The 53814-nt window shown below is 67.4% G+C and carries 66 protein-coding genes and 1 tRNA gene (2 of these 67 only partly in view); 24 read left to right on the top strand and 43 right to left on the bottom strand.

The annotated features are described in order from the left end of the window. From rplR to ABZT04_RS14575, 19 genes are all read right to left on the bottom strand, one after another. Nucleotides 1-142, bottom strand: partial view of a 50S ribosomal protein L18 gene (gene rplR, locus ABZT04_RS14665; protein WP_019055526.1) — the beginning only. Its footprint begins 242 nt before the window's first position; only the first 142 of its 384 coding nucleotides appear in the window; the start codon lies at nucleotides 140-142; the stop codon falls past the left edge of the window. A 3-nt stretch (nucleotides 143-145) separates the two neighbouring features. Continuing rightward, nucleotides 146-685 (bottom strand): 50S ribosomal protein L6, encoded by a 540-nt coding sequence (gene rplF, locus ABZT04_RS14660; protein ID WP_043676830.1) that lies wholly within the window; start codon nucleotides 683-685, stop codon nucleotides 146-148. A gap of 22 nt (nucleotides 686-707) precedes the next feature. Continuing rightward, nucleotides 708-1106, bottom strand: coding sequence for a 30S ribosomal protein S8 (gene rpsH, locus ABZT04_RS14655; protein ID WP_013001411.1), 399 nt, complete (start codon nucleotides 1104-1106; stop codon nucleotides 708-710). Between the two features lie 213 nt (nucleotides 1107-1319). Continuing rightward, nucleotides 1320-1505: a type Z 30S ribosomal protein S14 gene (locus ABZT04_RS14650; RefSeq protein ID WP_003948630.1), complete on the bottom strand. Its 186-nt coding sequence runs from the start codon at nucleotides 1503-1505 to the stop codon at nucleotides 1320-1322. A gap of 5 nt (nucleotides 1506-1510) precedes the next feature. Next, nucleotides 1511-2068: a 50S ribosomal protein L5 gene (gene rplE, locus ABZT04_RS14645; RefSeq protein WP_019055523.1), complete on the bottom strand. Its 558-nt coding sequence runs from the start codon at nucleotides 2066-2068 to the stop codon at nucleotides 1511-1513. After that, complete coding sequence (gene rplX / locus ABZT04_RS14640; RefSeq protein ID WP_060901494.1) at nucleotides 2068-2391, bottom strand: 50S ribosomal protein L24; 324 nt, start codon at nucleotides 2389-2391, stop codon at nucleotides 2068-2070. The genes rplE and rplX overlap by 1 nt, the downstream gene beginning before the upstream one ends. A gap of 2 nt (nucleotides 2392-2393) precedes the next feature. Further along, nucleotides 2394-2762 (bottom strand): 50S ribosomal protein L14, encoded by a 369-nt coding sequence (rplN, locus tag ABZT04_RS14635; protein WP_003998823.1) that lies wholly within the window; start codon nucleotides 2760-2762, stop codon nucleotides 2394-2396. 97 nt (nucleotides 2763-2859) lie between these two features. After that, complete coding sequence (rpsQ, locus tag ABZT04_RS14630) at nucleotides 2860-3147, bottom strand: 30S ribosomal protein S17 (RefSeq protein WP_019072282.1); 288 nt, start codon at nucleotides 3145-3147, stop codon at nucleotides 2860-2862. After that, entirely contained in the window at nucleotides 3147-3371 is a 225-nt protein-coding gene (gene rpmC, locus ABZT04_RS14625; protein ID WP_003998824.1) for a 50S ribosomal protein L29, read from the bottom strand. The genes rpsQ and rpmC overlap by 1 nt, the downstream gene beginning before the upstream one ends. Beyond that, nucleotides 3371-3790 (bottom strand): 50S ribosomal protein L16, encoded by a 420-nt coding sequence (rplP, locus tag ABZT04_RS14620; protein ID WP_010986348.1) that lies wholly within the window; start codon nucleotides 3788-3790, stop codon nucleotides 3371-3373. Before rplP ends, rpmC begins: the two co-directional genes overlap by 1 nt. 5 nt (nucleotides 3791-3795) lie before the next feature. Then, entirely contained in the window at nucleotides 3796-4635 is an 840-nt protein-coding gene (gene rpsC / locus ABZT04_RS14615) for a 30S ribosomal protein S3 (protein WP_355905177.1), read from the bottom strand. After that, nucleotides 4635-4982, bottom strand: coding sequence for a 50S ribosomal protein L22 (gene rplV, locus ABZT04_RS14610; protein WP_003974262.1), 348 nt, complete (start codon nucleotides 4980-4982; stop codon nucleotides 4635-4637). The genes rpsC and rplV overlap by 1 nt, the downstream gene beginning before the upstream one ends. A gap of 40 nt (nucleotides 4983-5022) precedes the next feature. After that, the gene (gene rpsS / locus ABZT04_RS14605) at nucleotides 5023-5304 is read right to left on the bottom strand and encodes a 30S ribosomal protein S19 (RefSeq protein ID WP_019055518.1); all 282 of its coding nucleotides are present in this window, start codon (nucleotides 5302-5304) and stop codon (nucleotides 5023-5025) included. Between the two features lie 12 nt (nucleotides 5305-5316). Then, nucleotides 5317-6153: a 50S ribosomal protein L2 gene (gene rplB, locus ABZT04_RS14600; RefSeq protein ID WP_093824855.1), complete on the bottom strand. Its 837-nt coding sequence runs from the start codon at nucleotides 6151-6153 to the stop codon at nucleotides 5317-5319. A gap of 49 nt (nucleotides 6154-6202) precedes the next feature. Then, nucleotides 6203-6622, bottom strand: coding sequence for a 50S ribosomal protein L23 (rplW, locus tag ABZT04_RS14595; protein ID WP_355905172.1), 420 nt, complete (start codon nucleotides 6620-6622; stop codon nucleotides 6203-6205). After that, nucleotides 6622-7278 (bottom strand): 50S ribosomal protein L4, encoded by a 657-nt coding sequence (rplD, locus tag ABZT04_RS14590; RefSeq protein WP_328831004.1) that lies wholly within the window; start codon nucleotides 7276-7278, stop codon nucleotides 6622-6624. The genes rplW and rplD overlap by 1 nt, the downstream gene beginning before the upstream one ends. Before the next feature lie 5 nt (nucleotides 7279-7283). After that, nucleotides 7284-7928, bottom strand: coding sequence for a 50S ribosomal protein L3 (gene rplC, locus ABZT04_RS14585; RefSeq protein ID WP_355905167.1), 645 nt, complete (start codon nucleotides 7926-7928; stop codon nucleotides 7284-7286). 19 nt (nucleotides 7929-7947) lie between these two features. Next, a complete protein-coding gene (gene rpsJ / locus ABZT04_RS14580) occupies nucleotides 7948-8256 on the bottom strand; it encodes a 30S ribosomal protein S10 (protein WP_003948644.1) in 309 nt (102 codons plus the stop codon). A gap of 484 nt (nucleotides 8257-8740) precedes the next feature. After that, a complete protein-coding gene (locus ABZT04_RS14575) occupies nucleotides 8741-9097 on the bottom strand; it encodes a hypothetical protein (protein ID WP_356056548.1) in 357 nt (118 codons plus the stop codon). Nucleotides 9098-9219: 122 nt separating this feature from the next. On the opposite strand from ABZT04_RS14575, the gene ABZT04_RS14570 reads away from it, so the two are divergent. The 5 genes from ABZT04_RS14570 (at nucleotide 9220) to ABZT04_RS14550 (ending at nucleotide 12649) form a co-directional block, all read left to right on the top strand. After that, nucleotides 9220-9543: a hypothetical protein gene (locus ABZT04_RS14570; RefSeq protein ID WP_356056546.1), complete on the top strand. Its 324-nt coding sequence runs from the start codon at nucleotides 9220-9222 to the stop codon at nucleotides 9541-9543. A gap of 4 nt (nucleotides 9544-9547) precedes the next feature. Beyond that, nucleotides 9548-10294, top strand: coding sequence for a hypothetical protein (locus ABZT04_RS14565; protein ID WP_356056544.1), 747 nt, complete (start codon nucleotides 9548-9550; stop codon nucleotides 10292-10294). A 53-nt stretch (nucleotides 10295-10347) separates the two neighbouring features. Further along, nucleotides 10348-10722 (top strand): hypothetical protein, encoded by a 375-nt coding sequence (locus ABZT04_RS14560; protein WP_356056542.1) that lies wholly within the window; start codon nucleotides 10348-10350, stop codon nucleotides 10720-10722. Nucleotides 10723-10848: 126 nt separating this feature from the next. Continuing rightward, nucleotides 10849-12021, top strand: coding sequence for a right-handed parallel beta-helix repeat-containing protein (locus tag ABZT04_RS14555; protein ID WP_356056541.1), 1173 nt, complete (start codon nucleotides 10849-10851; stop codon nucleotides 12019-12021). Nucleotides 12022-12304: 283 nt separating this feature from the next. After that, nucleotides 12305-12649, top strand: coding sequence for a hypothetical protein (locus tag ABZT04_RS14550; protein WP_355905152.1), 345 nt, complete (start codon nucleotides 12305-12307; stop codon nucleotides 12647-12649). 35 nt (nucleotides 12650-12684) lie between these two features. Here ABZT04_RS14550 and ABZT04_RS14545 read toward each other — a convergent pair whose 3' ends face one another. The 11 genes from ABZT04_RS14545 to ABZT04_RS14495 all read right to left on the bottom strand — a co-directional run bounded on the left by ABZT04_RS14545 (nucleotide 12685) and on the right by ABZT04_RS14495 (nucleotide 25170). Beyond that, nucleotides 12685-13209, bottom strand: coding sequence for a hypothetical protein (locus tag ABZT04_RS14545; protein WP_356056540.1), 525 nt, complete (start codon nucleotides 13207-13209; stop codon nucleotides 12685-12687). Next, nucleotides 13206-15221, bottom strand: coding sequence for a hypothetical protein (locus ABZT04_RS14540; protein ID WP_356056539.1), 2016 nt, complete (start codon nucleotides 15219-15221; stop codon nucleotides 13206-13208). The genes ABZT04_RS14545 and ABZT04_RS14540 overlap by 4 nt, the downstream gene beginning before the upstream one ends. A gap of 67 nt (nucleotides 15222-15288) precedes the next feature. After that, nucleotides 15289-15666: a hypothetical protein gene (locus ABZT04_RS14535; RefSeq protein ID WP_356056538.1), complete on the bottom strand. Its 378-nt coding sequence runs from the start codon at nucleotides 15664-15666 to the stop codon at nucleotides 15289-15291. A gap of 56 nt (nucleotides 15667-15722) precedes the next feature. Then, on the bottom strand, nucleotides 15723-18752 hold the full coding sequence (locus tag ABZT04_RS14530; RefSeq protein WP_356056537.1) for a glycosyl hydrolase 115 family protein: 3030 nt from the start codon (nucleotides 18750-18752) through the stop codon (nucleotides 15723-15725). A 199-nt stretch (nucleotides 18753-18951) separates the two neighbouring features. Further along, complete coding sequence (gene tuf / locus ABZT04_RS14525; RefSeq protein WP_355905143.1) at nucleotides 18952-20145, bottom strand: elongation factor Tu; 1194 nt, start codon at nucleotides 20143-20145, stop codon at nucleotides 18952-18954. 142 nt (nucleotides 20146-20287) lie between these two features. Then, nucleotides 20288-22417 (bottom strand): elongation factor G, encoded by a 2130-nt coding sequence (fusA, locus tag ABZT04_RS14520; RefSeq protein WP_355905139.1) that lies wholly within the window; start codon nucleotides 22415-22417, stop codon nucleotides 20288-20290. A 39-nt stretch (nucleotides 22418-22456) separates the two neighbouring features. Continuing rightward, a complete protein-coding gene (gene rpsG, locus ABZT04_RS14515) occupies nucleotides 22457-22927 on the bottom strand; it encodes a 30S ribosomal protein S7 (protein ID WP_005481264.1) in 471 nt (156 codons plus the stop codon). 3 nt (nucleotides 22928-22930) lie between these two features. Further along, entirely contained in the window at nucleotides 22931-23302 is a 372-nt protein-coding gene (gene rpsL / locus ABZT04_RS14510; protein WP_003948652.1) for a 30S ribosomal protein S12, read from the bottom strand. 309 nt (nucleotides 23303-23611) lie between these two features. Then, on the bottom strand, nucleotides 23612-24169 hold the full coding sequence (locus tag ABZT04_RS14505; protein WP_356056536.1) for a DUF1707 and DUF4190 domain-containing protein: 558 nt from the start codon (nucleotides 24167-24169) through the stop codon (nucleotides 23612-23614). Nucleotides 24170-24307: 138 nt separating this feature from the next. Then, nucleotides 24308-24508: a hypothetical protein gene (locus ABZT04_RS14500; RefSeq protein WP_356056535.1), complete on the bottom strand. Its 201-nt coding sequence runs from the start codon at nucleotides 24506-24508 to the stop codon at nucleotides 24308-24310. Further along, on the bottom strand, nucleotides 24505-25170 hold the full coding sequence (locus ABZT04_RS14495; protein ID WP_356056534.1) for a hypothetical protein: 666 nt from the start codon (nucleotides 25168-25170) through the stop codon (nucleotides 24505-24507). Before ABZT04_RS14495 ends, ABZT04_RS14500 begins: the two co-directional genes overlap by 4 nt. Before the next feature lie 286 nt (nucleotides 25171-25456). Here ABZT04_RS14495 and ABZT04_RS14490 point away from each other — a divergent pair, with 286 nt between their 5' ends. The 7 genes from ABZT04_RS14490 to ABZT04_RS14460 all read left to right on the top strand — a co-directional run bounded on the left by ABZT04_RS14490 (nucleotide 25457) and on the right by ABZT04_RS14460 (nucleotide 29133). After that, nucleotides 25457-25921, top strand: a complete 465-nt coding sequence (locus tag ABZT04_RS14490) for a helix-turn-helix transcriptional regulator (RefSeq protein ID WP_356056533.1) — start codon at nucleotides 25457-25459, stop codon at nucleotides 25919-25921. A 183-nt stretch (nucleotides 25922-26104) separates the two neighbouring features. Then, entirely contained in the window at nucleotides 26105-26512 is a 408-nt protein-coding gene (locus ABZT04_RS14485; RefSeq protein WP_356056532.1) for a hypothetical protein, read from the top strand. 116 nt (nucleotides 26513-26628) lie between these two features. Continuing rightward, nucleotides 26629-27207: a phage tail protein gene (locus ABZT04_RS14480; protein WP_356056531.1), complete on the top strand. Its 579-nt coding sequence runs from the start codon at nucleotides 26629-26631 to the stop codon at nucleotides 27205-27207. An 85-nt stretch (nucleotides 27208-27292) separates the two neighbouring features. Next, nucleotides 27293-27580, top strand: a complete 288-nt coding sequence (locus ABZT04_RS14475; protein WP_356056529.1) for a hypothetical protein — start codon at nucleotides 27293-27295, stop codon at nucleotides 27578-27580. A 65-nt stretch (nucleotides 27581-27645) separates the two neighbouring features. After that, the gene (locus ABZT04_RS14470) at nucleotides 27646-27972 is read left to right on the top strand and encodes a hypothetical protein (protein ID WP_356056561.1); all 327 of its coding nucleotides are present in this window, start codon (nucleotides 27646-27648) and stop codon (nucleotides 27970-27972) included. 39 nt (nucleotides 27973-28011) lie between these two features. Beyond that, entirely contained in the window at nucleotides 28012-28662 is a 651-nt protein-coding gene (locus ABZT04_RS14465; RefSeq protein ID WP_356056528.1) for a hypothetical protein, read from the top strand. A gap of 153 nt (nucleotides 28663-28815) precedes the next feature. Further along, nucleotides 28816-29133, top strand: a complete 318-nt coding sequence (locus tag ABZT04_RS14460; protein ID WP_356056526.1) for a hypothetical protein — start codon at nucleotides 28816-28818, stop codon at nucleotides 29131-29133. Nucleotides 29134-29443: 310 nt separating this feature from the next. Here ABZT04_RS14460 and ABZT04_RS14455 read toward each other — a convergent pair whose 3' ends face one another. Beyond that, nucleotides 29444-29794, bottom strand: coding sequence for a hypothetical protein (locus tag ABZT04_RS14455; protein ID WP_356056525.1), 351 nt, complete (start codon nucleotides 29792-29794; stop codon nucleotides 29444-29446). A gap of 44 nt (nucleotides 29795-29838) precedes the next feature. On the opposite strand from ABZT04_RS14455, the gene ABZT04_RS14450 reads away from it, so the two are divergent. From ABZT04_RS14450 to ABZT04_RS14415, 8 genes are all read left to right on the top strand, one after another. Continuing rightward, entirely contained in the window at nucleotides 29839-30513 is a 675-nt protein-coding gene (locus ABZT04_RS14450) for a hypothetical protein (RefSeq protein ID WP_356056524.1), read from the top strand. A 37-nt stretch (nucleotides 30514-30550) separates the two neighbouring features. After that, nucleotides 30551-31651 (top strand): hypothetical protein, encoded by a 1101-nt coding sequence (locus ABZT04_RS14445; RefSeq protein WP_356056522.1) that lies wholly within the window; start codon nucleotides 30551-30553, stop codon nucleotides 31649-31651. Nucleotides 31652-31737: 86 nt separating this feature from the next. Beyond that, nucleotides 31738-32577, top strand: coding sequence for a hypothetical protein (locus ABZT04_RS14440; RefSeq protein WP_356056519.1), 840 nt, complete (start codon nucleotides 31738-31740; stop codon nucleotides 32575-32577). After that, nucleotides 32564-34924 (top strand): hypothetical protein, encoded by a 2361-nt coding sequence (locus ABZT04_RS14435; protein WP_356056517.1) that lies wholly within the window; start codon nucleotides 32564-32566, stop codon nucleotides 34922-34924. The genes ABZT04_RS14440 and ABZT04_RS14435 overlap by 14 nt, the downstream gene beginning before the upstream one ends. Continuing rightward, on the top strand, nucleotides 34917-35204 hold the full coding sequence (locus ABZT04_RS14430) for a hypothetical protein (protein ID WP_356056515.1): 288 nt from the start codon (nucleotides 34917-34919) through the stop codon (nucleotides 35202-35204). The genes ABZT04_RS14435 and ABZT04_RS14430 overlap by 8 nt, the downstream gene beginning before the upstream one ends. A gap of 5 nt (nucleotides 35205-35209) precedes the next feature. Further along, nucleotides 35210-36082 (top strand): peptidoglycan-binding protein, encoded by an 873-nt coding sequence (locus tag ABZT04_RS14425; protein WP_356056513.1) that lies wholly within the window; start codon nucleotides 35210-35212, stop codon nucleotides 36080-36082. Between the two features lie 13 nt (nucleotides 36083-36095). Beyond that, nucleotides 36096-36323 carry a hypothetical protein gene (locus ABZT04_RS14420; protein ID WP_356056511.1) on the top strand — a complete coding sequence of 76 codons (228 nt, stop codon included), beginning with the start codon at nucleotides 36096-36098 and terminating at the stop codon, nucleotides 36321-36323. Continuing rightward, nucleotides 36310-36573, top strand: coding sequence for a hypothetical protein (locus ABZT04_RS14415; RefSeq protein WP_356056509.1), 264 nt, complete (start codon nucleotides 36310-36312; stop codon nucleotides 36571-36573). The genes ABZT04_RS14420 and ABZT04_RS14415 overlap by 14 nt, the downstream gene beginning before the upstream one ends. Nucleotides 36574-36641: 68 nt before the next feature. On the opposite strand, the gene ABZT04_RS14410 is transcribed toward ABZT04_RS14415, so the two are convergent. The 10 genes from ABZT04_RS14410 to ABZT04_RS14365 form a co-directional block, all read right to left on the bottom strand. After that, nucleotides 36642-40541: a DNA-directed RNA polymerase subunit beta' gene (locus ABZT04_RS14410; protein WP_356056508.1), complete on the bottom strand. Its 3900-nt coding sequence runs from the start codon at nucleotides 40539-40541 to the stop codon at nucleotides 36642-36644. A gap of 94 nt (nucleotides 40542-40635) precedes the next feature. Further along, nucleotides 40636-44121 (bottom strand): DNA-directed RNA polymerase subunit beta, encoded by a 3486-nt coding sequence (gene rpoB / locus ABZT04_RS14405; protein WP_356056507.1) that lies wholly within the window; start codon nucleotides 44119-44121, stop codon nucleotides 40636-40638. 617 nt (nucleotides 44122-44738) lie between these two features. Next, entirely contained in the window at nucleotides 44739-45122 is a 384-nt protein-coding gene (gene rplL, locus ABZT04_RS14400; RefSeq protein ID WP_356056505.1) for a 50S ribosomal protein L7/L12, read from the bottom strand. Nucleotides 45123-45233: 111 nt separating this feature from the next. After that, nucleotides 45234-45764 carry a 50S ribosomal protein L10 gene (rplJ, locus tag ABZT04_RS14395; protein ID WP_355905055.1) on the bottom strand — a complete coding sequence of 177 codons (531 nt, stop codon included), beginning with the start codon at nucleotides 45762-45764 and terminating at the stop codon, nucleotides 45234-45236. Between the two features lie 269 nt (nucleotides 45765-46033). After that, nucleotides 46034-46975: a hypothetical protein gene (locus tag ABZT04_RS14390; protein ID WP_356056504.1), complete on the bottom strand. Its 942-nt coding sequence runs from the start codon at nucleotides 46973-46975 to the stop codon at nucleotides 46034-46036. Nucleotides 46976-47133: 158 nt separating this feature from the next. After that, nucleotides 47134-47859 (bottom strand): 50S ribosomal protein L1, encoded by a 726-nt coding sequence (rplA, locus tag ABZT04_RS14385; RefSeq protein WP_356056503.1) that lies wholly within the window; start codon nucleotides 47857-47859, stop codon nucleotides 47134-47136. Between the two features lie 79 nt (nucleotides 47860-47938). Continuing rightward, nucleotides 47939-48373 carry a 50S ribosomal protein L11 gene (gene rplK, locus ABZT04_RS14380; protein ID WP_019072313.1) on the bottom strand — a complete coding sequence of 145 codons (435 nt, stop codon included), beginning with the start codon at nucleotides 48371-48373 and terminating at the stop codon, nucleotides 47939-47941. 144 nt (nucleotides 48374-48517) lie between these two features. Then, complete coding sequence (gene nusG / locus ABZT04_RS14375; RefSeq protein ID WP_356056502.1) at nucleotides 48518-49384, bottom strand: transcription termination/antitermination protein NusG; 867 nt, start codon at nucleotides 49382-49384, stop codon at nucleotides 48518-48520. Nucleotides 49385-49462: 78 nt separating this feature from the next. Further along, nucleotides 49463-49750: a preprotein translocase subunit SecE gene (gene secE / locus ABZT04_RS14370; RefSeq protein ID WP_355905043.1), complete on the bottom strand. Its 288-nt coding sequence runs from the start codon at nucleotides 49748-49750 to the stop codon at nucleotides 49463-49465. Between the two features lie 113 nt (nucleotides 49751-49863). After that, nucleotides 49864-49936, bottom strand: a tRNA-Trp gene (locus ABZT04_RS14365). Between the two features lie 259 nt (nucleotides 49937-50195). On the opposite strand from ABZT04_RS14365, the gene ABZT04_RS14360 reads away from it, so the two are divergent. Further along, nucleotides 50196-51422: a pyridoxal phosphate-dependent aminotransferase gene (locus ABZT04_RS14360; protein ID WP_356056501.1), complete on the top strand. Its 1227-nt coding sequence runs from the start codon at nucleotides 50196-50198 to the stop codon at nucleotides 51420-51422. A gap of 142 nt (nucleotides 51423-51564) precedes the next feature. Continuing rightward, complete coding sequence (locus tag ABZT04_RS14355) at nucleotides 51565-52605, top strand: adenosine deaminase (protein ID WP_356056500.1); 1041 nt, start codon at nucleotides 51565-51567, stop codon at nucleotides 52603-52605. On the opposite strand, the gene ABZT04_RS14350 is transcribed toward ABZT04_RS14355, so the two are convergent. Continuing rightward, nucleotides 52586-52795: a hypothetical protein gene (locus ABZT04_RS14350; RefSeq protein ID WP_356056498.1), complete on the bottom strand. Its 210-nt coding sequence runs from the start codon at nucleotides 52793-52795 to the stop codon at nucleotides 52586-52588. The genes ABZT04_RS14355 and ABZT04_RS14350 overlap by 20 nt on opposite strands. Before the next feature lie 10 nt (nucleotides 52796-52805). Here ABZT04_RS14350 and ABZT04_RS14345 point away from each other — a divergent pair, with 10 nt between their 5' ends. Further along, on the top strand, nucleotides 52806-52973 hold the full coding sequence (locus ABZT04_RS14345; protein WP_356056497.1) for a hypothetical protein: 168 nt from the start codon (nucleotides 52806-52808) through the stop codon (nucleotides 52971-52973). A 6-nt stretch (nucleotides 52974-52979) separates the two neighbouring features. Here the strand turns inward: ABZT04_RS14345 and ABZT04_RS14340 are convergent, their stop codons facing one another. Further along, the gene (locus ABZT04_RS14340; protein ID WP_356056496.1) at nucleotides 52980-53606 is read right to left on the bottom strand and encodes a helix-turn-helix domain-containing protein; all 627 of its coding nucleotides are present in this window, start codon (nucleotides 53604-53606) and stop codon (nucleotides 52980-52982) included. 123 nt (nucleotides 53607-53729) lie between these two features. Here ABZT04_RS14340 and ABZT04_RS14335 point away from each other — a divergent pair, with 123 nt between their 5' ends. Beyond that, nucleotides 53730-53814, top strand: partial view of an NAD(P)H-binding protein gene (locus ABZT04_RS14335; protein ID WP_356056495.1) — the beginning only. Its footprint extends 548 nt past the window's final position; 85 of the gene's 633 nt are visible here — the first part of the coding sequence; the start codon lies at nucleotides 53730-53732; its stop codon lies off the right edge, out of view.

The following is a 53814-nucleotide window of genomic DNA, read 5'->3' as shown; positions in this document are numbered from 1 at the left end:
CGATGTGGCGGTTGGAGCGGGTCACGACCAGGCGCGGACGCTCAGCCGTACCGGAAATGTGCTTCCGGATGCGGATGTGACGACGCTTGATGGCAGCACGCTTGTAAGCGTCGCCCTTAGCGATCTTCGTACCGTATGCCATGGCTTACTTACCCGCCTTTCCGACCTTGCGCCGGATGACTTCGCCCTCGTACTTGACGCCCTTGGCCTTGTACGGGTCGGGCTTGCGCAGCTTGCGGATGTTGGCCGCAACCTCGCCGACCTTCTGCTTGTCGATGCCCTCGACCGAGAAGTGCGTCGGGTTCTCGACCTTGAACGAGATGCCCTCGGGCGCCTCGACCGTGATCGAGTGGCTGTAGCCGAGCGCGAACTCGAGGTTCGATCCCTTGGCCGCAACGCGGTAACCGACACCGCTGATCTCGAGCTTCTTCACGTAACCCTCGGTCACGCCGGTGATCATGTTCGCCACCAGCGTGCGGGACAGGCCGTGCAGGGCCTTGTTCTGACGCTCGTCGTTGGGGCGGGTGACGTTGAGAACGCCGTCCTCACCCTTGGCGATGTCGATCGGCGATGCGACGGTGTGGGTCAGCGAGCCCTTGGGGCCCTTGACCGAGACCGTACGGCCGTCGATGGTGACGTCCACGCCGGCGGGAACCGTGATGGGGAGCTTGCCAATACGCGACATAGCTTCTTCCGATTCCTTTCCGCTACCAGACGTAGGCGAGAACTTCTCCGCCTACGCCCTTCTTGCCGGCCTGCTTGTCGGTGAGGAGACCGTGCGACGTGGAGATGATCGCCACGCCGAGGCCGCCCAGCACCTTGGGCAGGGAGGTGGACTTCGCGTAAACCCGGAGACCGGGCTTGGAGATCCGCTTGATGCCCGCGATGGAGCGCTCACGGTTGGGGCCGAACTTCAGCTCCAGGACGAGGTTCTTGCCGACCTCGGCGTCCTCGACCTTCCAGCCCGTGATGAAGCCCTCCTGCTGGAGGATCTCCGCGATGTGGGACTTGATCTTGGACGCCGGCATCGTCACGGAGTCGTGGTATGCCGAGTTCGCGTTCCGCAGACGCGTAAGCATGTCTGCGATCGGATCAGTCATGGTCATGAATTGGCCTTCGGCCTCTCTCGCCGGGGTTTCCAGGTGCCCATCCCTCTCCTCGATCCGAGACGAGGCGGGTGCGGTGCGGTGGACCTACGGCGTAGTAAGTCGTATGGGCGGCAATCAGGCGCCCAACCCTCCTAGCCTAAGCCATGGAGGGGTGGGCACCTGACCGTGCCCTTTACTTACCGAGAGCTTCGGGAGTCCGGAACTACCGGACTACCAGGAGCTCTTGGTCACGCCCGGCAGCTCGCCACGGTGAGCCATCTCACGAAGGCACACGCGGCACAGGCCGAACTTGCGGTACACGGAGTGCGGGCGGCCGCAGCGCTGGCAGCGGGTGTAGCCACGCACACCGAACTTGGGCTTACGAGCAGCCTTGGCAATGAGAGCCTTCTTCGCCATCTCGCTTACGCCTCCTTGAAGGGGAAGCCGAGGTGACGGAGAAGGGCACGGCCTTCGGCGTCGTTGGTCGCCGTGGTCACCACGGTGATGTCCATACCCCGGACGCGGTCGATCTTGTCCTGGTCGATCTCGTGGAACATGACCTGCTCGGTGAGACCGAAGGTGTAGTTGCCACGACCGTCGAACTGCTTGGGAGACAGACCACGGAAGTCGCGGATGCGCGGAAGCGCGAGCGACAGGGTGCGGTCCAGGAACTCCCACATGCGGTCGCCACGGAGCGTGACGTGGGCACCGATCGGCTGACCCTCGCGCAGCTTGAACTGCGCGATGGACTTGCGGGCCTTGGTGATGGCCGGCTTCTGACCGGTGATCGTGGTCAGGTCACGGACGGCACCGTCCATGAGCTTGGAGTCACGGGCGGCGTCGCCGACACCCATGTTGACCACGATCTTGACGAGGCCGGGGATCTGCATGACGTTCTCGTAGGAGAACTCCTCACGCAGCTTGCCCGCGATCTCCTCGCGGTACTTCGTCTTGAGACGCGGGCTGGTGGTGGTAGTCATCAGATGTCCTCACCCGTCCGCTTGGCAACGCGGATCTTGTTGCCCTCGTCGTCGAAGCGGTAGCCGACACGCGTGACGACCTTGTTGCCGTCCTTCTCAACGACCAGCTGGACGTTGGAGACGTGGATCGGCGCCTCGGTCGTGACGATGCCGCCGGCCTGCGAACCGCTGGCGGTCGGGCCGGCCTTGGTGTGCTTCTTGACCCGGTTGACACCCTCGACCAGGACGCGCTCGTCGCGCGGGTAAGCGGCAATGACCTTGCCCTGCTTGCCCTTGTCCTTGCCGGTGATGACCTGAACCGTGTCACCCTTCTTGATCTTCATGCTTACAGCACCTCCGGAGCCAGCGAGATGATCTTCATGAACTTCTTCTCGCGCAGCTCGCGCCCGACCGGGCCGAAGATGCGGGTGCCGCGAGGGTCGCCGTCGTTCTTCAGAATGACGGCGGCGTTCTCGTCGAAGCGGATGTACGAGCCGTCCGGACGACGGCGCTCCTTCACGGTGCGAACGATGACCGCCTTGACGACGTCACCCTTCTTCACGTTGCCACCGGGGATCGCGTCCTTGACGGTGGCGACGATGACGTCACCGATGCCCGCGTAGCGGCGACCGGAGCCACCGAGCACACGGATGCAAAGGATTTCCTTCGCACCAGTGTTGTCGGCGACGCGCAGTCGCGACTCCTGCTGGATCACGTCTATCTCCTGATCGTCTGCCGGTTCCCCAAGGGCCGTTCAGTGAACGGCCCTTGGAGCCTGGCGGAACTGTCCTGCGAGGTTGCCCGCAGGAGAATTACTTGGCCTTCTCGAGGATCTCGACGATGCGCCAGCGCTTGGTCGCCGACAGCGGACGGGTCTCCATCAGGAGGACCCGGTCGCCGACGCCGGCCGCGTTCTGCTCGTCGTGGGCCTTGAGCTTGTTCGTACGGCGGATGACCTTGCCGTACAGCGCGTGCTTCACGCGGTCCTCGACGGCGACGACGACGGTCTTGTCCATCTTGTCGCTGACGACGAGACCCTCACGGGTCTTGCGGAAGCCGCGGGAAGCGGTCTGCTCTTCAGTCACGTTGCTCTCGCTCATCAGGCGCTCTCCACCGTCTCGATGCCCAGCTCGCGCTCACGCATCAGGGTGTAGATCCGCGCGATGTCCTTGCGGACGGCCTTGAGCCGACCGTGGTTCTCGAGCTGACCGGTCGCCGCCTGGAAGCGGAGGTTGAACAGCTCTTCCTTGGCTTCGCGGAGCTTCGCGAGAAGCTCCTCGTCACCCAGTTCGCGCAGCTCGGACGCCTTGGTACCGGCCGACATCACGCTTCACCTGCCTCGCGCTTGACGATCCGGCACTTCATCGGCAGCTTGTGGGCTGCGCGAGTCAGGGCCTCACGGGCGATCTTCTCGTTGGGGTAGGACAGCTCGAACATGACCCGGCCCGGGTGCACGTTCGCGATCCACCACTCGGGAGAACCCTTACCGGAACCCATGCGGGTCTCGGCAGGCTTCTTCGTGAGCGGGCGGTCCGGGTAGATGTTGATCCAGACCTTGCCGCCACGCTTGATGTGGCGGGTCATCGCGATACGGGCGGCCTCGATCTGGCGGTTCGTCACGTACGCCGGCGTGAGGGCCTGAATGCCGTACTCGCCGAACGAAACCTGCGTACCGCCCTTGGCCTGACCACGGCGCTTGGGGTGGTGCTGCTTGCGGTGCTTGACCCTACGGGGGATCAGCATGTCGGTCAGGCCTCCGTTCCGGTGCTCTCAGCCGGAGCGGCAGCCGCCGGAGCCTCGGCCTTGGGGGCCTCGGCAGCGGGAGCAGCCTGCTGCGGCTTGCGACCGCGACCGCCGCGCTCGCCGCCACGGCCACCACGGGCCGGGCGGTCGGCGCCGCCGCCACCACGGGCCGGGCGGTTGCCGGCGCGGGCAGCGGCGTTCTCGGCGCGGACCTCGGCGATGTTCTTGACATCGCCCTTGTAGATCCAGACCTTCACGCCGATACGGCCGAAGGTCGTCTTGGCCTCGAAGAAGCCGTAGTCCACGTTCGCGCGGAGCGTGTGCAGGGGCACACGGCCCTCGCGGTAGAACTCCGAGCGGGACATCTCGGCGCCGCCGAGGCGACCGCCGCACTGGATCTTGATGCCCTTGGCGCCGGCCTTCATCGCCGACTGCATGCTCTTACGCATGGCGCGGCGGAAGGAGACGCGGGAGGACAGCTGCTCGGCGACGGCCTGGGCCACCAGCTGAGCGTCCGTCTCCGGGTTCTTGACCTCGAGGATGTTCAGCTGGACCTGCTTGCCGGTCAGCTTCTCCAGGTCACCGCGGATGCGGTCGGCCTCGGCGCCGCGGCGGCCGATGACGATGCCCGGGCGAGCGGTGTGGATGTCCACCCGCACGCGGTCACGGGTGCGCTCGATCTCAACCTTCGAGATGCCGGCGCGCTCCATGCCGGACGTCATCATCCGACGGATGGCGACGTCTTCCTTGACGTAGTCCTTGTACAGCTTGTCGGCGTACCACCGGGACTTGAAGTCCGTGGTGATGCCGAGCCGGAACCCGTGCGGGTTAACCTTCTGGCCCATTACCGGGTTCCTTCCTTGCTGCTGACGACCACGGTGATGTGGCTGGTCCGCTTGCGGATCCGGTAGGCACGGCCCTGGGCGCGCGGCCGGAACCGCTTCAGGGTCGGACCCTCGTCGACGTAAGCCTCGGAAATGAAGAGGCTGTCGGCGTCGGTGTGGTCGTAGTTGTGCGCGGCGTTGGCAATGGCGCTGTCCAGCACCTTGCCGACCGGCACGCTCGCGGCCTGCGGGGCGAAACGCAGGACCGCCTGAGCCTCCGTGGCGTCCATGCCACGGATGAGGTCCACCACGCGGCGGGCCTTCATGGGCGTGACGCGGATGTACCGCGCCTGGGCCCTGGCTTCCATGGTTGTCCCTTCAGTGTTTGTCATGGTCGTTCACCCCGCGCTAGCGGCGCTTCGACTTCCGGTCGTCCTTGACGTGACCCCGGAAGGTGCGCGTCGGCGAGAACTCGCCGAGCTTGTGGCCGACCATCGACTCGGTGACAAACACCGGGATGTGGGTCTTGCCGTTGTGCACCGCGATCGTGTGGCCGAGCATGGCCGGGACGATCATCGAGCGGCGGGACCAGGTCTTGATGACGTTCTTGGAACCGGCCTCGTTCTGTACGTCCACCTTCTTGATGAGGTGGCCGTCGACGAAGGGCCCCTTCTTGAGACTGCGCGGCATCTAAACCCGCTCCTAGCGCTTCTTGTTCGTCTTGCGGCGGCGGACGATGTACTTGTTCGAAGCCTTCTTCGGCGAACGAGTACGACCCTCCTTCTGACCCCACGGGGAGACCGGGTGGCGACCACCGGAGGTCTTGCCCTCACCACCACCGTGCGGGTGGTCGACCGGGTTCATCGCAACACCGCGGACGGTCGGGCGGACGCCCAGCCAGCGCTTGCGGCCTGCCTTGCCCCAGTTGATGTTGCTCTGCTCGGCGTTGCCGACCTCGCCGACCGTGGCGCGGCAGCGCTGGTCGACCAGGCGGATCTCACCGGAGGGCATGCGGAGGTGGGCCATCGAGCCCTCCTTCGCGAGCAGCTGCACGGAGGCACCGGCGGAGCGGGCGAACTTGGCGCCGCCACCGGGACGGAGCTCGATCGCGTGGATCGTGGTACCGACCGGGATGTTGCGGAGCGCCAGGTTGTTGCCCGGCTTGATGTCGGCCCCGGGACCGTTCTCGACGCGGTCACCCTGCGACAGGTTGCGGGGGGCGAGGATGTAGCGCTTCTCGCCGTCCGCGTAGTGCAGCAGCGCGATGCGCGCGGTGCGGTTGGGGTCGTACTCGATGTGCGCGACCTTCGCCGGCACGCCGTCCTTGTCGTGACGACGGAAGTCGATCACTCGGTAGGCGCGCTTGTGTCCGCCACCCTGGTGGCGAACGGTCACACGACCGGCGTTGTTACGGCCGCCCTTGCTGTGCAGCGGGCGGACCAGCGACTTCTCCGGCGTGGACCGCGTGACCTCGACGAAGTCGGCGACGCTGGAGCCACGACGGCCCGGCGTAGTCGGCTTGTACTTGCGGATACCCATTGTCTCTCAGTCCTCGGAAGTTTCCGATTATCTGGACGCTCCGACCCGCTTACGCGGTCGGACCGCCGAAGATGTCGATACGGTCGCCCTCAGCGAGGGTTACGATCGCGCGCTTGGTGCTGGCACGCTGACCGAAACCGGTCTTCGTGCGCTTGCGCTTGCCCTGGCGGTTGATCGTGTTGACCCCGGTGACCTTGACCGAGAAGACCGCCTGGACGGCCTGCTTGATCTGGGTCTTGTTCGCGCCCGGGGCGACGATGAACGTGTACTTGCCGCCATCGAGGAGCGCGTAGCTCTTCTCGGAGACGACCGGCTTCAGCAGCACGTCACGGTGGTCCGTGAACGACTTGCTGATCGGCGTCTCGACGGTGTTCTTGCCCTCGGTCTCGTGGCGCTTCGCCTTGGCGAGACGCGCGACCTTCTTGGCCTTGGCGGCCTTCGAGGCGATGCTCGGGTGACGCGTAGCCATCAGGCTTCGCTCCCTTCGGTGTCAGCGGCCTGGGGGCCAGACACGAAGGACTCGAAAGCGGCCTGGGTGAAGACCACGTCGTCCGAGACGAGAACGTCGTACGTGTTCAGCTGGCCCGGCTCCAGGATGTGGACCTGGGGCAGGTTGCGCGCGGAAAGCAGCGCGGCCTCGTCGGAGCGCTCGATGACCAGGAGCACGTTCTTGCGCTCGCTGACCTTGCCGAGGAAGCTCTTGGCGGCCTTGGTGGAGGGGGTCTCGCCCTCGATCACGCCGGTGACGACGTGGATACGAGCGTTGCGGGCCCGGTCGGTGAGGGCGTGGCGCAGGGCCGCGGCCTTCATCTTCTTCGGGGTCCGCTGCGAGTAGTCGCGCGGCGTGGGGCCGTGGACGACGCCACCGCCGGCGAACTGCGGGGCGCGGGTCGAACCCTGACGGGCGCGGCCGGTGCCCTTCTGGCGGTAAGGCTTCTTACCGCCACCGCGGACCTCGCCACGACGCTTGACCTTGTGCGTGCCCTGACGGGCGGCGGCCAGCTGCGCGACGACGACCTGGTGAAGCAGCGGGATGCTGATCTTCTCGACGTCGAAGATCTCGGCCGGGAGCTCTACGGTCCCGGCGGTGTCGCCGGAGGGCGACAGAATGTCAATGGTGCTCATAGTCCTCAGGCCCCCTTGGCCGCGGTGCGGACCAGGACGAGGCCGCCGTTCGGACCAGGAACCGCGCCCTTGATGAGGAGCAGGCCCTTCTCCGCGTCAACGGCGTGAACGGTCAGGTTCTGGGTGGTGACCCGCTCGTTGCCCATACGACCCGCCATGCGGAGGCCCTTGAACACACGGCCCGGGGTGGCACAGCCACCGATGGAGCCGGGAGAGCGGTGCTTGCGCTGGGTGCCGTGTCCGGCGCCGAGGCCCTTGAAGTTGTGACGCTTCATGACACCGGCGAAGCCCTTGCCCTTGCTCTTGCCGGTCACGTCCACCTTGACGCCGGCCTCGAAGGTCGCGGCGGTGATCTCCTGGCCGAGGGTGTACTCGCTGGCGTCAGCGGTACGGATCTCGACGAGGTGGCGGCGGGGCGTGACGTCGGCCTTGGCGAAGTGGCCCTTGAGGGGCTTGTTCACCTTGCGCGGGTCGATCTCGCCGAAGGCGATCTGGACCGACTCGTAGCCGTCACTGTCGTTCGTACGGACCTGGGTCACGACGTTGGGGCCGGCCTTGACGACGGTGACCGGAACAACACGGTTGTTCTCGTCCCACACCTGCGTCATGCCGAGCTTCTCGCCCAGGATGCCCTTGATCTGCTTGGTCATCTCTAACTCACCGACCCGATCAGAGCTTGATCTCGATGTCGACACCGGCCGGGAGGTCGAGTCGCATCAGAGAGTCAACGGTCTTGGGGGTCGGGTCGAGGATGTCGATCAGGCGCTTGTGGGTGCGCATCTCGAAGTGCTCGCGAGAGTCCTTGTACTTGTGCGGCGACTTGATGACGCAGTACACGTTCTTCTCAGTGGGCAGCGGCACCGGGCCCGCGACCGACGCACCAGTGCGGGTCACCGTCTCGACGATCTTCTTCGCCGAGGAGTCGATGACCTCGTGGTCGTAGGCCTTGAGCCGGATGCGGATCTTCTGTCCCGCCATGGCTACTCAGTAGTCCTGTCTCTAGTAACGCTCTGCACCCCGGTAAATCCTTCCGCCCTCTACGGTTCCTCCGACCCACGCGGTCGGGTGTGTCGCACTCTCACCGACACAGAGGTCCCACATTCGGAACTTCCCTGCTGGGAAAGCACGGCCCGTCCGGAACCGCAAGCCGAGGGCGAAGAAGCCCACCGGGTGCCTGGCCGGCGCTGCACTGACACTTCCCGAAAGATTCCCGTACGTCCGCCCCAGTGCTGCCGTAAGGCAGTTGGGACGACGAGTACTGTGGGACTCGCTTCCGGTCCTCCCGGCGGGAGGCGCGCAGCATCAACACTCGACCGAGCAACTCCGACAGTCTGCCATATGGGGCAGGGGGCTGGCCAATCGGGGCGTAGAGATTACCCCTGGAGTGACGTAGGTCAAACACGGGGCCGCGGAGATCGCTCGTGGTGTAGGAGCCTGCCCCCTCCACAAGGCAGCCGCGCGCCTAGGCCCTCCCCACAAGTGCCGTGACGGCCATCCAGCCCAGGCACCCCCCGCATGCGATCACCAGCGGCACCCAGCTCTGGGCACGCCGGGCCCGGACGATCAGCCACACCGCACCCGCGGCCACCACGAGCCCCAGGACGGCCGCGGCCACCTGAAGACCACCGACCGCTTGCCCGCGGCCTGCCGCACTCCGACCGAGCACCACCAGCGAGCCGACCGCGAGCAGAACCGCGAAGAGGCCGGTGAGACCGGTGAACAGCCCCCGCCCACGGTCGTCGACCGCGGCCCGCGCATCGGTACGGTCACCGAGGCGGACTCCGTTGTCGAGGTTTGCCCTGCTTTCGCGGTTCGTCACGGCGGGCACTCTATCGGCGCCGACGACGGCGTTCGCTCATTATTTCCGGCGAATCGCGAAACGTCCGCGCCGCAGCGGGAGTTGACGGGACGGGAACGCAGACGTGAGCACGGGAGGCCCGAATGAAACTCAGAGTGAACCCTTGGGACCTCAGTGGATACGCGCGGCAGATCGGCCGCGCGGCGGACGACGCGGCGGACTTCAAGGCCCACTGCACCAAGTACACGGACGTGGGCGTCTCGGACCAGGGCCTGCTGAACCTTTTCCTGACCACACACACGGCAACGGTGAAGACGGTCAGCCTGGCGATGGACAGATTGCAGGAAGTCCTCAGGGCGGCAAGCGCGGAACTGGAGCGCAACAACAAGTACTACGCGCACACGGACTTGGCCGTGGCGAGGCGCGTGGACGCCACCTATCCCCTCGTCGAACGCCCGGCCGACTAGCCCCATGTCCGACTTCATCGACCTCACCGAACCGACGAGCCTGCTCAAGGCCCCGTCCACGCCGGACGAGTACTCCTGCGGCCCGATCCTCGACACGTTCAACAACTGCGGCGACCTGATGAGCCCGACGTACTGGGTGACGGAGGCCTACAACGCGGTCTTCGGTTTCAACCCACTGGACGAAGTGATCCAGTGGTTCGCCGGCGACTGGGAGTCGTTCGCCAAGTGCGGTGTCGTCTGGGACCAGTTGGGCAAGGCCGTGGATGCGGTCTCCGGCAACATCAGGGCCGGCAACAAGACGCTCGACCTGACATGGGACGGACGGGCCGCCGACGCGGCCTACACGTACTTCCACACCTGCGCGGCGAAACTCGAAGAGATCAGGGACGAGTTCGGCAACCTGAGGACTCAGTACGACCATCTGGCCCACTCCGCCTATGCCACGGCCGAGGCCATCAACGGTTACCTGTGCGGCATCATCGACGGCCTCCTGATCACGGCCGTCGAGCTGGCGGCAGGCACCGCACTGTCGTGGACCGGCGTCGGCGCGGCGGTGGGCTACGGCCTCGCCGCACTGGAGATCGCCAACATGCTGCGCCTGTGGGGCCAGGCCACCCAGGCCATCGGCAACGTCCAAGGCATCGTGAACGGCGCGGTGGGCGTAGTGGAAACCATCGGCGCAGCCCTTTACGGAACGATCTCCGAGTTCACGAAGATCGGCGAGTACGACCACCCGGATCCGTCGATCTGACGCCGCGCCCCCACCCACCACACGCACGCACGCACGAACCAGGGAAGACGCCCGTGCCCGACGAACTCCGCATCGGCGACGCCGACTTGATGGACATCACCGGCGGCGACCAGGCCCGCGCCCGGTCGCTCCGCAAGGCCCTCCAGAGGCTCGCCCACGACCGCGCCCCCGACGATCCGCTGCGCGAGATGGCCCGCGAGGTCCTCAGCGGCCGCACGGGTCTGCGCGAGGCAGCCCGAGTTCCCGCATACGCGGAGGCACTGGGAGATCGCGTCGCCCGCGGCTTCCGCGAGTACAACAGCCTCTCCCCCGAGGAACGCGGGAACCAGGAGGCTGCGGCGCGGGCCTACCTGGCGGAACAGCAGGAGGAGATCGAGGCGGAGAGACTGAGCGACCGCCACGAACAACGCACACGTTCATCTCTGTGAACATGAATCATGTACACGCATCTTGACGCGTCCACAGCAAGCGCTTACGTTCCCTCACGAGAACGCGGGCAAGCGCTTTCTCTTGCACGGAACCCCTGGTCATGGGACGACCCTGGAGGCAGAACGATGCAAGCGAGACCAGTCATCGCGTGCGTCGGCCTAGTGGCCGGCACACTCGTCGCCCTCTCCGGCAGCCCGGCACAGGCCGCGAGCGCCACGCAGTACGTGTCGCCGACCGGCACCGCGAGCGCCGCCGGCACCCTCTCCGCCCCCACCACCCTCGCCACAGCGATCAGCCGCATCGCGTCCGGCGGCACGATCTACCTGCGGGGCGGGACGTACGCCTACGGCTCGACGATCACGATCCCGGCGGGGAGCGACGGCACGTCCGCCGCCCGCACCACGCTCACCGCCTACAACGGCGAGACGCCGATCCTCAACTTCTCTTCACAGACCGAGAGTTCGTCGAACCGCGGCCTTCAGCTCTACGCCAACTACTGGCACGTCTACGGCCTCACCGTCGAGCACGCGGGCGACAACGGCATCTACGTCGGCGGCAGCGACAACGTCATCGAGCGCACGGTGACGGCGTACAACCACGACACGGGTCTGCAACTGGGCCGCATCTCCTCCAGCACGTCGAGCGCGCAATGGCCCTCGAACAACCTGGTGGTCAGCTCGGAGTCGCACGACAACGCCGACTCCGACGGCGAGGACGCGGACGGCTTCGCCGCGAAGCTCACGACCGGCACCGGGAACGTCTTCCGCTACGACGTCTCCCACAACAACATCGACGACGGCTGGGACCTCTACACCAAGACCGACACCGGCGCGATCGGCCCGGTGACCATCGAGTACAGCCTCTCCTACGGCAACGGCACCCTCACCGACGGCAGCCAGAGCGGCGACGGCGACCGCAACGGCTACAAGCTCGGCGGCGACGACATCGCCGTCAACCACGTCGTCCGCCACGACATCGCCTACGGCAACGGCCATCACGGGTTCACCTACAACAGCAACCCCGGCACGATGGCGATATCGAACAACGTCGGCATCGACAACGCGGAACGCAACTTCTCCTTCGACACGGGCACGTCGGTCTTCCGTACGAACACGTCCTGCCGGTTCGCGGTCAGCGGCTCGAACGACAAGACGGTGGGCGACGCCGACAGTTCGAACCAGTTCTGGACGGGCACGAACGGTTCGCGCTGCGCGTCGTACGGCGGGAGCCTGGGGTGGTCGTTCGCCTCGGACGGGAAGCTGGCGGTGACGTTCGGGGGGAAGGTGGTGAACCCGTAGGGGCACGGCGTGCGGGGTGCGGGTTTCCTCACCCCGATGCGCCGGTGGGCCGCGTTGAAGGATGCACACTCCAGCTACTGGCCAATAAGGGCTACCGCGTCGACACCGACCGACAAAGTGGCGCTCCGGATTGACTCTTAGCGGCACTAATTAACATCCACCCCTAAAGCACATCATGAAGCAGTTAATGTGCTCATCGACCGAATAATCCACTCTGTCGGTGGGGGTATGCATGCACAAGTGGGCGAAGATCGCTCTTGTGGCAGCCATGGCCTTGGGGGGAATGGCGGGACCGAGCGCAGGAGTCAGTTCCGCCGCGACGAGCTGCTACGGGGGTGCCCGGTCGGCGACCATCCAGCTGCTGTACGGCAACAACGCGGTGGGGCCCTACTACACGACCAACCGCTGCATGGACGTCAACGTACGGCTTACGTACGTCCGCTACCAGACGGACGCCCGCTCCTGCCTGGAACGGGCCAACGGTTCGACGATCAGTTGCAGCCGTTGGAAGCTGCTGCCCTATCCGGGATGGGCAACGTTGTCCACCAACGTGCGGGACAACACCCGCTTCCGCCTGGAGTTCAAGACACAGCCCGGTGAGACGATCAGCTACCTCGTAGCTTCGTAGGACACCTCCCCTTGGGTGCAGCTGACGAGACAACGTCACCTGCACCCAAGGGTTTTGAGAGTCGCCGGGAAGTAAGCGCGCATGAACTTCTCGATGTCCTTGCGGTGGGTTTGGTCGGTCAGGCGGATTTGGGGGAGTTGCAGGGTGAGGGTGAAGTACTTGCCGCCGTTGGTATTGCAGGGGGCGATAGAGATTGCGCCGTCGGTGCCAGCGATTGTCTTGTAACCGAGGTTGATACTGCGCGGTGCCGTGACACGTGAGATCGACCCGGCGCCTGTCGCCAGGTACATGAGATCCGTTGCCGTGTCATCCCACGAAAAACGGAGTTCGAGAACAGGGTCACGATCCGAAAGAAGCACACACGGCGCAGTGATCGCAGTGGAGCGATCGACTCGGTTGTACTCGTACAAGTCGTCCGTGGACGTCACAAGCAGGCGGGTGAGTGCGGGATCGATTTTGGTCCCACAAATCGCCTTTGGAACCTCGTGATCAGTGGGGCTACCACAGGACGCCACAAGGACCGACAGCAACAAGGCGATCAGGATCCGGTGAACTTTCACGTGGCTCGCTCTCCGGACATCCCAGTCGCCTGCGCCATTCCATCTCGTGCAGATCTACCGATCTCCTCTTTGGCGTTATAGTACGGGTTATCTTCCACGTTATGAGTTTTCTTCCACTCGTCTGCTAGGGCCATCAGTTGGCCGTTCCTCTTGGTGTACGCCTGGATGTTCTCGTCCTCCTGCTTGCTGTCCAACCGCTTCTGCTCATCAGCCAGCCACTGGTCCGTCACATAGTCAAACCCGGTCTGCACATCGCCGCTCACCACAGGGATATAGCTGATCGCCTTGTCGAAGAGTGGCTTGGTCTCGAATTCGGCGACCTTTGGGTCCCCCGCTGCCTGCACCCGAGCCTCCTCCAGAAAACCGACGGTCCGACCAGCCTGAGTGAGAGATGCGGGCGAGTTTGACGAGTCGTGATGAATGGCCGCAACCATCGCCTGGTTCATCCCCCCGTTCAAGGCCCCATACGCCCCCTCATCCTTGGACACCTGCTTCCCAACCTCAAAAAGCTGATGCTGGTCCAAGGGCGACTTCCTGATATCGACCTCGCTCATGGCCGCATGCACCGTATCCCCGTGATTTACCAGCACATTGGCCATGGGCCTACGCAACGACGGCGGAAATTCGTCCCCACTGTCGGACAGATACTTCAACGCCGACTTGAACACCGCATCATTAACACCCCGATCCCCCACCGCCCGCCCATGCCGATCCGCAGGATCGATCCCCGTCGCCCCCGCCTGCAGCGCCGCCCCGAACCCGGCCCGATCGTCCCCGTCCAGCCCGGGCACATAGTGCCCGCCCTTCGAGGCCCCCTCGTCGTTCAGGACGACGTTCCAATCCCGCTCCTTCATGAGGTATTTCATGTGAGCCTCGGAGTGGAGATAGTGTGCGGCACCGGCCGGATCGCGGCTCATGATGCCGAGCATGCCGTCGACCGGGTCGTTGGCGAACCAGCCGTCCCGTGATCCGCTGTAGCCGCCCTTCACCCGCCAGATCCCGGGGTTCTTCTTCTCCGCCGCGATCATGTCGCCGGTGAGGTCCTCGACCATCCCGGGGGCGTACCCGTGGCCCTTCCGCATCAGCGTGACCAGGGACTGGTAGCCGACGGCCTTGTCCAGGTGAAGGCCCTGCGCGTCGGTGGCGTAGTGGCGGACGCCCGCGTGGCGCATGCCGGTGCGCCATCTCCGGTACCAGTCCGACTTGGTGTCCCTCGTCGCCGTGGCGAGGGTGTTCGCCAGGCCCGCCTCGATCGTCGAGTACGTGGCCACCCCGGCACCGCCCTGGACGTGGATGCGGTCGTTCAGTTCGTTGGTGAGCCGGATCGTGCCGGCCGGGCCCAGGTCGTCCAGCAGCAGGTGCGAGAACGCCTCGTCCCCGCTGTTGTCGCGGAACGACCTTTCCAGTTCGGCGAGTTGGGCGTCCGTGAGGTGTCCGCCCTTGCTCAGCTTCGCCAGGTACCGGTCCGCCTCCTCCGCCTCGTACTTCTCCACATCGCCCACCGCCCGGCCGTTGAAGCCCCGTCCCCCTGCAAGGAGTTCGGAGTCGATCACGACTCCCGCCAGGGCGATCCGTACGCCCATGTCCGCGTCCGTCACATCACGTACCGCCTTGGTGATGCGGTCCTGCCAAGACCGAACGGCCCCGGCATCACCGGGAGTCTCCGGCTGATCCGGGCCGGGGCTCACCACCCCCTGCTCCGAGACCGACATACCCGCCCGGATGGCGTCCCACCGCGCCGCCACCACCCGACCCCGCAGCTCGACGAACCGGTCGTGCGCGTCCCGTAGCAGCGACGCGATCCCCTTGGCCTCCGTCTGCGCGTACTGGAACTCCTTGAGCGTGGTGTCGAAGCGGGCGTTCGCCGCGTCGGCGCTCAGCCCGGCCCACGACGTCCCCATGGAGATGCCGTGCACATCCCGCCGGTACGCCGTCTCCTGTTTCTCGAACTCGCCCGCCATGCCGTCCCAGCGCTCGGCCGCCGTGGTCAGCGTGGCGAGGTCGGTGGTCATGATCTCGTGATACGTCGGCATGCGCCCAATCCCCAGTCGGCCAGTCCCCCAGTTCCTCCCTGTGTCATCAGTACGTGTCCAGCGCCGACCGCTCCCGCAATGTCGACCCCACCGCCAGATCCGTACTCGTCAGCACCGCGTTTCCGCACCGCAACGCGTCCTTCTCCGCGCCGAGCCGGTTCATCAGGTTCCCGACCTGGTCCGCCCATGCCGCGTGCGCCTTCTTCAGCGCCGCGGAGGTGAGCCAGCCGTCTCCGTCCCTCGCGCCGAACTCCCGTACGGCGGCGCCGTGTTCCTCGTCCGCCCAGCGTCCCGCCGTACGCGTGCCGGGCTCGATGTGGTCCTCGATCGCCTTCGCCGCCGCCCGTTTCTCACCCGGCGACGAAGCCAGTCGCCCCGGTGCCGAGACGCCCAACTCCCCCGGCACACCCGAGACATCCAGCACGCCCGGCACACCAGAACCGCCCACCCGTCGCCCTCACCATCCACCGCGCCGACGCGCTACACCCGCCGGCTCTCCAACGGCCCCAGGTACAGCGCCGGCAGACCCCCCGTGTCGATCACGAGCCGCTGCAGCACCACCGTCGGGTCCACCATCCAGAACTTCAACCGGTGGACCCCGGCCTTCGTCACGGAGTGTTTCGTCGCCGTCGCGTTGACGTTGTCGGAGGTGTTGCGGGCCCACACCGCGTTCAACAGCCCGTCATCAGCACCGACGTTGATGTCGACGGTCTCGATCGGACCGGCGTCGAGGGAGACGCCGTAGCGCAGACCGCCCGTCGGCAACGCAGGGTTACGAGGGGACAGGTACGCCCACACCGTCACCTCCCCCGCCGACAGGAGACTCACCTCGTACTCGAGGCGCGGTGAATTCGCCCCGCCCGGCGTCTGCCTGGGCAACGTCACCGGCCACGGGGTCATCCCCGCGCCCGTGCGTCCGATGCCGTCGATACGGCGCCACCCGCCGACCGCCCGGTCGTAGTGCTCCCCGTCGATCGCCACATAACCGCCCGCCTCCACGAACCCGCGCAGCCCCCGGCCCGAGGGCTTCTCGGCGACGCAGGTGACGGCCACCGACGCCCCCGCACCGGTCACGGTCAGCACCCCCTCGGCCCGCCCGACCGGCAGCCGGGCCCAGTCCACCGCCACCTCCACCCGCACCTGCTCCTCGACCCGCCCCCGCGGCCGGTCCACCATCAGCCACGGCACCGAGGTCTCGATCCGGTAGTCGAAGGCCGTACGGCCCCGGTTGAACACCTCGACGAACTGCTGCGGCCGCGTCTGGTACGGACTGAACACCGGCAGTACGGCCGTCCCCGAAGTCACAACACCTCCATCACCGTCCGCCGCCACCCCCAGCCCCGCGGCCTCCGGCACCTCAATCCGCCGCACCGCCGGGAACAGCACGTCCGGCAACGCCACGTTGTCCTTCTCCGGCTGCTGCCAACCGGCGTTCGGCCCGTACCGCTCCACATCGCCGTAGTCGATGTGCGGCTGGGTCTGGAAGCCCCGCCATTTCCCGCCCGCCACCGCCGAGTTGAAGTGGTCGGCGAGGGCGAAGTCCTTCGACAGGCCCGACTCCGCCGCGTCCGCAAGGGAGTTGGTCGCGGAGCGGCCCTGCGCCGCATACCGCAGGTTCGTGAACTCGGCCGACCGCAGGCCGTAGAGGTTGGCCGTCGCCCGCACCTCGTAGCCGACGAGTTCGAACCATGCGTCCCGCAGCCGGGTCGGCAACCGTCGTCCGATCCGCTCGGCGCGCTTTCCCAGCTCCCGCCACTCCTCCGTGACCCGTTCCAACTCCCGGTGCCCGAAGGCGAACGGCGTCTGCTGGTCGTCGTAGACCACCTGTCCGTCGACGAGAGTGATCCGCCGGTTGAGCAGCTCCGGTTTGCGGCGGGCCTGCAACTGTCCATATGCCGCCAGCACGGAGGCGATCTCCGCCGACTGGTCCGCCCCGAAGTTCTGCCGGGCGTACCGGCGTTCCCATGCGCCGAGCTGCGAGAGGTCCCAACTCTCCGGGTTCCAGGCGTAGTTCAGGAAGAACTCGGTCGGGAGTTCGTTGCCCTTGAGATCCCCTACGTTCGCGACCCACAGGCCGTGGTTCCCGTACGCGTGTGCCGCGTGGAGTTGCTCCCAGACGTTGCGCAGGTTCGCCGTGTCCACCCACTTGTAGTTCCGTCCGGCGCCCACGTAGTCGAAGTGGTAGTACAGGCCGTAGCCGCCGGCCCGCTCCTCCGCCGGATCCGGATGCTTGCGGATGTTGCCCCAGTTGTCGTCCGTCAGTACGACGGTGACGTCGTCCGGTGCCCTCAACCCCCGGTCCCAGTACCGCTGCACCTCCTTGTACAGCGTCCACACCTGCGGGGTCTCCGCCGCGGGCCGGCCCGTCACCTCCTCGATGATCTGCCGTTGCGCGGCGATGATCTCCCGCATCAGTTCGATGCCGTCGCCGTCGGGGAGGCTCGTGTCGCCGTTGCCGCGCATGCCGAGCGTGACGACGCCCTCGAAGCCCTGGTCGACCATGCGCTGCACGCCGGCCCGCCAATAGGCGCGGATCGCAGGGGCGTTGAGGCGGTACGACCACTCGCCCGTGCCGCCGTACGGATCGTGGCCGGGCGTCACGATCGCGCCGGAGGCGTCCCGGACGGCGGCCACCGCGTGCCGGTTCCACTCCTCGATGCCCCGCATCATCGGTGCCTCGTGCGACGTGCCCATGACAACGCCGTATGCGGCCGCCCGCCGGTGGTTCTCCGGGTCGTCCTCCGCGAAGGCCCGCCCCCACACCGCCGGCCAGAGGTAGTTCCCCTTCAGCCGCAAGAGCACCTCGAAGACCCGGCCGTAGAAGTCCGCGGTGAAGCCGCCCGGGTACCCCGGCGCCTTCCCCGGCCCGAAGTACGCCGGCGCCCAGGTCCCCAGCGCCGGGTTCTCGTCGTTGATGAAGAAGCCGCGGTACTTCACCGCCGGCGTGCCCTGCGAGTACCGCCCGGGCAGCACCCACACCTGGTCGCGACGGGTCGGCGGTACGTCGTCCCACCAGTGCCAGGGCGAGACCCCGATGCCGTACGACACGTCGTACGCACCGAAGATCGTGCCGCGCGGGTCGCTGCCCGCGACGACGAACGCCCGGTCCACACCCGGCATCGGGCGCTCGACCACGGTCTGGAGCGAGGTCTCCCAGCGGCCGCGGATCCCGGACACGTCCAGTTTCCCGGCGGCCACCAGGCCGTCGATCAGCGCGCTGCGGCCGATCGTGCCGACGAGCACCGCCTCGCGGGCGAGCGCGCTGCCGGGACGCACGCCGGTGACGCGTTCGATGTCGGCCCTCAGATCCGCCGCCACCCGTACGACTCCTGGGTGATCGTCGGGGTCCACCACGACCGGGGCACCCACCAGCGAGAAGGCTCCACCGGTGAACGAGATGTACGCCCCCGCCTCCAGCGGCCCCGGCCCCGCTCCCGTCTTCGACGACAACACCGGCACCGCGGCAAGTCCCGTACCCAGAACGGCTCTTCGACTGACGGACGCAGACATGGGCCCGGACATGGCACACCCCTCCACACCTAATTTGGTCAGCGGCATGACAAATGGTGGGACGAGTGGAGGGCGGGAACAACGGGTCGTACGCGCCGAATAGTTTCGTAACAGCTGCCCCGCGACGCAAAGAGGCCCGTACGACCGAAGTCGTACGGGCCTCTCTGAACTACCGGGAAACTACCGGGTCAGATCAGAACTACTTGTTGATCTTGGTGACCTGGCCGGCGCCCACCGTGCGGCCACCCTCACGGATGGCGAACTTCAGGCCCTCTTCCATGGCGACGGGCTGGATGAGCGAAACCGTCATCTCAGTGTTGTCGCCCGGCATGACCATCTCGGTGCCCTCGGGGAGGGTCACGACGCCGGTCACGTCCGTGGTGCGGAAGTAGAACTGGGGACGGTAGTTGTTGAAGAACGGCGTGTGACGGCCACCCTCGTCCTTGGACAGGATGTACGCCTGGGCCTCGAACTCCGTGTGCGGGGTGACCGAGCCGGGCTTGATGATGACCTGGCCGCGCTCGACGTCCTCGCGCTTGATGCCACGGAGGAGGAGACCGACGTTCTCACCGGCCTGGCCCTCGTCGAGCAGCTTGCGGAACATCTCGATGCCGGTGACCGTGGTGGTGGTCTTCTCCTGCTTGATGCCGATGATGTCAACGGTCTCGTTGACCTTCAGGACACCACGCTCGATACGGCCGGTGACGACCGTACCGCGACCGGTGATCGTGAAGACGTCCTCGACGGGCATGAGGAACGGCTTGTCGACGTCACGCTCGGGGGTCGGGATCGACTCGTCGACGGCGGACATCAGGTCGAGGACCGTCTGGCCCCACTCCTTGTCGCCCTCAAGAGCCTTGAGCGCCGAGACCTTGACGACCGGCAGGTCGTCGCCCGGGAACTCGTACTCGGAGAGGAGCTCACGGACCTCGAGCTCGACGAGCTCCAGGATCTCCTCGTCGTCCACCATGTCGGCCTTGTTCAGGGCGACGACGATGTACGGAACGCCGACCTGGCGGGCCAGGAGCACGTGCTCCTTGGTCTGCGGCATCGGGCCGTCGGTGGCGGCGACCACGAGGATGGCGCCGTCCATCTGCGCCGCACCCGTGATCATGTTCTTGATGTAGTCCGCGTGACCGGGGCAGTCGACGTGGGCGTAGTGACGCGTCTCGGTCTGGTACTCGACGTGCGCGATCGAGATCGTGATACCGCGCTGGCGCTCCTCAGGAGCCTTGTCGATCTGGTCGAAGGCCGAGGCCTCGTTCAGGTCCGGGTACGCGTCGTGCAGCACCTTGGTAATGGCGGCCGTGAGGGTCGTCTTACCGTGGTCGATGTGACCGATGGTGCCGATGTTGACGTGCGGCTTAGTCCGCTCGAACTTCGCCTTCGCCACTGGGTCCTCCTGTGGAGTGGTTCTGGTACGCCTTACTCATCGGCGCCAGGTGATCTTTGCTGGGATGCCGCCCGCCGGGGTCTGCCCTCCCGGGTGAGCCCCGGCGGTCGGTGTCAAGCCTAAAGCGTGCAAACGGTGTGTGTTACTCGCCCTTGGCCTTCGCGATGATCTCCTCGGCGACGTTCCGGGGAACCTCGGCGTAGGAGTCGAACTGCATCGAGTAGCTTGCGCGACCCGAGGTCTTGCTGCGGAGGTCGCCGACGTAGCCGAACATCTCCGAGAGGGGCACGAGGCCCTTCACGACGCGCGCACCGGCACGCTCCTCCATGGCCTGGATCTGGCCACGGCGGGAGTTGATGTCACCGATCACGTCACCCATGTAGTCCTCGGGCGTGGTGACCTCGACGGCCATCATCGGCTCAAGGAGCACGGGGGACGCCTTGCGCGCGGCCTCCTTGAAGGCCTGCGAACCGGCGATCTTGAACGCGAGCTCGGAGGAGTCGACCTCGTGGTAGGCACCGTCGAGCAGCGTGATGCGGACACCCGTCATCTCGTACCCGGCGAGGATGCCGAACTGCATGGCCTCCTGCGCACCGGCGTCCACCGACGGGATGTACTCCCGCGGGATACGGCCACCGGTGACCTTGTTCACGAACTCGTACGCCGGGCCGTCGGCCTCGGTGATGGGCTCGATCGCGATCTGCACCTTGGCGAACTGACCGGTACCACCGGTCTGCTTCTTGTGGGTGTAGTCCACGCGCTCGACGGCCTTGCGGATCGTCTCACGGTAGGCGACCTGCGGCTTACCGACGTTGGCCTCGACCTTGAACTCACGGCGCATACGGTCGACCAGCACCTCGAGGTGCAGCTCGCCCATACCACCGATGATGGTCTGGCCGGTCTCCTCGTCCGAGTGGACCTGGAAGGAGGGGTCCTCCTCCGCGAGACGCTGGATGGCGACACCCAGCTTCTCCTGGTCACCCTTGGACTTGGGCTCGATGGCGACCTGGATGACCGGCGCCGGGAAGTCCATGGACTCCAGGATGACCGGGTTCTTGTCGTCCGAGAGCGTCTCACCGGTGGTGGTCTGCTTCAGGCCCATGACGGCGACGATGTCGCCGGCGCCCACCGACTCGATCTCCTCACGCTTGTTCGCGTGCATGCGGTAGATCTTGCCGATGCGCTCCTTCTTGCCCTTGACCGAGTTCAGCACTGCCGAACCCGCCTCCAGGCGGCCCGAGTAGACCCGGACGAAGGTGAGCTTGCCCAGGTGCGGGTCGCTCATGATCTTGAATGCGAGCGCGGACAGCGGCTCGTCCACGGACGGCTTGCGCTTGATGACGACCTCGGGGTCCTTGACGTCGTGGCCCTCGATGGCCTCGACGTCCAGGGGGGTCGGCAGGTAGCGCACGACCGCGTCGAGCAGGGGCTGGACGCCCTTGTTCTTGAACGCGGTGCCACAGAACACCGGGGTGACCGTGACGCCCTTGGACTTGCCGGACGCGATGGTGACGCGACGGATCGCGGCGTACAGCTGCTCCTCGGTGGGCTCCTGGCCCTCCAGGAACAGCTCCATGATCTCGTCGTCGTTCTCCGCGACGGCCTCGACCAGCTTGCCGCGGTACTCCTCGGCGGCCTCGGTGTGCGTGGCCGGGATGTCGACGACGTCGTACATCTCGCCCTTCGCCGCCTCGGCGGACCACACGAGCGCCTTCATGCGGACCAGGTCCACAACGCCCTTGAAGTCCATCTCGGCACCGATCGGCAGCTGCATGATCAGCGGCACCGCGCCGAGGCGGTCCTTGATCATGTCGACGCAGCGGTGGAACTCCGCGCCGGTCCGGTCGAGCTTGTTGACGAAGCAGATGCGGGGCACGCCGTAACGGTCGGCCTGACGCCACACCGTCTCGGACTGCGGCTCGACACCGGCGACACCGTCGAACACGGTGACGGCACCGTCGAGGACGCGGAGCGAACGCTCCACCTCGACCGTGAAGTCCACGTGACCCGGGGTGTCGATGATGTTGATCGTGTAGTCGTCGTCCTCAAGCGGCCAGTGACAGGTGGTGGCAGCAGAGGTGATCGTGATGCCACGCTCCTGCTCCTGCTCCATCCAGTCCATGGTGGCGGCGCCGTCGTGGACTTCACCGATCTTGTAGCTGACGCCGGTGTAGAAGAGGATCCGCTCGGTGGTGGTCGTCTTGCCCGCGTCGATGTGGGCCATGATCCCGATGTTGCGGACCTTGGCCAGGTCAAGTGAAGTGGTAGCCATAAGGCTTCAGTCTTCTCTCGGTCTCGATGGGGTCTGCGACTACCAGCGGTAGTGCGCGAAGGCCTTGTTGGACTCGGCCATCTTGTGGGTGTCCTCGCGCTTCTTGACGGCCGCGCCGAGGCCGTTCGAAGCGTCGAGAAGTTCGTTGAGCAGACGCTCGGTCATGGTCTTCTCGCGACGGGCGCGGGAGTAACCGACCAGCCAGCGCAGCGCGAGCGTGTTGGCGCGACCGGGCTTGACCTCGATCGGAACCTGGTACGTCGCACCACCGACACGGCGGGACTTGACCTCAAGCGTGGGCTTGATGTTCTCCAGCGCGCGCTTCAGCGTGATGACCGGGTCGTTGCTGGTCTTCTCGCGCAGGCCCTCCATGGCGCCGTACACGATGCGCTCGGCGGTGGAGCGCTTGCCGTTCAGCAGCACCTTGTTGATCAGGGAGGTGACAAGAGGAGAACCGTAGACCGGGTCGATGATGACCGGGCGCTTCGGGGCGGGGCCCTTACGAGGCATTTTCTACTTCTCCTTCTTGGCGCCGTAGCGGCTGCGGGCCTGCTTGCGGTTCTTCACACCCTGGGTGTCAAGCGAACCGCGGATGATCTTGTAGCGAACACCGGGCAGGTCCTTCACACGGCCGCCGCGCACGAGCACGATGGAGTGCTCCTGCAGGTTGTGTCCCTCACCCGGAATGTAAGCGGTGACCTCGATCCCGCTGGTCAGACGCACACGCGCGACCTTACGCAGGGCCGAGTTCGGCTTCTTCGGGGTGGTCGTGAACACACGCGTGCAGACGCCACGGCGCTGAGGGGAACCCTCGAGTGCGGGCGTCTTGTTCTTCTCGACCTTGTCCTGCCGGCCCTTCCGGACCAGCTGCTGGATCGTAGGCACTACTTCTCCGGTTTCTGTGTGCCGATGGTGAAGCTAACCTGGAACGTCGCCGACCCACGCGGTCGGGTGTGTCGAATCCCGCAGACTTTCGCCGGGTAGCAAAAGGGGCGCAGATTGCGGTGGCCAGTGTCAGCTCCCCTAGTGCGGTTCAAGGCACGCACGAGAGCCAGGGCACACCCCAGGCACAAGGACTGAGCGTACCTACCTCATTCGCTGCGGTCAAAACAAATGGGTGTCACCCACGGCTCGACGGGGAAGAGGGCAATGCCGCACCCGCACGGCGATCTTCGAATCCACGGTCCGGAGCCCTCAGCCGGACGACACCGTGGCCGCTATCAGGCCCAGCAGGATCAGCAGTCCCCAGCCCGCGATGGAGAGCCAGCCGAAGACCAGTCCGGTCAGCGCCATGCCGTCGCCGCCCTCGTCGGTCCGCCGTATCTCCGCGCGGGCGGTGTGGCCGAGAACCACCGCGGGGATGCCGGTGAGTCCGAGCGTCGGCACGGTGAGCAGGCCGCAGACCAGCGCGCCGACCGCCTTGCCGTTGGTCACCGGCACCGGGGCCGGCAGGAACGTCGGCGGGGTCGGCCGGAATCCCGGCTGCGGGCCCTGGAGGGCGACCGTGGCCTGCGGGCCCTGGGGGAGATCGGCGACCAGGAGCATCAACTCACCCACCGTGCGGGCGCCGTAGGCCCGGGCGACCCGCTTCTCCAGCTCGTCCTCCCGCAGCCGCCCCTCGGCGAAGCCGGCCCGGAGCACGTCCACCGCCCGCTCCCGGTCCGCGGTCGCGGCCAGCATCGACCCACCGCTCTGGCCCTGCCACGGCTGCGGCTGCGATCCCTGCCCCTGCCACGGTGTCGGGTACGACACGGAACACCTCCCCCGGCGCCGGAGACCGAATGCCTCCATGATGCTCCAACGCCCCGAAATCGGCACCGGTTCCCCTTCGGGACCGAAAGGGGACGGCCACCCCGTTCCTGGGGCAAAAGAGAAGCAGAGTGGCCGGTGTCATCGGGTGCGACGGGCGGTGCGTTCCGCGGCGAACACGTCCTCCAGGCGGAAGAGCTGGGCGCGGCCCGACTTCCCGGCCGGCCGGAGCCGGCCGAGCTGGACCCACTTGCGGATGGTGGCGGGCGCGACCCCGGCCTCCTGGGCGGCCAGCGGCCCGGGGATCAGCGTCGGCGGTCCGGTCCTCGTCGGTGGCGTCATCGGCTCCACTCCCCCTCGTCCCAGGTGTGCCGGTAGGCCGGGTCGTCGTGGCAGCCGCAGTCCGGCGCCGCACAACGGCAGGCGGGGTTCACACAGAGGACGGCACCGCGGTCCGGGAAGGCCCGCAGCGAGACCGAGTCGCACCAGGGGCAGCGGCCCGACACCCGGACGACGGTCTCGGTGTCACCCAGGGCGCGGGCGCAGCGCCGGGCCATCCGCCGGGTCTCGTCCCGTACATGCGCCGCGAGTACGGCGTCGGCGGCGACCTCGTCGAGCAGCGCGGCGATCCGGCGCAGCCGCTCGGGCACGGGAACTCGCCGGGCGCGGGGCAGCCCGAGGCGGTCCCGCACGGCCTCCTCCAGTTCTACGACGCCGTCCGTGATGTCGCGGATGGTGTCGGAGATGTGCAGGCGCAGCGGGGCCGCGCTGTGGCCGGGGGCGACGAGTCCGTGGCGCTGCTCCATGAGCAGGGCCTCGGCGCGCTCCTCGCGGAGCCGGTCGGCCAGGCCGGGCGGCGGGGCGGGCGCGTGGTGGGACGGCGCGGTGCGGCCGGGGGCGAGTTCGACGCTCAGTTCGGGGAACTGCTGGAGCAGCGTGCCGATCCAGAGGGCGGCGTGCGCGGTCGGGTCCGTCGCGGCGGACGCCGGGCTCCGGTCAGGCAAGGGAGCCTCCCCGCGTGGTCGGCCCCGGTGGCCGGGGTGGTGGGCATGAGCCGGTTTCGGACATGGGGCCTCCCTGAGAGACGCGTGTGAAGCGAGCGGCGTCCAGGTTCACAGATTGCGCGCGCGCCCGCAACTAGATTGCCATCCGCCCCGCGTGGCCAACCCCTCACCCAGCGTCGAAGTTCAAGCGTTTTTGCCAAATCTTCCCATCTATTGCTTGCGCGCACAGAATTACGTGCGTGCGGGCACGCTAATCTGATATCCCCCAGAGGAAGCGAGCACACCGATGGCCAGTCAGGATCTGGACGCGTTCGCCGCATGGGTCGAGGACCTGATGCGGGAGCGCGACTACGACATCGACAGCCCGCGCGGCGGCGGCAAGTCCCGCATCGCGGACGAGGCGGGCGTCCACCGCGCCGCCGTCACCCGCCTGTTGCAGCGCCAGAGCATGCCCGACCTGGAGACCACGCGCAGGCTCGCCCGGGTACTGGGGGTGCCGGTCCGCGACATGCTCATCCGCTCCGGCCGGCTGACCGCGGAGGAACTGGCCGATCCGCACGAGCAGTCGACCTCCCCCGCGCCCGGCGTCGAGTTCGGCCGCCGCCCCACGCTTGAGGAGGTCGCCGAGCTGCTGGGGGTGCCGGCCGACCGGCGGGAGATGTTCGTGCGCGTGGTCGAACAGTTCCTGCCGAACGACGCGCCGACCCTGAAGGACGGCCACGGACGCGATCAGGACGAGGCACAGGCGTGACGTAGTGCGGGTAGTCGGCGACCGGCGGTGGGTGGCTACCGGCACCCCCGTTCTGCCCGCTCGCCGCCTGCTTAGTTGCGCGTGCGCACGCAATGTGTCACAGTTGGTGCAGCGGCGGAGCTGTACCCACCCGGGTCACGGCCCGCCGTTTCGCACAGCGCAGCACAGAAGGGAGGCCATCCCGTGGCCGATCCGACGGTCACCTTCCCCGACGTCGAGCGACTCGTCGTCGACTTCCTGACCGACCGCACCGAACTCGCCGCCGCCACCGTGGACAACGTCCCGCCGAGCGGATTCGACGGCACCCAGCAGGTCGTCCTGGTCTCCCGCTCCGGCGGGGCCTGGATCGACGACCAGCACCTGGACCAGCCGCTGGTGGACTTCGAGGTCTACGGCCCCGAAAAGACCGCCGCGCACACGCTGGCCCTGCTCGTCCGTTCCGCCGTCCTCACGCTGCGCGGAACGACCTACGGCACCGCACACGTCACCGACGTCGTCGAGGCCGACGGACCGCGCTGGCTGCCCGACTGGAACCGCGCGGCGGCGAACCGCTACTACGCGACGGTGAGGCTCCACATCCGCCCCGCCTGATCCGCCGATCCCGCTGACCATCCGAACAGGCCCCGCCCACCAGGTCGTACGGCGGGGCCTTCGCCATGCCCCGGCACGGCGCAGCCCAACGACCAACCCACTCAAAGGAGTTACGCATGGCAGGCAGCAACGCCAACGAGATCCGGGTCGCCGGCACCGGCCGCATCCTGGTCGCCCCGGTCGGCACGACCGCGCCGACCGATGTCACCACCGCGTGGGCGGCCGGTTGGAAGGACCTCGGCTACACCTCGCAGGACGGCATCAAGCTGGCCAAGAAGGACAAGCTGGACCCGGTCGAGACCTGGCAGTCGGTGTCACCGGCTCGCTTCATCTACTCGGACCGCGACCTGACCGTGAAGTTCCAGTTGCTCCAGCTCAACGAGGACACGCTGCCGTTCTTCATGGGCGGTGACGCCGTCGCCGAGACCGCCACCGCCTCGGGCGTCTACAAGTACGACCTGTCCGCCGACCCCAAGTTCAACGAGAAGGCGCTCGGCATCGAGTTCAGCGACGGCACGGACATCACGTACCGCTTCGTCGTCGCCCGCGGCCAGGTCACCGAGTCCGAGGAACTGTCGCTGACCCGCACCGCCTCCATCAAGCTCGGCGTCACCTTCACCGCGCTGGCGGTCGACAACACCAAGCCGCTGGCGACCTTCCTGATGAAGGACCCGGCGTACTCGGCCGTCTCCTGATCCATCCTCCCCGGCGGGCGGGCCGAGGTCTCCCCCACCTCGGCCCGCCCGCGCCAACCACCCTCATCTGTAACGGAGTTGATCCATGTCCTTCGACGTCAGCGCCGCTCGTGCCCAGCGCCAGGAGGCGCTCGGCCGGTCCTGGTCCTTCACCATCGACGGCGACACCTTCACCCTGCCGACCGAACTCACCCGCAAGACGGCCCGCGCGCTGCGCGAACTCGACGACAACGACGTGGACGGTCTGCTCCAAGTCCTGCTGGGCAACGCCCAGTTCACCCGCTTCGACCGGCTCGACATCACCATGCAGGACATCGCCGCGATCATGGAGGCGTACGGCAAGGAGACCGGGCTCGGCCTGGGGGAAGGCTGAGCCTCGGCGAGTTCGTGGACGAACACGCCGAGGCCCTCGAAGCGGACCTGCTCCGCCACTACGGCGTGGACCTGCTCGACTGGCACCGCGGCCGGCTCTCCACCCGCCGGCTGTCGGTGCTGGTCAGGCATCTGCCACGCGACAGCTCGACCTTGCGCGAACTGCACGGCGAGGCGGCCGACTGGTCGGTCACCGACTACCTGATCGCCGCCGCCGTCGACCAACTCACCGAGGCGAACTGGATGTTCGCCACCGTCAACCGGGACGAGGACGCGGAGCCGCTGGAGTACCCGAAGCCGGTGCCGCGTCCGGCGCCGGGGGTGGAGCGGGTCGCCCCCGAACCCGAGGTCCACAACCCCGGCCCCGCCGAACTGGCCCAGTTCTTCAACTGACCGCCGCCATCCCGAGATCCCATCGCAGGAGTACGCACGATGACCCTCTACACCCCGCTCGGCAAACTCCCGTACCCCCAGCCCGCCGACACCGCGAACCTCCCCCTCCACCTCCAGTCCCTCGCCGAGGGCATCGACGGCCGCACGATCCTGCGGTACGACACCGCCACCGACCGGGACACGGCCGTCACGACCCCGGTGGCCGGAATGGTCGCCTGGCTGACCACCCCCGGCACCCTCAGCTACTACACCGGCTCGGCGTGGATCGCGCTCGGCGTCTGGAACACGTACACGCCGACCTGGACGGCCACCACGACCAACCCGTCCATCGGCGACGGCACGTTGACCGGCAAGTACGCGGTGGTCGGCAAGGTCTGCCACTTCACGACGCTGGTCACCTTCGGCGCGTCGACGACCTACGGCAGCGGCAGCTACAGCTTCGGCCTGCCGGCCCCGTCCGGCGCGATGGGCGGGCTGCCGCAGTTCCAGGGAGTGGCGGCCGTCAGTGGGGGCCGCGCGCTGATCTCCTGCCAGCCGGGGGCCAGCACCGGCGCGACGACGTACACGCTCTGGGGTCCGAATTCCGCGTCCAGCTCCACCGCCACCCAACTCGGCAGCGGCGGTGTGCTCGGCACGGCCTACGTGAGCGGCAACGTCATCCGGATCGGCGGAACGTACGAGGTGGCCTGACGGCGGTGCCCCACGACCGTCACATGGCCCGAAAGCGTTCTCTGATACCCCCGGCCAACACAGGTATCTCCGGTACCCTGCATACAGTTATCGCTCATACGTTCGATTAACGGCGTTCGAAGGGTCCGAGCGCTACGGAGGGACGGGGGCCTCATGACGAGGGACGACGGCACGGCACAGGGCGACATCGAGGCGACCGCGGAGCTTCACCAAGCCCTGGCCGCCCACTTCAAGGGCCGCCCGCTGCCACCGGACCTCGTGATCACCACCCGCACGGAAATCGAACAACGGGAGTTCAAGGCGTACGGCAAGGGCTGGCGGGACCGCGGCGAACACGACGAGCGGCGCAGGGCGCAGACGCAGCCACACCCCCAGCCCCGGCCACGGCCCTCGGACGCCAAGGTCCTCCCCTTCCCGCCCGCCTCGGGCTCCCCCTCGGGCCGCCCGCATCCGGACGACGAGCTGTCCTGACGGCGTTCACTTATCGGCGTTCCGGTGACCTTCGGCAGCGTCGGCACACCGTTGACCGCCGGCCTCCACGACAAGGACGTGGTCGCGGTCCGCTCCTCACGGGGCGGCGTCCTCTACGCGGACGTCACCATCAAGGGCTACGCCTCCGCCCGCGAGCAGATCGGCTCGGAGATCGACGCCCTCGTCCAGGCACGTCCGGCGCCCCGCGGGATCGACGCCACCGCCGTCAACCTGCGCAACGTGAAGCCCTCAAGGTCCTCTACAGCCAGCGCCTGGACGCCCAACGGGACGCCGATCGCACCGCGATGCGTCAGCTGCTCCGTCGGAAGATTCCCCGGCGCCCCTTTTCCTCGTCCGGCGCCGGGGGCTCGAAGTATTCCTCCGTGTGGATGAGCTCTCCCACGGTGACGCGAAATCTTTCCTTTCGCCAACCATCGGACGACATGACGGTCATGAACGAGTCCTCGCCGATACGGAAGACGGTTCGCGTCCCCTTGAAATCCCCGAAAGGGTCATACCCCTTCGCCAGCTCCAGCGCCTTTTCCCGGGCCCGCTCCACATTCCCGTCCACATGCACAACACGGGAAAGGCGGAATTCATCATTGCCGGACGAGAGATGCTCGTCCTCCACGAGGACATACCAGGAAGTTTCATCAGACATCGTGAATTCCTCTCATTCATCTCACGATTGACCAAGGAGGCAAAATGGCCGACGAGGGCGATATTATCGATGCTATCACCTGGATCAGTAGGAATGACTGGGAGAGGGCGAAAGAGAAGGCTTACACCTTCTCCAGCTCAATAACCGCCATCAAGTACGACATGACGCTCCTCAAAGCCGAACTCGCCGGTGTCGCCGCCTTCTCTGCGGGACTCGGTCTGGTCAAACTCGACTACACCTTCTTGAAAGTGGACGAGAAGGGTATCTCCTGGCGTGGCCGGCAGATCTACTCGACCAGGTTCGCCGACGAGGTCAAGCACTATCAGACGCAGCTCGATCGAAAACAGCTCGAATTCGCAAAGAAGATGAGCGCCCTGGAGACGGCGCAGGCCACGGCAGCAAGAAAGAGGACCGATCTCGACGCGGCGACCGCACGTCTGGAATCGGCCAGGACAAGCAGCCGCCGCCCGAATTCCACCTCGGCAGACTTCACCGAGCTGGCCCGGAGTGCGGACGCCCAGCGAGACGCACGACGGGCATACGACCGCGCCGAGGCAGAAGTCAGTGCACTGCACGACAAGGTAACCGCTCTCAAAACGAAGGTCGGCCGGATCAGCAATGAGGTGAAGGAGGTGAAGCCGGACGCGATCTTCGAGAAGGCGACAGAGGCCCTGGAAAGGTTCGAGGAAGCCCTGCACAACACCGCCGCCCAAGCATGACCGCCCCCTGTTCCCCTGACGAACCGGAGACAGAGAAATGGGTCTGAAGGAATCCCTCAACCAAACGACAGCAAGCGTAGGCAGATTTCGGACAGCGCTCGGCCAGGCATCCAGCAGTCTGGGCACGCTGCGGCAGGCGACGGGCAGCACCTCGGCCGCCGTCGACAGGATCAGGACCAGTGCCGGTCAGGTCGTCCCCTCCATCACCAAGGTCAAGACCGGCTCCGACCAACTCGCCACCTCCCTCACCAAGCTCAAGACCTCCGCCACGCAAGGCGGTTCCGGCCTCGACAAGATCAAGTCAGGAGCCGGCGGCGCCGACGGCGGACTCGGCAAAGCCCGTACCGGCACCGACAAGCTCAAGTCCTCCTTCGACAAGCTCAAGTCCGCCGCCAAGGGCGCCCACGGTGAGCTGAAGAGCGTCAAGTCGCAGGCCGACGCGGTCGAGACGTCCGTAGGGAAGGCGGCGAAGAACGCCGACAAGGGCGGCAAGTCAATGGGCGGCTTCGGCAAGGGGCTCAAGGGCGCCTCGCTGTCCCAGAAGGGGCTCAACCTCGCCATGGCGGCGAACCCGTTCGGCCTGGTGATGACGCTTCTGACACCGCTGATCGCCCAGTTCGTCAACATGGACAAGATCACCGCGCTGCTGCAGAAGGGCGTCACCTACGCCATGAAGCACATCGGCACGGCGGTCGGCGGACTGGTGAAGAACGCCGGCCCGCTGCTGAGGGGCCTCGGCAACGCCATGCTCGCCCCGATGACCGGCCTCGCCACCGCGCTGAACGGCCTGCTCGGCGCGCTGGCCGGCATCCACATCAGCATCCCGGACTGGGTCCCGAAGTTCGGCGGCCGTTCCTTCGGCTTCCCCCGTCTGAGCGTCCCCGTGCCCCACCTCGCCACCGGCGGTGTCGTCACGGCCCGTTCCGGCGGCACGCTCGCCCTGCTCGGCGAGGCCGGCGAGAACGAGGCCGTCATCCCGCTGTCCAAGCTGGAGCGCATGCTCGGCCACGGCGGCGGCCTGCGCACCCTCACCGCGGCCGTGGAGAAGCTCGCCGACCGCCCGGTCGTCGTCCAGGTCGACTCCCAGGAGATCGCCCGCGCGGTGTTCCTCGGACAACGGCAGCTCGCCCGGCGGTAGTTGACGACCCACCTCGCGAGCCCCACCCCCAGTCGACGGCTCACCCGTCGGCTTTTTTCATGCCCTCAGCCCCTTCAGGAGTCCACATGGGAAACCTCTGGATCGGCCCGCCCGGCTCCATGACCGAGATCGACCAGGCCGCCAAGTCCTTCGACCGCAGTGCCGACCTGGGCGTCAGCGAGTTCAAGTCGCTCGGCGGCCGGGTCACCGTCACCCGCAACCAGGCACCCGTCCGCCGTCTCAAGCTGGCCTGGGACCTGCTCTCCCCCGTCCACGCCCGCGCCCTGGACCGGCTCGCCCGCCGGGTCGGCGGCTCGGGGCCGGTGTTCGTGGTCGACCCCGCCGCCGGCAACGTCCTCGGCCCCGCCCAGGCCGCCGGACTCGGGGTGGCCGGCGCCACCGGCATCACCGGGCTGACCCAGTGGTTCCGCACCTCGACCACGGGCACGGTCGCCGAAAGCACCACCACCCCGGGCACGTTCCTCTTCACCGCCACCGACACCACCGGCGCGGTGGCCTGGCGCTGCGCCGCGACCGTCGGCAACTTCCCCGTCTCCCCGGGCCTGACGGTCTCCTTCCGCGCCCCGACCGCGATCGCCGCGCTCAGCACGGAGACCGTCGCCATCGACTACAAGAAGGCGGACGGCACCTACATCAGCTCGACCACGGCCTCCGGGCCCCTCGTCACCGGAACCGTCCCCGCGGGCGCCGCCTACGCCACCCCCTACGTCAGGCCCGGCACCGCCGGCACCTACTCCCTCGCCGGTGCCTGCCTCACCTACGGCGGCGGCACGGCGGAGGACGGCGTCCCCGGCGACGGCCTGCCCCTGATGGCGGTCACCGGCTACAGCGACACCCCGGGCCGCCCGCAGCCGTACCGCAGCATCGGACTCGACCTGGTGGAGGTGTCCAGTGCTGCGGGCTGACGACACCACGAACGCGGCCCTCGCCACCGGCGAGCGGACCACCACCCACACCACCCGGCTCGGCGGCACGGACCTCTCCGCGCAGCTGCAGTCCTGGCAGTTGGAGCGGTCGTACGCCACCGATCTGCCGCCCGCGATGCGCGCCTTCGCGGGATCGTCCTCGGCCCAGCTCCAAGCGCAGGTGTCCGGCACGGGCGACGTCTCGGCGCCGGGCCTGTACGCGCCCTGGGCCGACCGCCGCACCGGCGACCTCGCGCGCCCGGGCCAGTCGGTCGTGCACCGCGCCGGGGTGGGCGCCGACACCCTCCCGGCGTTCCGAGGGACCGTCAGATCCCGTTCCGCGCAAGCCGGTTCGGACACCGTGCAGATCACCGCGCTGGACGGCGCGGAGCGGCTGCGCGGTCCCGCGCTGCTGCCGAAGCCTTACGCGGGGTTCTCCTGGGGCCGTCCGGTCGCCACCCCCACCTGGTGCGTGGACGAGCTGCTGCGCCAGGCGGGCGTGTACTCCAGCCCGCCGCCCCGCTACCCGGACTTCGTGGCGGGCCAACCGCTCACCCTCGTCCACGCCACCCTGCACGGCGGCTTCGCGGCGCCGTACGGCCAGCCGGAGGTCCTGCCCGACCCGGACGACTACGCCTGGACGCGGGACGGCGCCCCGCACGAAATGGCGCTGCTGCCGCTGACGACCGGCGTCACGGCGAGCTGGTTCCCGCGTTCCCGGGTCACGGTGCCCGGAAGCCGGCTGCTGCTGGAGGCGTGGGTCAATCCCGCGATCGGCGCGGGCGACACCGTCCGCATGGACCTCGTGCTCGACCGCACGGGCGGCGCGACCGGCACCCTGCGGCTCCAGGTGAACTTCGCGACCGGGCAGCTCACGGTCGGCTCGGGCACCACCGACGGCACGTTCCTCAACTCCAACTGGAACAACATCACCTCCGTGCAGACGCTCAAGGGCGTCTGGCACATCGGTGTCTTCATCGACACCGTCACCACGGGCACCAGCGTCTACCCGACCGTGCAGCCCCGGCTGACCGGCCCGGACGGGACCGTGTTCCTCGGGGCGCTGCACCAGATCACGGACGCCTACGGCATCCAACCGGCTTCCGAACTGCGCGAGTTGAAGCTCGTCACCGATCTGGCCGTGGAGGGCGTCCAACTCACCGGCGGGCTCACGGCCATGCCCTCGACGTCGGTCTTCGACCAGTCCGGTACATGGACGAAGGCCGCCGAACTGGACGACGCCGTACTGCCGTTGTACTCGGTCCCGCGCGTCTCCGGTTCGCAGTGGGAGGTCGTGGGACAGATCGCCAAGGCGAGCATGGCGACCGCCGAGTTCGACGAACAGGGCATCTTCCGCTGGCGCAACCACACCCGCTTCGCCACCACCCCGACCGGCGCGGACCTCACCCTCACCTCGGTACGGGACATCGCCTCCCTCACCCTCACCGAGGAGATCGACGCCTGCCGCAACTACGTCTCCCAACCCGCCAAGATCTGGGAGGACTTCGGCCTCGACTCGGGCACGACATACACCGACACCGTCGTACGGACGGTCCCCGCGAACGGCACGCTGACGGTGTCGTACGTGATGGCGGACGAGGAGTTCGACATCGGTCCGCCGAGCACCGACGACGACTCGGTCACCACCGCCGGCTCCCAGGTCCGCTTCGCCACCACCAAGACCGGCACCACGGCGGTGAAGGGAGCCGTCGACGTCCTGACCCGCCGTGAGGACGGCTATCTGGTGGTCCGGTTCTCCAACCGCACCGCGCAGACCCTGTACACGGCGAAGAAGGACGGCACCCCGTCCGTCTATCTCCAGACACTGAAGCCGAAGGCGGACCCCGTCGACCGGTCGGCCGTCGCGTATGTGGCGGGCACCCCGAGCGAGAAGTACTACGGCCGCCAGGAACACACCGGCGACAGCACCGACTGGGTCCAGGACCTGACCTCCGCGCAGGCCATCGCCGACGCGCTGTACAAGGCCGGGGCGTACCCGGTGCCCGTCATCGGCGACGTCGAGGTGCTGTACGACCCGCGGGTACAGCTCGGCGACGTGATCAGGCTGACCGACGCCTCCGGCACCCGCCTGGACACGCTGGCCTGGGTCGTCGGCATCAGCACGACGGCGACCGCCGACGCCGGCGTGCGGCAGACCCTGACCCTGCGCGGCACCCAGCCCAACGGCACACCCGCCGACGCCGGCCTCAGCCCCGACGCCGACGCCGCCCCGACCGCGCTGACCCTGGCCACGTACGCCTCGGTCACCGCCGCCTTCCCGACCCTGTCCGCACTCACCGCCTCGGGCTGCACCTGGGGCCAGATCCTGGAGTCCGCGTATGTCTGAGACGACCACGGAGACGACCGCCGAGCCCGTGCCCGTCACCCTCGACGACGATCAACTCGCCACGCTGGCGGCCTCGGTGACCGCCGGACTGGCCGCGTACCTGACGCCGGAGCCCACGGCGGTGATGCCCGCGGAGGTGTCCGAGACCGCGACCGCACCGGCGACGGAGAACCCGACGGACCCCGGAGCAGGGGGCGACGCGGATGCCTCCGCCCCCACCGAGGAGGTCGCGGTGCCGACGGAGACGACCCCGACCGACCCGACACCCACGGAGGAGTGACTCCCATGGCCACACCCCTTTCCGCCGACGCCCTCGTCGCCGCCCTGCGCGCCGAGGGCGTCACCGTTGTCGAACACTCCGGCTGGCGTACCAACAACCGCAACAGCAAGGGCAGTTGGGGCCCGGTCAACGGCGTGGTCATCCACCACACCGTGACCACCGGCACCACCGGCTCCGTGAGCATGTGCTTCAACGGCCGCTCCGACCTGCCCGGCCCGCTCTGCCACGGCGTCATCGCCAAGGACGGCACGGTCCACCTGGTCGGCAACGGCCGCGCCAACCACGCCGGCAGCGGCGACGGCGACGTACTGAAGGCAGTGATCGCCCAGAGCGCCACCCTGCCCGCGCCGAAGCGGAACGACACCGACGGCAACGTCCACTTCTACGGCTTCGAGTGCGTCAACCTCGGCGACGGCAAGGACCCCTGGCCCGCCGTCCAGGTGGAGGCGATGGTCCGGGCCTCGGCCGCGCTGTGCCGGGCCCACGGCTGGAACGCGCGCTCGGTCATCGGTCACAAGGAGTGGACCAGCGCCAAGATCGACCCGCGCGGATTCACGATGGCCGACTTCCGCGCCCAGGTCGCCACCCGGCTCGGCACCAAGACCACCACTCCCCCCGCCAAGCCCGCCTACCAGCCCTTCCCCGGTGCCGACTGGTTCAGGAAGAACCCCAGGTCTGCCGTCGTCACCGCGATGGGCAAGCGGCTGGTCGCGGTCGGCTGCTCGGCGTACACCTCCGGTCCCGGCCCCCAGTGGACCACGGCCGACAAGGCCTCCTACGCCAAGTGGCAGCGCAAGCTCGGCTACACCGGCACCGCCGCCGACGGCTGGCCTGGCGCCACCTCCTGGGCCGCGCTGAAGGTCCCCCACAGCTCCTGAGAAAGGAGGCCCCATGTCAGAGGCCGCCAAGCGAACCCTCCGTACCGTCGTCCAGACCGCTGTCGGCCTGTGTGTCCTGCTGCCCGCGGTCGTCGACGCCGTCGGCGCCTCCCGGACGATCCCGTGGGTGGCCGGCGCGCTGGCCGTGGCCGCCGGGATCACCCGGGTCATGGCCCTGCCTGCCGTACAGGCGCTGCTGCCCGGGTGGCTGCGGACGGGAGGTGACGATGACCGATCCTGATACGAACGACGCGATCGCCGTCGCCCTGGAACTGGAGCGCCTGCGCGGCTCGTTGGAGGCCGGCTTCGCCCGGGCCGACGGCTCGCTCGCGCTGCTGGTCCAGCGCAGCGACCAGACCGACAAGCAACTCGCCGACCACGAACAGCGGTTGGACGCCCTGGAGCGGTCCCGCTGGCCGCTGGCGAGCATCGGCGCGCTGGCCGCCGTGGCGACCGTCGTGGTCACCGCGCTGGAGATCACCGCGCGCTGAAACGCCGAAGGGCGGTCACCCCGTACGAAACGGGGTGACCGCCCTTCAGTTCAACTCAGCCTGCTCGCTTACTGGTTGTACGGACCGTAGTCGTAGTCCTCCAGCGGGACGGCCTGGCCGGAGCCGGTGCCGAACGGCGAGTAGTCGATGTCGTCGTAGCCGACGGCCGAGTACATCGCGGCCTTGGCCTCCTCGGTGGGCTCCACCCGGATGTTGCGGTAGCGGGACAGACCCGTACCGGCCGGGATGAGCTTACCGATGATGACGTTCTCCTTGAGGCCGATGAGGCTGTCGGACTTGGCGTTGATCGCCGCGTCCGTCAGGACTCGGGTCGTCTCCTGGAAGGAGGCGGCCGACAGCCAGGATTCCGTCGCCAGCGAGGCCTTGGTGATACCCATCAGCTGCGGACGACCGGAGGCCGGGTGACCGCCCTCCTGGACCACACGACGGTTCTCCTGCTCGAAGCGGGAGCGCTCGACCAGCTCGCCGGGCAGCAGCTCGGCGTCGCCGGACTCGATGATCGTCACACGGCGCAGCATCTGCCGGATGATGATCTCGATGTGCTTGTCGTGGATCGACACACCCTGCGAGTTGTACACCTTCTGGACCTCGCCGACCAGGTGGACCTGGACGGCACGCTGACCCAGGATGCGCAGCACGTCGTGCGGGTTGGTGGCACCCACGGTGAGCTTCTGGCCCACCTCGACGTGCTCGCCCTCGCTGACCAGGAGACGGGCACGCTTCGAGATCGGGAACGCCGTCTCGTCGCTGCCGTCGTCCGGGGTGACGACGATCTTCTTGGTCTTCTCGGTCTCCTCGATCCGCACGCGGCCCTGGGCCTCGGAGATCGGGGCGACACCCTTGGGCGTACGAGCCTCGAAGAGCTCGACGACACGGGGCAGACCCTGGGTGATGTCGTCACCGGCCACACCACCGGTGTGGAAGGTACGCATCGTCAGCTGCGTGCCGGGCTCACCGATGGACTGGGCGGCGATGATGCCGACCGCCTCACCGATGTCGACCAGCTTGCCGGTGGCCAGCGAACGGCCGTAGCACATGGCGCAGGTGCCGACGGCGGACTCGCAGGTCAGGACCGAGCGGGTCTTGACCGTCTCGATGCCGTGCTTGACCAGCTCGTCGATGAGGACGTCGCCGAGGTCGGTGTTGGCCGGGGCCAGCACCTTGCCGTCGACGGTGATGTCCTCGGCCAGCGCACGGGCGTACACGCTGGTCTCGACGTTCTCGGCCTTGCGCAGGACACCGTCCGCGCCGCGCTCCGCGATGTGCAGCTTGAGGCCGCGGTCGGTGCCGCAGTCCTCCTCGCGGATGATGACGTCCTGGGAGACGTCGACGAGACGACGGGTGAGGTAACCCGAGTCGGCGGTACGGAGGGCGGTGTCGGCCAGACCCTTACGGGCACCGTGGGTGGAGATGAAGTACTCCAGCACGGACAGGCCTTCACGGAAGGACGCCTTGATGGGACGGGGAATCGTCTCGTTCTTGGCGTTCGACACCAGACCACGCATACCGGCGATCTGACGCATCTGCATCATGTTTCCTCGGGCACCCGAGTCAACCATCATGAAGATGGGGTTCGTCTTGGGGAAGTTCTCGTTCATCGCCTCGGCGACCTCATTGGTCGCCTTGGTCCAGATCGCGATGAGCTCCTGAGTGCGCTCTTCCTTGGTGATCAGACCGCGCTCGTACTGCTTCTGGACCTTCTCGTCCTGCGCCTCGTAGCCCTTGACGATCTCCTTCTTCGCTTCGGGAACGACGATGTCGGAGATGGCCACGGTGACGCCGGAACGGGTGCCCCAGTGGAAGCCGGCCGCCTTCAGGTTGTCGAGCGTCGCCGCCACGATGACCTTGGGGTAGCGCTCCGCGAGGTCGTTGACGATCTCACCGAGCTGCTTCTTGCCGACCGAGTAGTCGACGAAGGGGTAGTCCTCGGGCAGCAGCTCGTTGAAGAGCGCGCGGCCCAGGGTCGTACGGAGGCGGAAGCTGTCACCCTGCTGCCACTCCGGCTCGCCCTCCTCGCGGACCGGCGGCACCCAGCCACGCGGCGGGATGGTGCCCACCGGGAAGCGGATGTCGACGGCCGACTGGAGCGCCAGCTCGCCGGCGTCGAACGCCATGGTCGCCTCGGCCGTGGAGCCGAACGCGCGGCCCTCGCCCTTGACGTCACGGAGCTCGCCGTCGGTGGTGAGGAAGAACAGCCCCAGCACCATGTCCTGGGTCGGCATGGTGACGGGACGACCGTCGGCCGGCTTCAGGATGTTGTTCGAGGACAGCATCAGGATGCGGGCCTCGGCCTGCGCCTCCGCGGAGAGCGGCAGGTGTACGGCCATCTGGTCACCGTCGAAGTCCGCGTTGAACGCGGTGCAGACGAGCGGGTGGATCTGGATGGCCTTGCCCTCGACGAGCTGCGGCTCGAAGGCCTGGATGCCGAGGCGGTGCAGCGTGGGCGCACGGTTCAGCAGAACCGGGTGCTCCGCGATGACCTCTTCGAGGACGTCGTAGACGACCGTGCGGCCGCGCTCGACCATCCGCTTCGCCGACTTGATGTTCTGCGCGTGGTTCAGGTCCACCAGGCGCTTCATCACGAACGGCTTGAAGAGCTCCAGCGCCATGGCCTTCGGCAGACCGCACTGGTGCAGCTTGAGCTGCGGACCGACGACGATCACGGAACGCGCGGAGTAGTCCACACGCTTGCCGAGCAGGTTCTGACGGAAGCGGCCCTGCTTGCCCTTGAGCATGTCGGACAGCGACTTCAGCGGACGGTTGCCGGGGCCCGTCACCGGGCGGCCACGACGGCCGTTGTCGAAGAGCGCGTCGACGGCCTCCTGGAGCATGCGCTTCTCGTTGTTCACGATGATCTCGGGGGCACCGAGGTCGAGAAGGCGCTTCAGGCGGTTGTTGCGGTTGATCACGCGGCGGTACAGGTCGTTCAGGTCGGAGGTCGCGAAGCGGCCACCGTCCAGCTGCACCATCGGGCGAAGGTCCGGCGGGATGACCGGGACGCAGTCCAGGACCATGCCCTTGGGGCTGTTGGAGGTCTGCAGGAAGGCAGACACGACCTTCAGCCGCTTCAGGGCGCGGGTCTTCTTCTGGCCCTTGCCGGTGCGGATGATCTCGCGGAGGCGCTCGGCCTCCTCGTCCAGGTCGAAGGACTCCAGGCGCTTCTGCAGGGCAGCCGCACCCATGGAGCCGTCGAAGTAGGTGCCGAAGCGGTCCCGCAGTTCGCGGTAGAGCAGCTCGTCACCTTCGAGGTCCTGGACCTTGAGGTTCTTGAACCGGGTCCACACCTCGTCCAGGCGGTCGATCTCGCGCTGCGCACGGTCGCGCAACTGCTTCATCTCCCGCTCGGCGCCTTCGCGCACCTTGCGGCGCACATCGGCCTTGGCACCCTCGGCCTCCAGCTCGGCCAGGTCGGCCTCGAGCTTCTTGGCGCGGGCTTCGAGGTCGGAGTCCCGCCGGTTCTCGACCTGCTGACGCTCCACGGAGACATGCGCCTCCAGGGAGGGCAGGTCACGCGTACGGCGCTCTTCGTCGACGAACGTGATCATGTACGCCGCGAAGTAGATGACCTTCTCGAGGTCCTTCGGGGCGAGGTCGAGCAGGTATCCCAGACGCGACGGGACACCCTTGAAGTACCAGATGTGGGTGACGGGCGCGGCCAGTTCGATGTGGCCCATCCGCTCACGGCGCACCTTGGCGCGGGTCACCTCGACGCCGCAGCGCTCACAGATGATGCCCTTGAAGCGAACGCGCTTGTACTTGCCGCAGTAGCACTCCCAGTCCCGGGTCGGACCGAAGATCTTCTCGCAGAAGAGTCCGTCCTTTTCGGGCTTGAGCGTGCGGTAGTTGATGGTCTCGGGCTTCTTGACCTCGCCGTGGCTCCACTGACGGATGTCGTCAGCGGTTGCCAGACCGATCCGGAGCTCATCGAAGAAGTTGACGTCGAGCACTATGCGTCAATCCCTCTCAGGGTTGTAAGTCTTGGGGTCTGATACGGGGGTCCTGGGGCCGGAGACCTGCGCGCGGCAGGTCTCCGGACTCCCGTCAGACCTCTTCGACGCTGCTCGGCTCGCGCCGGGACAGGTCGATGCCGAGCTCCTCCGCTGCGCGGAAGACATCCTCGTCGGTGTCACGCATCTCGATGGACATACCGTCACTGGACAGCACCTCCACGTTCAGGCAGAGCGACTGCATCTCCTTGATGAGCACCTTGAAGGACTCGGGGATGCCGGGCTCGGGGATGTTCTCGCCCTTGACGATGGCCTCGTAGACCTTCACGCGGCCGGTCACGTCGTCGGACTTGATGGTGAGCAGCTCCTGGAGGGCGTACGCGGCGCCGTATGCCTCCAGCGCCCACACCTCCATCTCGCCGAAGCGCTGCCCACCGAACTGCGCCTTACCACCCAGCGGCTGCTGGGTGATCATCGAGTACGGACCGGTCGAACGGGCGTGCAGCTTGTCGTCGACCAGGTGGTGCAGCTTCAGGATGTACATGTAGCCGACCGAGATCGGCTCCGGGAACGGCTCGCCGGAGCGGCCGTCGAACAGCGGGGCCTTGCCGGTCGGGAGCACCATGCGCTCTCCGTCGCGGTTCGGGATCGTGTGCTGCAGCAGACCCGCCAGCTCGTCCTCACGCGCACCGTCGAAGACGGGGGTGGCGACGTTGGTGCCGGGCACGACCTGGTCGGCACCGATGGCCTGGAGGCGCTGCGCCCATTCCTCGCCGAGCCCGGAGACGTCCCAGCCGCGGCTGGCGAGCCAGCCGAGGTGGATCTCCAGGACCTGTCCCGGGTTCATTCGGGACGGGACACCCAGCGGGTTCAGGATGATGTCGACCGGAGTTCCGTCCTCGAGGAACGGCATGTCCTCGATGGGCAGGATCTTCGAGATGACACCCTTGTTGCCGTGCCGGCCGGCCAGCTTGTCGCCGTCGGTGATCTTGCGCTTCTGCGCAACATACACACGGACCAACTGGTTGACGCCGGGCGGCAGTTCGTCGCCCTCCTCGCGGTCGAAGACGCGGACGCCGATGACCTTGCCGATCTCGCCGTGCGGCACCTTCAGCGAGGTGTCGCGCACCTCGCGCGCCTTCTCGCCGAAGATCGCGCGGAGCAGGCGCTCCTCGGGGGTCAGCTCGGTCTCGCCCTTGGGCGTGACCTTGCCGACGAGGATGTCACCGGCGACGACCTCGGCACCGATCCGGATGATGCCGCGCTCGTCGAGGTCGGCGAGGACCTCCTCGGAGACGTTCGGGATGTCCCGGGTGATCTCCTCGGGGCCGAGCTTGGTGTCACGGGCGTCGACCTCGTGCTCCTCGATGTGGATCGAGGAGAGGACGTCGTCCTGTACGAGGCGCTGCGACAGGATGATCGCGTCCTCGTAGTTGTGACCCTCCCACGGCATGAACGCCACGAGCAGGTTCTTGCCGAGCGCCATCTCGCCGTTCTCGGTCGCCGGGCCGTCGGCCAGTACCTGGCCGGCGATGACCCGGGCGCCCTCGTCCACGACAACCTTCTGGTTGACGGACGTGCCCTGGTTGGAGCGGGAGAACTTCGCGAGGCGGTACGTGGTGTACGTGCCGTCGTCGTTGGCGGTGGTGATGTAGTCCGCGGAGACCTCCTGGACCACACCGTCCTTCTCCGACTTCAGGACGTCACCGGCGTCGACCGCGCAGCGGTACTCCATGCCGGTGCCGACCAGCGGCGCCTCGGACTTGATGAGGGGCACGGCCTGACGCATCATGTTCGCGCCCATGAGGGCACGGTTGGCGTCGTCGTGCTCCAGGAACGGGATCATCGCGGTCGCGACCGACACCATCTGGCGCGGGGAGACGTCCATGTAGTCGACGTCGTCACCGGGGACGTAGTCGACCTCTCCGCCACGACGGCGGACCAGGACGCGGGACTCCTCGAAGCGGAACTCGTCCGTCAGCGGCGCGTTGGCCTGCGCGATGACGAATCGGTCCTCTTCGTCGGCCGTCAGGTAGTCGACCTCGTCGGTGACGACACCGTCGGTGACCCGGCGGTACGGCGTCTCGACGAAACCGAACGCGTTGACCCGGCCGTAGGAGGCGAGCGAGCCGATCAGGCCGATGTTCGGGCCTTCGGGGGTCTCGATCGGGCACATGCGGCCGTAGTGCGAGGGGTGCACGTCACGGACCTCGAAGCCGGCCCGCTCACGGGAGAGACCACCCGGGCCAAGAGCCGACAGACGGCGCTTGTGGGTGAGACCCGACAGCGGGTTGTTCTGGTCCATGAACTGCGAGAGCTGGCTGGTGCCGAAGAACTCCTTGATGGAGGCGACGACCGGCCGGATGTTGATCAGGGTCTGCGGCGTGATCGCCTCGACGTCCTGGGTCGTCATCCGCTCGCGGACGACTCGCTCCATACGCGCCAGGCCCGTACGGACCTGGTTCTGGATGAGCTCGCCGACGTTGCGCAGACGGCGGTTGCCGAAGTGGTCGATGTCGTCGGTCTCGACGACGATCGTCGTGCCGTTGTCACCGACCGTCTCGGTCTCGCCGGCGTGCAGCTTCACCAGGTACTTGATCGACGAGATGATGTCCTCGACGGTCAGCACACCGGCGTCCAGCGGGGCTTCGCCGCCCAGCTTCTTGTTGACCTTGTAGCGGCCGACCTTGGCGAGGTCGTAACGCTTCGGGTTGAAGTAGAGGTTCTCCAGAAGCGTCTGCGCGGCCTCGCGGGTCGGGGGCTCGCCCGGACGCAGCTTGCGGTAGATGTCGAGCAACGCGTCGTCCTGGCCCTGGGTGTGGTCCTTCTCCAGGGTGGCGCGCATGGACTCGTACTCGCCGAACTCCTCCAGGATCTGCTCGGTCGTCCAACCGAGAGCCTTGAGCAGGACGGTGACGGACTGCTTGCGCTTGCGGTCGATGCGGACACCGACCATGTCGCGCTTGTCGATCTCCATCTCCAGCCAGGCACCCCGGGACGGGATGACCTTGGCCGAGAAGATGTCCTTGTCGGACGTCTTGTCGATGGAGGAGTCGAAGTAGACACCCGGCGAGCGGACGAGCTGCGACACCACGACACGCTCGGTGCCGTTGATGACGAAGGTGCCCTTGTTGGTCATGAGCGGGAAGTCGCCCATGAAGACCGTCTGGGACTTGATCTCGCCGGTCTCGTTGTTGGTGAACTCGGCGGTGACGAAGAGCGGCGCGGAGTACGTGAAGTCGCGCTCCTTGCACTCGTCGATGCTGTTCTTCGGAGGCTCGAAACGGTGGTCGCGGAAGGTCAGCGACATCGACCCGGAGAAGTCCTCGATCGGGGAGATCTCCTCGAAGATCTCCTCCAGACCGGACTTGGTGGGGACGTCCTGACCTGAATCCAGAGCCGCCTCGACACGAGCCTTCCAAGCGGCGTTGCCGAGCAGCCAATCGAAGCTTTCGGTCTGCAGCGCAAGAAGGTTCGGAACCTCAAGGGGCTCCTTGATCTTTGCAAAGGAGATGCGCAGCGGGGCGGTGCTGGCGCCGTTGTTCGTATTCGCGGTCGAGGCAGTGCGCGAGGCGGCCAAGAGGGGGTCCTTCCGAGGGCTCGGACTCACTACGCGCGTACCGGCCCCTCTCAGGGGCAAAGAGACATGGACTTCCTGACTCGGCCCGGAAAGGCCAGGTCAGAGATGGTCCGGTCATCGATGCTCAAGTGAGGGCATGCCCCTGGTGACGGGCAGGGGACAGCTAACAGGCAGCGCAAAGGGTCAGTGTAGCCACTCGGCACACTGATGTCCAGTGCGGGTTTTTTGAGACCCTCGTTGTTCTCGACACCTGCGCAAGCCCACGCCCTCAATGCACGTTGATACTGCCCTCTTCGTCGCCGATCCATGCCTCGGATCCGGATCGTTGTGACGACGCGTCCTGAGAATTGCGCGCTGCGTGCGGTTCGTCAAGGCCTGTCTTGCCCAAACCGGGTGCTGCCATCGTCACGTTTGCGGCCTGTCACCAGGGGCCCTCGAAGGCACGACGAAGATCACCATACTCCGAGCACCCCTGCCCGCAAGGCGGTCACGCGCCGACCCTCGGATATGCCGAAGAGCGACCACCCGGATGGATGATCGCTCTTCGGTGCGGTCGCGTTACAGCCCTCTCGGGGCCGTGTCGGCGCGCAGAGGCCCCTGAGGGGGCCTCGAAGGTGTTACTTGACGGTGACGGAAGCGCCAGCGCCCTTGAGGGACTCGGCGGCCTTCTCGGCGGCGTCCTTGGCGACCTTCTCGAGGACCGGCTTCGGAGCGCCGTCCACGAGGTCCTTGGCCTCCTTCAGACCCAGGGAGGTCAGCTCACGCACGACCTTGATGACCTGGATCTTCTTCTCGCCGGCACCCTCAAGGATGACGTCGAACTCGTCCTGCTCGGCCTCGGCCTCGGCGGGGGCGGCCGGGCCGACGGGGGCAGCGGCAACCGCGGCGGCCGCGGTGACGTCGAACTTCTCCTCGAACGCCTTCACGAACTCGGAGAGCTCGATGAGGGTGAGGGACTCGAACTGCTCGAGCAGCTCTTCCTGGGACAGCTTCGTCGCCATGTTGGGCGATCCTTCCACTAATTTCGGCTGGTGCCGGATGTACATGTGAGGCGGGCGTACTTACGGCCCGCTGCGACCGCTGCCTGGGCGGCGGTCAATGCGCGAGCCGAATTACTCGGCACCGCCCTGCTCGGCCTGCTTGGCACGAAGCGCCTCCGCGGTGCGGACGAACTTCGAGGGAAGCGCCTTGAGGAGCTGAGCAGTCTGGGTCTGCTTGCCCTTGAAGGCACCCGCCAGCTTGGCGAGCAGAACCTCGCGGGACTCGAGGTCCGCGAGCTTCTTGATCTCGTCGGCGGACAGCGCCTTGCCGTCAAGGACACCGCCCTTGATGACGAGGTTCGGGTTGTCCTTGGCGAAGTCACGAAGACCCTTCGCCGACTCCACCGGGTCACCGGTGATGAAGGCGACCGCCGTCGGACCGTTGAACAGGTCGTCGAGCGTAGAGATGCCGGCCTCGTTGGCCGCAATCTTGGTCAGCGTGTTCTTCACCACGGCGTACTGGGCGTTCTCACCGAGCGAACGACGCAGCGTCTTGAGCTGCGCCACGGTGAGACCCCGGTACTCGGTCAGCACGGCGGCGTTCGAGTCGCGGAACTGGTCCGCGAGCTCGGCTACCGCGGCAGCCTTGTCGGGCCTTGCCATAGAGCGTCGGCCTCCTTCCGGGTGATGAGGACCGCTCAGAAGGGGCTGGGACAACGAAAACGCCCCGGGCGCAGGCGCACGGGGCGTAGCTCAACCGGAAACAGCATTCCCGGGAGACACATCCAGTTCACCTGCGCGGGTCGTCCACTGTTCAGCGGATCCTTCGGTCACCGCGCCCTCTCACGAGCACACGGCAACGACCAGCGGTCTTTGGCTTCTGGAGCAGAGTACGTGAACGGCTCACCCGCAAGCAAATCCGCCCGTACGGCTCAGGAACTCGTACCGGATCCGGTCGCCGTGTCGCCGGTGCCCGGGGTCATGCCCTGCTTCTTCAGCAGGTCCGTGAAGTCCTCGGTGTCGCCCGCCGGGGGCACGGTGGCGGTGACCTTCGCGCCGTAGTCGCTGTAGTAGGCGGTCTGGGTGTACTGACCCGAGGACATCTCGCCCTTCTCGACCTTCTTGACCAGCAGGTCCTGGGAGTTGACCCAGATGTCGACCTGTTCCGTGGAGACGCCGGCCGCGGTGAGCTGCTTCTTGAGGCCGGCGAGCTGTGCCGCGGTGAGGTTGGAGTTCTTGGAGGCGAGGTCGGCGACGTTCACCGTGCCCGAGTAGTGGGTGGTCTGCTGGCCGCGCACCGACTCCGTGCCGACCTTCTTGACGTCCCCGGAGGCGAGCAGGAGCTTCACCGACTGGTTCGGCGTGGAGTTCTGCATCTGGTCCTTGAGGTACGCGCCGGAGCTGCCGCCGAGCTTGGCCAGGTCGTCGTACGCGTACTTGATCCAGTGCTTGCCGCCCGCCTGCTCGGCGAACTTCTCGCCCATCTTCGCGTAGTAGGCGTCGGGCAGATAGCGGGCCTCCATCGAGGTGCTGCCGGCCGCGCGCATCGTGTCGGCCAGGGTGCCGCCGGTGTACGTCATCGTGAGGGTGCCGGTGATGCCGTCGCCCCAGCCGAGGTTGCCCTTGGCGTCCATGGACATCAGGGAGCCCATGACGGTGGAGGACTCGACCTTGGCGGAGTCCTCCTTGTCGGTGGACTGCTCGGCGCTGCGCAGGGCGGCTATGGGGCTCACCCGCGTCGCCCCCTTGCCGGCGGCCCCGTCGTCCTTGCCCGAGCCCCCGGAGGAGCCCGAGGAGCCGCAGGCGGCCACTCCGGTCAGCGCGGCGGTCACCGCGATCGAGAGACCCACCCGGCGCACGGTCGTGCTCTTCATCCGTCCCCACCCCTATGCGATTGCTGTGCCTGCCCAAAACGCTAGCGCAGGGCACTGACACCCCGTACGAAAAGAGGACGAGCCCCGCACCTCGAAGGTTGCGGGGCTCGCCCAATTCTGACGCGTACGCGACGCGGCTACCGGGGTGAGCGCGGGGCTCAGACGGAGGCCGGGTCCTCCTCGACGAGGAGGTTGCGGGTGCGGTTCGGGTCGAGCGGAATGCCGGGGCCGATCGTGGTGCTGATCGCGGCCTTCTTGATGTAGCGACCCTTGGCGGCGGACGGCTTCAGACGGAGGATCTCGTCCAGGGCCGCGCCGTAGTTCTCCACCAGCTTGGTGTCGTCGAAGGACGCCTTGCCGATGATGAAGTGCAGGTTCGAGTGCTTGTCGACGCGGAACTCGATCTTGCCACCCTTGATCTCGGTGACAGCCTTGACGACGTCCGGGGTCACGGTGCCGGTCTTGGGGTTCGGCATGAGACCACGGGGACCGAGCACACGGCCGAGGCGGCCGACCTTGCCCATGAGGTCCGGGGTGGCGACGACGGCGTCGAAGTCCAGACGGCCCTTCGCCACCTCGTCGATCAGCTCGTCGGAGCCGACGATGTCGGCGCCCGCGGCGGTCGCGGCCTCGGCACGGTCACCGGTCGCGAAGACCAGGACCCGGGCGGTCTTACCGGTGCCGTGCGGGAGGTTCACGGTGCCACGGACCATCTGGTCGGCCTTGCGCGGGTCGACACCCAGGCGGAAGGCGACCTCGACGGTGCCGTCGAACTTGGTCGTGGAGGTCTCCTTGGCGAGACGCACGGCTTCGAGCGGGGCGTAGAGCTTCTCCCGGTCGATCTTGGCGTCCGCAGCGCGGAGAGACTTGCTGCGCTTGCTCACTACTGCTCCTGATGTGTTCTGAGGAGTCGTGGTACGGACCGAGCAGGTCCCGCCACAATCAACTTCTACGGGGTGAAGGTCAGCCCTCGACCGTGATGCCCATGGAACGGGCGGTGCCGGCGATGATCTTCGACGCGGCGTCCAGGTCATTGGCGTTGAGGTCGGGCAGCTTGGTCGTGGCGATCTCGCGGACCTGCGCCTGGGTGATCTTGGCGACCTTGGTCTTGTGCGGCTCGCCGGAGCCCTTCTCGACACCCGCGGCCTTGAGGATCATCTTCGCGGCCGGCGGAGTCTTGGTGACGAAGGTGAAGGAGCGGTCTTCGTAGACCGTGATCTCCACCGGGATCACCCAGCCACGCTGCGACTCGGTCGCCGCGTTGTAGGCCTTGCAGAACTCCATGATGTTGACGCCGTGCTGACCGAGCGCGGGGCCGACCGGCGGGGCCGGGTTCGCCGCACCGGCGTTGATCTGGAGCTTGATAAGCCCCGTGACCTTCTTCTTCTTGGGAGGCATTCCGGGTCCTCTTCCTGCTTTCTGGTTTCCGGTTGCCCAAGGGCAACCGCACCACGATAAGCGACACCGTGGTGAGGCACGAAACCGAGCAGGTCAGGCCAGCTCCAAGAGCCGACCTGACCTGGACGGAAGCTACGGGTCGAGCTAGTTCTTCTGGATCTGGTCGAAGGACAGCTCGACCGGCGTCTCGCGGCCGAAGATCTCGACGAGGCCCTTGACCTTCTTCGAGTCGGCGTTGATCTCGTTGATGGTCGCCTGCAGCGTCGCGAACGGGCCGTCGGTGACGGTGACCGAGTCGCCGACCTCGAAGTCCAGCACCTGGACCTCGACCTTGCGCTGCGGAACCGGCTTGCCCTCGGCCTCGGCGGCCTCACGGGCGGCCTTCTCCTCGGCCTCCGGGGCGAGCATCTTGACGATCTCGTCCAGGGTCAGCGGGTAGGGGTCGTAGGCGTTGCCCACGAAGCCGGTGACACCGGGGGTGTTGCGGACGACGCCCCAGGACTCGTTCGTCAGGTCCATGCGGACCAGGACGTAGCCCGGGAGCTTGTTCTGCTTGATGGTCTTGCGGTCGCCGTTCTTGATCTGGACGACCTCTTCCTGCGGCACCTCGGCCTGGAAGATGTAGTCCTCGACGTTCAGCGAGACGGCGCGCTGCTCCAGGTTGGTCTTCACGCGGTTCTCGTAACCGGCGTACGTGTGGATGACGTACCACTCGCCGGGAAGGAGACGCAGTTCCTCGCGCAGGGCGACCACGGGATCGACGGGCTCGGCCGGTTCGGCCTCTTCCTCGGCGTCCTCGGGCGCGACCTCGTCGTCGAGGTCCTCGGTCTCTGACTCGTCCTCGGCGGCCTCGTCCTCGACGTGCACGGCGACTTCCTCGGCGGGCTCGCCCGCGTCGGCGTCCGCAGCCTCGACCTCGTCCAGCTCCTCGTCCGCGCCCTCGACGATGTCGAGTTCGTCTTCCACGGACTCGTCCGGCTCGACGGCCTCGTTCAGGTTCGGGTCAGACACGGTGGCTGCTTCTTCCTGGATACATGGGGGTGGAACACGCGAAAGGGGCGCCGGTCAGGGCGCCCTTCGCTTCCGGCCTCAGCCGAAGACGTACTTCGCGGCGTGATTGAGTCCATAGTCAATCACGGTCACCAGACCGATCATGATGACGACGAAGACGATGACGACCGTCGTGTACGTCGTGAGCTGGTTGCGCGTGGGCCAGACGACCTTGCGGAGTTCCGCGACGATCTGGCGGTAGAAGAGCGCAAGCCGCTTCAGCGGGCCCTTCTTGGCGCGCTTGCCGCCTTTACGGGCCTTCTTCTTGGACTCCGACACCTCGTCCTGGGCATCAGGCATGTCGATGGAGCCCACGGCGTCCGCCATTCATCCTCACCTGTTCCCGGGTCGTGGCCGTGCCGCGCCCGGTCTGAGCCGCACGGCGGTGCATTGCTGTATGTACATGCGCTGCGCACACATCCTGGTGAAGGTGTGTGTAGCAGGGCCGGAGGGACTTGAACCCCCAACCGCCGGTTTTGGAGACCGGTGCTCTACCAATTGAGCTACGACCCTATGTGACTTCCCCAACGTACCGCATCCGCCCGAGTGCTCGGTGTGCACCAAGGAGGGCGCGGCTGCTGAAGGCCAACGAGGTAGGAGTGTACGTGTTCCGGAGCCGGTCGTCGAACAGAAAGGGCCTGTACGGGGATTGCCGGAGGAAGATCGCCCAGGCCGGGGCGGGAAACCGGACGGTTGTTCAATCCCTTCCCGATCCTGTTCAGTCTGTGAAACCGGTGTGCCGGGCGGGTTTCCGGTCTGAAACGATGGGTCCATGAGCGCCTCAACCCCTCCCACCGAGCGCCGGGTCTCCGCCCGAGTCGGCGCGATCTCCGAGTCCGCCACCCTCGCCGTGGACGCCAAGGCCAAGGCCCTCAAGGCCGCCGGGCGTCCGGTGATCGGCTTCGGCGCGGGTGAACCGGACTTCCCGACTCCGGACTACGTCGTCCAGGCCGCGATCGAGGCCTGCTCGAACCCGAAGTACCACCGCTACACCCCGGCTGGCGGTCTGCCGGAGCTGAAGGCCGCGATCGCCGCGAAGACGTTGCGCGACTCGGGCTACGAGGTGGACGCCTCGCAGATCCTGGTCACCAACGGCGGCAAGCAGGCCATCTACGAGGCCTTCGCCGCGATCCTCGACCCGGGCGACGAGGTCATCGTCCCGGCGCCGTACTGGACGACGTACCCGGAGTCGATCCGGCTCGCGGGCGGTGTCCCGGTGGACGTCGTCGCCGACGAGACGACCGGTTACCGCGTCACGGTGGAGCAGTTGGAGGCGGCCCGCACCGAGAACACGAAGGTCGTCCTCTTCGTCTCGCCGTCCAACCCGACCGGCGCCGTCTACAGCGAGGCCGAGGCCGAGGCGATCGGCCGCTGGGCCGTCGAGCACGGCCTGTGGGTCATGACGGACGAGATCTACGAGCACCTCGTCTACGGCGACGCGAAGTTCACCTCGCTGCCGGCGATCCTGCCGGAGCTGCGCGACAAGTGCATCGTGGTCAACGGTGTCGCCAAGACGTACGCCATGACCGGCTGGCGGGTGGGCTGGATCATCGGCCCCAAGGACGTCGTCAAGGCCGCGACCAACCTCCAGTCGCACGCCACCTCGAACGTCTCGAACGTGGCCCAGGTCGCCGCGCTGGCCGCCGTCTCCGGTGATCTGACGGCCGTGGCGGAGATGCGCGAGGCCTTCGACCGCCGTCGCAAGACGATCGTGCGGATGCTCAACGAGATCGACGACGTGCTCTGCCCGGTGCCGGAAGGCGCCTTCTACGCGTACCCGTCGGTCAAGGCCTTGCTCGGCAAGGAGATCCGCGGCAAGCGCCCGCAGGACACGGTCGAGCTGGCCGCGCTGATCCTGGAGGAGGCCGAGGTCGCGGTCGTTCCCGGCGAGGCCTTCGGCACCCCCGGGTATCTGCGGCTGTCGTACGCCCTGGGTGACGAGGATCTCGTCGAGGGTGTCAGCCGGATCCAGAAGCTGCTGGCGGAGGCCCAGGACTGAGGTTTCCGGAGGGAGGGCGGCAGGTGGATCCACTTGCCGCCCTCCTTTGTCTGTGCGGGTTTGTGCGAGTTGTTTGTGCGAGCGGGACCACGATCGGGGAAAGCGGTACCGGGACGACCGGAACGTACGGCAGGATTCCCAGATGGAGCGTGTACGTGATGTCTCTGAACTGCCGAAAGCCCATCTGCACCTGCACTTCACCGGGTCGATGCGGCCGACCACCGTGCTGGAGCTGGCCGACAAGTACGGCGTGCGTCTGCCCGACGCCCTGACCGAGGCGCTGACCAGCGGGGAGCCGCCGAGGCTGCGGGCGACGGACGAGCGGGGCTGGTTCCGTTTCCAGCGGCTGTACGACGCGGCACGCTCGTGTCTGCGGGAGCCCGAGGACATCCAGCGGCTGGTGCGCGAGGCCGCCGAGGAGGACGTCAGGGACGGCTCGGGCTGGCTGGAGATCCAGGTGGACCCGACGTCGTACGCGCCCCGTCTGGGCGGGCTGATCCCGGCGCTGGAGGTCATCCTGGACGCGGTGGAGACGACCTCCCGCGAGACCGGGCTCGGGATGCGGGTGCTGGTGGCCGCGAACCGGATGAAGCACCCGCTGGACGCCCGCACTCTGGCCCGGCTGGCCGTGCGGTACGCGGACAAGGGTGTGGTCGGTTTCGGCCTCTCGAACGACGAACGCCGGGGTATGGCACGGGACTTCGACCGGGCCTTCGCGATCGCCCAGGAGGGCGGCCTGCTGTCGGCCCCGCACGGCGGCGAACTGGCGGGCCCGGCCTCGGTGCGGGACTGCCTGGACGACCTGCACGCGACCCGGATCGGCCACGGCGTGCGCGCGGCGGAAGACCCGCGGCTGCTGAAGCGGCTCGCCGACCGGGGCATCACCTGCGAGGTGTGCCCCGCGTCGAACGTGGCACTGGGCGTCTACGAGAAGCCCGAGGACGTACCGCTACGGACCCTCTTCGAGGCAGGCGTCCCTCTGGCACTCGGCGCCGACGACCCGCTCCTCTTCGGCTCCCGGCTGGCGGCCCAGTACGAGATCGCTCGCCGCTACCACACCTTCTCGGACCGCGAACTGGCCGAACTGGCCCGCCAGTCGGTGCGTGCCTCGGCGGCCCCGGAGGACATGAAGGCGAAGCTGCTCTCGGGCATCGACGACTGGCTCAGCGCCCCGGTCGCCTGAAGTGCGCGTACGGCGGATACGGCTTGAAGGAGATCAGGATCTCGGCCCCTCCATGGGAGGCGAGTTCGCCGTGCAGACAGGTCGTGAACACCGACTGCCCCTGCGTGGCGTGCCGCAACCGCCCACGGGCGTACGGCCGCTCCAGCCACGCGTGCGCGTGCCGCTCGGTACGCGCCTCGTCCGTGCGCACGGTGAGCGGCGTGCCACACCCGAGCGCCCGGCGCAGCTCGGGCCACTTGGAGGGCCGCAGCCCCGCCTCCGCGTGCGCCTGCCAGCCGGCTCAGCCCGTCGTGGTCGCCCATGAGCATTCCGTACGACGCCGGGTCGCGCAGGGGCTTCCTCGGCTGGACGACATGGTGTGGGCCTGAACTCAGTCAGGCAACGGAGATTCCGCCCAGCAGGGTCCGGGCCAGCCGGGTCGCGAACTCGTCCACGGGCGGGCGTACGCCGGTCTCCGTCGCCTCGTAGGCGAACGCGCGTTGTGCGCAGGCGCCCAGGAGGAGGGACGCGGCCGCGAAGGTGTCGGCGTCGGGGCGGACGCGGCCTGCGGCCTGTTCGGCGCGGAGATAGTCGTCCAGGCCCTCGATCGGCTTGTGGGGGCCGGAGCCGAGCTGTCGCAGCGCCTCGTCGTTGCGCCGCTTGAGCTGGGTCTCGGCGTACAGGGAGGCCGCGATCGGGAAGCTCTGCTCGTAGAAGAGGGCCGCCTGGCGGGCGATCTCGGTGAGGTTGTCCTCCAGGGAGTGCCGTCCGGGCTCGGCTGCGAGGCTGCGCAGCAAAGGGGTGAGCCGGGGCAGCCGTTCCGCGAGGACGCGGACGAACAGCTCCTCCTTGCTGGCGAAGTACTTGTAGAGCGCGGCTTCGGAGCAGCCGGCGGCCTTCGCGATCTCCTTGGTGGTCGCCCGGGCCAGACCGACGGTGAGCATCAACTCGTGGGCGGCGTCGAGGACACGGACCCGGGCGGGTTTCTGCGCGGCGGGCTCCGCGGCCGGTTTCTGCTGCATGGGGCCCAAGGATTCCATGTCCGGTCCGTTCGGGCTTGACGGGTGGGTGAGTACTTACCCACTCTAGAGGAAGACACGGGTGAGTGAATACTCACCCACCTCGTCGAGGGGCAGGAGTGCGCTATGAAGCTCACCGTTTTCGGTGCCACCGGAGGCATCGGCCAGGAAATCGTCCGCCAGGCCCTGGCCTCGGGCCACGAGGTCACGG

The organism is Streptomyces sp. NPDC005492 (assembly GCF_040605995.1).
GTDB lineage: Bacteria > Actinomycetota > Actinomycetes > Streptomycetales > Streptomycetaceae > Streptomyces.
This window is presented reverse-complemented; position numbering and strand designations above follow the sequence as displayed.

Excerpts from the sequence above, each read along its gene's own strand:
- rplF (WP_043676830.1), bottom strand. The coding sequence starts at position 685 with ATGTCGCGTATTGGCAAGCTCCCCATCACGGTTCCCGCCGGCGTGGAC.
- rpsH (WP_013001411.1), bottom strand. The coding sequence starts at position 1,106 with ATGACCATGACTGATCCGATCGCAGACATGCTTACGCGTCTGCGGAAC.
- ABZT04_RS14650 (WP_003948630.1), bottom strand. The coding sequence starts at position 1,505 with ATGGCGAAGAAGGCTCTCATTGCCAAGGCTGCTCGTAAGCCCAAGTTC.
- rplE (WP_019055523.1), bottom strand. The coding sequence starts at position 2,068 with ATGACTACCACCACCAGCCCGCGTCTCAAGACGAAGTACCGCGAGGAG.
- rplX (WP_060901494.1), bottom strand. The coding sequence starts at position 2,391 with ATGAAGATCAAGAAGGGTGACACGGTTCAGGTCATCACCGGCAAGGAC.
- rpsQ (WP_019072282.1), bottom strand. The coding sequence starts at position 3,147 with ATGAGCGAGAGCAACGTGACTGAAGAGCAGACCGCTTCCCGCGGCTTC.
- rpmC (WP_003998824.1), bottom strand. The coding sequence starts at position 3,371 with ATGTCGGCCGGTACCAAGGCGTCCGAGCTGCGCGAACTGGGTGACGAG.
- rplP (WP_010986348.1), bottom strand. The coding sequence starts at position 3,790 with ATGCTGATCCCCCGTAGGGTCAAGCACCGCAAGCAGCACCACCCCAAG.
- rpsC (WP_355905177.1), bottom strand. The coding sequence starts at position 4,635 with ATGGGCCAGAAGGTTAACCCGCACGGGTTCCGGCTCGGCATCACCACG.
- rplV (WP_003974262.1), bottom strand. The coding sequence starts at position 4,982 with ATGGAAGCCAGGGCCCAGGCGCGGTACATCCGCGTCACGCCCATGAAG.
- rpsS (WP_019055518.1), bottom strand. The coding sequence starts at position 5,304 with ATGCCGCGCAGTCTCAAGAAGGGGCCCTTCGTCGACGGCCACCTCATC.
- rplB (WP_093824855.1), bottom strand. The coding sequence starts at position 6,153 with ATGGGTATCCGCAAGTACAAGCCGACTACGCCGGGCCGTCGTGGCTCC.
- rplW (WP_355905172.1), bottom strand. The coding sequence starts at position 6,622 with ATGGCTACGCGTCACCCGAGCATCGCCTCGAAGGCCGCCAAGGCCAAG.
- rplD (WP_328831004.1), bottom strand. The coding sequence starts at position 7,278 with ATGAGCACCATTGACATTCTGTCGCCCTCCGGCGACACCGCCGGGACC.
- rplC (WP_355905167.1), bottom strand. The coding sequence starts at position 7,928 with ATGACCAAGCAGATCAAGGGCATCCTGGGCGAGAAGCTCGGCATGACG.
- rpsJ (WP_003948644.1), bottom strand. The coding sequence starts at position 8,256 with ATGGCGGGACAGAAGATCCGCATCCGGCTCAAGGCCTACGACCACGAG.
- ABZT04_RS14570 (WP_356056546.1), top strand. The coding sequence starts at position 9,220 with ATGAAACTCAGAGTGAACCCTTGGGACCTCAGTGGATACGCGCGGCAG.
- ABZT04_RS14565 (WP_356056544.1), top strand. The coding sequence starts at position 9,548 with ATGTCCGACTTCATCGACCTCACCGAACCGACGAGCCTGCTCAAGGCC.
- ABZT04_RS14555 (WP_356056541.1), top strand. The coding sequence starts at position 10,849 with ATGCAAGCGAGACCAGTCATCGCGTGCGTCGGCCTAGTGGCCGGCACA.
- ABZT04_RS14550 (WP_355905152.1), top strand. The coding sequence starts at position 12,305 with ATGGCGGGACCGAGCGCAGGAGTCAGTTCCGCCGCGACGAGCTGCTAC.
- ABZT04_RS14540 (WP_356056539.1), bottom strand. The coding sequence starts at position 15,221 with ATGACCACCGACCTCGCCACGCTGACCACGGCGGCCGAGCGCTGGGAC.
- ABZT04_RS14530 (WP_356056537.1), bottom strand. The coding sequence starts at position 18,752 with ATGTCTGCGTCCGTCAGTCGAAGAGCCGTTCTGGGTACGGGACTTGCC.
- fusA (WP_355905139.1), bottom strand. The coding sequence starts at position 22,417 with ATGGCTACCACTTCACTTGACCTGGCCAAGGTCCGCAACATCGGGATC.
- rpsG (WP_005481264.1), bottom strand. The coding sequence starts at position 22,927 with ATGCCTCGTAAGGGCCCCGCCCCGAAGCGCCCGGTCATCATCGACCCG.
- ABZT04_RS14500 (WP_356056535.1), bottom strand. The coding sequence starts at position 24,508 with ATGACGCCACCGACGAGGACCGGACCGCCGACGCTGATCCCCGGGCCG.
- ABZT04_RS14490 (WP_356056533.1), top strand. The coding sequence starts at position 25,457 with ATGGCCAGTCAGGATCTGGACGCGTTCGCCGCATGGGTCGAGGACCTG.
- ABZT04_RS14480 (WP_356056531.1), top strand. The coding sequence starts at position 26,629 with ATGGCAGGCAGCAACGCCAACGAGATCCGGGTCGCCGGCACCGGCCGC.
- ABZT04_RS14475 (WP_356056529.1), top strand. The coding sequence starts at position 27,293 with ATGTCCTTCGACGTCAGCGCCGCTCGTGCCCAGCGCCAGGAGGCGCTC.
- ABZT04_RS14465 (WP_356056528.1), top strand. The coding sequence starts at position 28,012 with ATGACCCTCTACACCCCGCTCGGCAAACTCCCGTACCCCCAGCCCGCC.
- ABZT04_RS14460 (WP_356056526.1), top strand. The coding sequence starts at position 28,816 with ATGACGAGGGACGACGGCACGGCACAGGGCGACATCGAGGCGACCGCG.
- ABZT04_RS14455 (WP_356056525.1), bottom strand. The coding sequence starts at position 29,794 with ATGTCTGATGAAACTTCCTGGTATGTCCTCGTGGAGGACGAGCATCTC.
- ABZT04_RS14450 (WP_356056524.1), top strand. The coding sequence starts at position 29,839 with ATGGCCGACGAGGGCGATATTATCGATGCTATCACCTGGATCAGTAGG.
- ABZT04_RS14445 (WP_356056522.1), top strand. The coding sequence starts at position 30,551 with ATGGGTCTGAAGGAATCCCTCAACCAAACGACAGCAAGCGTAGGCAGA.
- ABZT04_RS14440 (WP_356056519.1), top strand. The coding sequence starts at position 31,738 with ATGGGAAACCTCTGGATCGGCCCGCCCGGCTCCATGACCGAGATCGAC.
- ABZT04_RS14430 (WP_356056515.1), top strand. The coding sequence starts at position 34,917 with ATGTCTGAGACGACCACGGAGACGACCGCCGAGCCCGTGCCCGTCACC.
- ABZT04_RS14425 (WP_356056513.1), top strand. The coding sequence starts at position 35,210 with ATGGCCACACCCCTTTCCGCCGACGCCCTCGTCGCCGCCCTGCGCGCC.
- ABZT04_RS14420 (WP_356056511.1), top strand. The coding sequence starts at position 36,096 with ATGTCAGAGGCCGCCAAGCGAACCCTCCGTACCGTCGTCCAGACCGCT.
- ABZT04_RS14415 (WP_356056509.1), top strand. The coding sequence starts at position 36,310 with ATGACCGATCCTGATACGAACGACGCGATCGCCGTCGCCCTGGAACTG.
- rplL (WP_356056505.1), bottom strand. The coding sequence starts at position 45,122 with ATGGCGACGAAGCTGTCCCAGGAAGAGCTGCTCGAGCAGTTCGAGTCC.
- rplJ (WP_355905055.1), bottom strand. The coding sequence starts at position 45,764 with ATGGCAAGGCCCGACAAGGCTGCCGCGGTAGCCGAGCTCGCGGACCAG.
- ABZT04_RS14390 (WP_356056504.1), bottom strand. The coding sequence starts at position 46,975 with ATGAAGAGCACGACCGTGCGCCGGGTGGGTCTCTCGATCGCGGTGACC.
- rplK (WP_019072313.1), bottom strand. The coding sequence starts at position 48,373 with ATGCCTCCCAAGAAGAAGAAGGTCACGGGGCTTATCAAGCTCCAGATC.
- secE (WP_355905043.1), bottom strand. The coding sequence starts at position 49,750 with ATGGCGGACGCCGTGGGCTCCATCGACATGCCTGATGCCCAGGACGAG.
- ABZT04_RS14360 (WP_356056501.1), top strand. The coding sequence starts at position 50,196 with ATGAGCGCCTCAACCCCTCCCACCGAGCGCCGGGTCTCCGCCCGAGTC.
- ABZT04_RS14355 (WP_356056500.1), top strand. The coding sequence starts at position 51,565 with ATGGAGCGTGTACGTGATGTCTCTGAACTGCCGAAAGCCCATCTGCAC.
- ABZT04_RS14340 (WP_356056496.1), bottom strand. The coding sequence starts at position 53,606 with ATGCAGCAGAAACCGGCCGCGGAGCCCGCCGCGCAGAAACCCGCCCGG.